At 62.2% G+C, this 56,815-nt stretch carries 52 protein-coding genes and 5 pseudogenes (1 of these 57 only partly in view); 37 read left to right on the top strand and 20 right to left on the bottom strand.

Annotation, left to right across the window (positions count from 1 at the left end; all coding sequences use genetic code 11):
- Window positions 1-54 precede the first annotated feature (54 nt).
- Window positions 55-666 carry an FMN-dependent NADH-azoreductase gene (locus RR51_RS06385; protein WP_003258995.1) on the bottom strand — a complete coding sequence of 204 codons (612 nt, stop codon included), beginning with the start codon at window positions 664-666 and terminating at the stop codon, window positions 55-57.
- Window positions 667-799: 133 nt separating this feature from the next.
- On the opposite strand from RR51_RS06385, the gene RR51_RS06380 reads away from it, so the two are divergent.
- Window positions 800-1,702 (top strand): LysR substrate-binding domain-containing protein, encoded by a 903-nt coding sequence (locus tag RR51_RS06380; RefSeq protein ID WP_013972466.1) that lies wholly within the window; start codon window positions 800-802, stop codon window positions 1,700-1,702.
- Window positions 1,695-2,054, top strand: coding sequence for an MmcQ/YjbR family DNA-binding protein (locus RR51_RS06375; protein WP_039612966.1), 360 nt, complete (start codon window positions 1,695-1,697; stop codon window positions 2,052-2,054). The genes RR51_RS06380 and RR51_RS06375 overlap by 8 nt, the downstream gene beginning before the upstream one ends.
- 121 nt (window positions 2,055-2,175) lie before the next feature.
- Here the strand turns inward: RR51_RS06375 and RR51_RS06370 are convergent, their stop codons facing one another.
- Entirely contained in the window at window positions 2,176-2,589 is a 414-nt protein-coding gene (locus tag RR51_RS06370) for a DUF1294 domain-containing protein (RefSeq protein ID WP_039612965.1), read from the bottom strand.
- Window positions 2,582-3,412 (bottom strand): undecaprenyl-diphosphate phosphatase, encoded by an 831-nt coding sequence (locus RR51_RS06365; RefSeq protein ID WP_003258998.1) that lies wholly within the window; start codon window positions 3,410-3,412, stop codon window positions 2,582-2,584. Before RR51_RS06365 ends, RR51_RS06370 begins: the two co-directional genes overlap by 8 nt.
- A 299-nt stretch (window positions 3,413-3,711) precedes the next feature.
- Here RR51_RS06365 and mcpP point away from each other — a divergent pair.
- From mcpP to RR51_RS06310, 12 genes and pseudogenes are all read left to right on the top strand, one after another.
- Window positions 3,712-4,473: pseudogene (gene mcpP / locus RR51_RS31890) on the top strand (methyl-accepting chemotaxis protein McpP); the annotation flags it as partial.
- A 138-nt stretch (window positions 4,474-4,611) separates the two neighbouring features.
- Entirely contained in the window at window positions 4,612-5,346 is a 735-nt protein-coding gene (locus RR51_RS31885; protein WP_404940922.1) for a methyl-accepting chemotaxis protein, read from the top strand.
- Between the two features lie 194 nt (window positions 5,347-5,540).
- On the top strand, window positions 5,541-6,107 hold the full coding sequence (gene pnuC / locus RR51_RS06355) for a nicotinamide riboside transporter PnuC (RefSeq protein WP_039612963.1): 567 nt from the start codon (window positions 5,541-5,543) through the stop codon (window positions 6,105-6,107).
- Window positions 6,104-6,673 (top strand): AAA family ATPase, encoded by a 570-nt coding sequence (locus tag RR51_RS06350; protein ID WP_039612962.1) that lies wholly within the window; start codon window positions 6,104-6,106, stop codon window positions 6,671-6,673. Before pnuC ends, RR51_RS06350 begins: the two co-directional genes overlap by 4 nt.
- Window positions 6,674-6,971: 298 nt before the next feature.
- The gene (locus RR51_RS06345; RefSeq protein ID WP_013972460.1) at window positions 6,972-7,406 is read left to right on the top strand and encodes a hypothetical protein; all 435 of its coding nucleotides are present in this window, start codon (window positions 6,972-6,974) and stop codon (window positions 7,404-7,406) included.
- Between the two features lies 1 nt (window position 7,407).
- A complete protein-coding gene (locus RR51_RS06340) occupies window positions 7,408-7,986 on the top strand; it encodes an autotransporter adhesin (protein WP_039612961.1) in 579 nt (192 codons plus the stop codon).
- A 48-nt stretch (window positions 7,987-8,034) separates the two neighbouring features.
- Window positions 8,035-9,486 carry a hypothetical protein gene (locus RR51_RS06335; RefSeq protein ID WP_039612960.1) on the top strand — a complete coding sequence of 484 codons (1,452 nt, stop codon included), beginning with the start codon at window positions 8,035-8,037 and terminating at the stop codon, window positions 9,484-9,486.
- Window positions 9,487-9,548: 62 nt separating this feature from the next.
- Window positions 9,549-10,229: a C39 family peptidase gene (locus RR51_RS06330; protein WP_013972457.1), complete on the top strand. Its 681-nt coding sequence runs from the start codon at window positions 9,549-9,551 to the stop codon at window positions 10,227-10,229.
- Window positions 10,230-10,275: 46 nt separating this feature from the next.
- Window positions 10,276-11,028: a hypothetical protein gene (locus RR51_RS06325; RefSeq protein ID WP_039612959.1), complete on the top strand. Its 753-nt coding sequence runs from the start codon at window positions 10,276-10,278 to the stop codon at window positions 11,026-11,028.
- 46 nt (window positions 11,029-11,074) lie between these two features.
- Entirely contained in the window at window positions 11,075-12,355 is a 1,281-nt protein-coding gene (locus RR51_RS06320; protein ID WP_039612958.1) for a transporter, read from the top strand.
- 135 nt (window positions 12,356-12,490) lie between these two features.
- Window positions 12,491-14,692: an LTA synthase family protein gene (locus tag RR51_RS06315; RefSeq protein WP_039612957.1), complete on the top strand. Its 2,202-nt coding sequence runs from the start codon at window positions 12,491-12,493 to the stop codon at window positions 14,690-14,692.
- Between the two features lie 94 nt (window positions 14,693-14,786).
- A complete protein-coding gene (locus RR51_RS06310) occupies window positions 14,787-15,515 on the top strand; it encodes a DUF899 domain-containing protein (protein WP_039612956.1) in 729 nt (242 codons plus the stop codon).
- Window positions 15,516-15,660: 145 nt separating this feature from the next.
- Here RR51_RS06310 and ureG read toward each other — a convergent pair whose 3' ends face one another.
- The 9 genes from ureG to RR51_RS06265 form a co-directional block, all read right to left on the bottom strand.
- A complete protein-coding gene (ureG, locus tag RR51_RS06305; RefSeq protein WP_010953755.1) occupies window positions 15,661-16,284 on the bottom strand; it encodes an urease accessory protein UreG in 624 nt (207 codons plus the stop codon).
- Between the two features lie 11 nt (window positions 16,285-16,295).
- Window positions 16,296-16,970: an urease accessory protein UreF gene (locus tag RR51_RS06300; protein ID WP_039612955.1), complete on the bottom strand. Its 675-nt coding sequence runs from the start codon at window positions 16,968-16,970 to the stop codon at window positions 16,296-16,298.
- Window positions 16,970-17,515: a HupE/UreJ family protein gene (locus RR51_RS06295; protein ID WP_039612954.1), complete on the bottom strand. Its 546-nt coding sequence runs from the start codon at window positions 17,513-17,515 to the stop codon at window positions 16,970-16,972. The genes RR51_RS06300 and RR51_RS06295 overlap by 1 nt, the downstream gene beginning before the upstream one ends.
- 17 nt (window positions 17,516-17,532) lie before the next feature.
- On the bottom strand, window positions 17,533-18,042 hold the full coding sequence (gene ureE, locus RR51_RS06290) for an urease accessory protein UreE (protein ID WP_039612953.1): 510 nt from the start codon (window positions 18,040-18,042) through the stop codon (window positions 17,533-17,535).
- A 10-nt stretch (window positions 18,043-18,052) separates the two neighbouring features.
- Window positions 18,053-19,756: an urease subunit alpha gene (gene ureC / locus RR51_RS06285; RefSeq protein ID WP_013972449.1), complete on the bottom strand. Its 1,704-nt coding sequence runs from the start codon at window positions 19,754-19,756 to the stop codon at window positions 18,053-18,055.
- A complete protein-coding gene (locus tag RR51_RS06280; RefSeq protein ID WP_039612952.1) occupies window positions 19,753-20,070 on the bottom strand; it encodes an urease subunit beta in 318 nt (105 codons plus the stop codon). Before RR51_RS06280 ends, ureC begins: the two co-directional genes overlap by 4 nt.
- A 19-nt stretch (window positions 20,071-20,089) precedes the next feature.
- A complete protein-coding gene (locus RR51_RS06275; RefSeq protein ID WP_003256923.1) occupies window positions 20,090-20,392 on the bottom strand; it encodes an urease subunit gamma in 303 nt (100 codons plus the stop codon).
- A 9-nt stretch (window positions 20,393-20,401) separates the two neighbouring features.
- Window positions 20,402-21,235 (bottom strand): urease accessory protein UreD, encoded by an 834-nt coding sequence (locus tag RR51_RS06270; RefSeq protein WP_003256922.1) that lies wholly within the window; start codon window positions 21,233-21,235, stop codon window positions 20,402-20,404.
- Window positions 21,236-21,628: 393 nt separating this feature from the next.
- Window positions 21,629-22,543: a site-specific integrase gene (locus RR51_RS06265; protein ID WP_015270152.1), complete on the bottom strand. Its 915-nt coding sequence runs from the start codon at window positions 22,541-22,543 to the stop codon at window positions 21,629-21,631.
- Between the two features lie 214 nt (window positions 22,544-22,757).
- On the opposite strand from RR51_RS06265, the gene RR51_RS06260 reads away from it, so the two are divergent.
- The gene (locus RR51_RS06260) at window positions 22,758-23,939 is read left to right on the top strand and encodes an NnrS family protein (protein WP_052261033.1); all 1,182 of its coding nucleotides are present in this window, start codon (window positions 22,758-22,760) and stop codon (window positions 23,937-23,939) included.
- A 49-nt stretch (window positions 23,940-23,988) separates the two neighbouring features.
- On the opposite strand, the gene RR51_RS06255 is transcribed toward RR51_RS06260, so the two are convergent.
- The 5 genes from RR51_RS06255 to RR51_RS06235 all read right to left on the bottom strand — a co-directional run bounded on the left by RR51_RS06255 (window position 23,989) and on the right by RR51_RS06235 (window position 32,484).
- Window positions 23,989-26,250, bottom strand: coding sequence for an ATP-dependent DNA helicase (locus RR51_RS06255; protein WP_039612951.1), 2,262 nt, complete (start codon window positions 26,248-26,250; stop codon window positions 23,989-23,991).
- On the bottom strand, window positions 26,247-27,896 hold the full coding sequence (locus RR51_RS06250; protein WP_039612950.1) for a VRR-NUC domain-containing protein: 1,650 nt from the start codon (window positions 27,894-27,896) through the stop codon (window positions 26,247-26,249). The genes RR51_RS06255 and RR51_RS06250 overlap by 4 nt, the downstream gene beginning before the upstream one ends.
- A gap of 311 nt (window positions 27,897-28,207) precedes the next feature.
- Window positions 28,208-29,563, bottom strand: a complete 1,356-nt coding sequence (locus RR51_RS06245; RefSeq protein ID WP_039612949.1) for an aminotransferase class I/II-fold pyridoxal phosphate-dependent enzyme — start codon at window positions 29,561-29,563, stop codon at window positions 28,208-28,210.
- Window positions 29,563-30,948: a hypothetical protein gene (locus RR51_RS06240; RefSeq protein ID WP_039612948.1), complete on the bottom strand. Its 1,386-nt coding sequence runs from the start codon at window positions 30,946-30,948 to the stop codon at window positions 29,563-29,565. The genes RR51_RS06245 and RR51_RS06240 overlap by 1 nt, the downstream gene beginning before the upstream one ends.
- Window positions 30,949-31,461: 513 nt before the next feature.
- Window positions 31,462-32,484 carry a zinc-dependent alcohol dehydrogenase family protein gene (locus RR51_RS06235; protein ID WP_015270146.1) on the bottom strand — a complete coding sequence of 341 codons (1,023 nt, stop codon included), beginning with the start codon at window positions 32,482-32,484 and terminating at the stop codon, window positions 31,462-31,464.
- 206 nt (window positions 32,485-32,690) lie between these two features.
- Here RR51_RS06235 and RR51_RS06230 point away from each other — a divergent pair, with 206 nt between their 5' ends.
- The 14 genes and pseudogenes from RR51_RS06230 to RR51_RS28935 form a co-directional block, all read left to right on the top strand.
- Window positions 32,691-33,605: a LysR family transcriptional regulator gene (locus RR51_RS06230; protein WP_039612947.1), complete on the top strand. Its 915-nt coding sequence runs from the start codon at window positions 32,691-32,693 to the stop codon at window positions 33,603-33,605.
- Window positions 33,606-33,952: 347 nt separating this feature from the next.
- Entirely contained in the window at window positions 33,953-34,252 is a 300-nt protein-coding gene (gene hxsD, locus RR51_RS06225) for a His-Xaa-Ser system protein HxsD (protein ID WP_039612946.1), read from the top strand.
- A complete protein-coding gene (gene hxsB, locus RR51_RS06220; RefSeq protein WP_039612945.1) occupies window positions 34,249-35,736 on the top strand; it encodes a His-Xaa-Ser system radical SAM maturase HxsB in 1,488 nt (495 codons plus the stop codon). Before hxsD ends, hxsB begins: the two co-directional genes overlap by 4 nt.
- Window positions 35,736-36,971 (top strand): His-Xaa-Ser system radical SAM maturase HxsC, encoded by a 1,236-nt coding sequence (hxsC, locus tag RR51_RS06215; RefSeq protein WP_039612944.1) that lies wholly within the window; start codon window positions 35,736-35,738, stop codon window positions 36,969-36,971. Before hxsB ends, hxsC begins: the two co-directional genes overlap by 1 nt.
- Window positions 36,968-37,576, top strand: coding sequence for a His-Xaa-Ser repeat protein HxsA (gene hxsA / locus RR51_RS06210; RefSeq protein ID WP_039612943.1), 609 nt, complete (start codon window positions 36,968-36,970; stop codon window positions 37,574-37,576). Before hxsC ends, hxsA begins: the two co-directional genes overlap by 4 nt.
- Window positions 37,577-37,626: 50 nt before the next feature.
- A complete protein-coding gene (locus tag RR51_RS06205) occupies window positions 37,627-38,040 on the top strand; it encodes a hypothetical protein (RefSeq protein ID WP_039612942.1) in 414 nt (137 codons plus the stop codon).
- 32 nt (window positions 38,041-38,072) lie between these two features.
- Window positions 38,073-38,378 carry a hypothetical protein gene (locus RR51_RS06200; protein ID WP_039612941.1) on the top strand — a complete coding sequence of 102 codons (306 nt, stop codon included), beginning with the start codon at window positions 38,073-38,075 and terminating at the stop codon, window positions 38,376-38,378.
- A gap of 134 nt (window positions 38,379-38,512) precedes the next feature.
- Window positions 38,513-39,463: a hypothetical protein gene (locus tag RR51_RS06195; protein WP_236693255.1), complete on the top strand. Its 951-nt coding sequence runs from the start codon at window positions 38,513-38,515 to the stop codon at window positions 39,461-39,463.
- Between the two features lie 128 nt (window positions 39,464-39,591).
- A complete protein-coding gene (locus tag RR51_RS06190) occupies window positions 39,592-40,062 on the top strand; it encodes a hypothetical protein (RefSeq protein WP_039612940.1) in 471 nt (156 codons plus the stop codon).
- A 1,320-nt stretch (window positions 40,063-41,382) separates the two neighbouring features.
- Window positions 41,383-42,018, top strand: coding sequence for a hypothetical protein (locus tag RR51_RS06180; RefSeq protein WP_039612938.1), 636 nt, complete (start codon window positions 41,383-41,385; stop codon window positions 42,016-42,018).
- Between the two features lie 148 nt (window positions 42,019-42,166).
- A pseudogene (locus tag RR51_RS28940) lies at window positions 42,167-42,483 on the top strand (type II toxin-antitoxin system PrlF family antitoxin).
- Window positions 42,483-42,944 (top strand): annotated as a pseudogene (locus RR51_RS06170) (type II toxin-antitoxin system YhaV family toxin). The pseudogenes RR51_RS28940 and RR51_RS06170 overlap by 1 nt, the downstream one beginning before the upstream one ends.
- A gap of 403 nt (window positions 42,945-43,347) precedes the next feature.
- Complete coding sequence (locus RR51_RS06165; protein WP_039612936.1) at window positions 43,348-44,481, top strand: aminotransferase class V-fold PLP-dependent enzyme; 1,134 nt, start codon at window positions 43,348-43,350, stop codon at window positions 44,479-44,481.
- Window positions 44,482-44,496: 15 nt separating this feature from the next.
- Window positions 44,497-44,671, top strand: a pseudogene (locus RR51_RS28935) (S-(hydroxymethyl)glutathione synthase); the annotation flags it as partial.
- 15 nt (window positions 44,672-44,686) lie between these two features.
- On the opposite strand, the pseudogene RR51_RS06160 reads toward RR51_RS28935, so the two are convergent.
- Window positions 44,687-45,097: pseudogene (locus RR51_RS06160) on the bottom strand (radical SAM protein); the annotation flags it as partial.
- Between the two features lie 36 nt (window positions 45,098-45,133).
- Between RR51_RS06160 and RR51_RS06155 the strand changes: the two are divergent.
- On the top strand, window positions 45,134-46,048 hold the full coding sequence (locus RR51_RS06155) for a LysR family transcriptional regulator (RefSeq protein WP_039612935.1): 915 nt from the start codon (window positions 45,134-45,136) through the stop codon (window positions 46,046-46,048).
- Between the two features lie 291 nt (window positions 46,049-46,339).
- On the opposite strand, the gene RR51_RS06150 is transcribed toward RR51_RS06155, so the two are convergent.
- Both RR51_RS06150 and RR51_RS06145 read right to left on the bottom strand, forming a co-directional pair.
- Window positions 46,340-46,789, bottom strand: coding sequence for a GNAT family N-acetyltransferase (locus tag RR51_RS06150; protein WP_024086858.1), 450 nt, complete (start codon window positions 46,787-46,789; stop codon window positions 46,340-46,342).
- Window positions 46,790-47,033: 244 nt separating this feature from the next.
- Window positions 47,034-47,648, bottom strand: a complete 615-nt coding sequence (locus RR51_RS06145) for a TetR/AcrR family transcriptional regulator (RefSeq protein ID WP_039612934.1) — start codon at window positions 47,646-47,648, stop codon at window positions 47,034-47,036.
- Between the two features lie 109 nt (window positions 47,649-47,757).
- Here RR51_RS06145 and RR51_RS06140 point away from each other — a divergent pair, with 109 nt between their 5' ends.
- From RR51_RS06140 to RR51_RS06110, 7 genes are all read left to right on the top strand, one after another.
- Window positions 47,758-49,551, top strand: a complete 1,794-nt coding sequence (locus tag RR51_RS06140; RefSeq protein WP_039612933.1) for an ABC transporter ATP-binding protein — start codon at window positions 47,758-47,760, stop codon at window positions 49,549-49,551.
- Window positions 49,545-51,302, top strand: coding sequence for an ABC transporter ATP-binding protein (locus RR51_RS06135; RefSeq protein ID WP_039612932.1), 1,758 nt, complete (start codon window positions 49,545-49,547; stop codon window positions 51,300-51,302). Before RR51_RS06140 ends, RR51_RS06135 begins: the two co-directional genes overlap by 7 nt.
- The gene (locus RR51_RS06130; RefSeq protein ID WP_039612931.1) at window positions 51,302-52,243 is read left to right on the top strand and encodes an ABC transporter permease; all 942 of its coding nucleotides are present in this window, start codon (window positions 51,302-51,304) and stop codon (window positions 52,241-52,243) included. Before RR51_RS06135 ends, RR51_RS06130 begins: the two co-directional genes overlap by 1 nt.
- Window positions 52,240-53,181 (top strand): iron chelate uptake ABC transporter family permease subunit, encoded by a 942-nt coding sequence (locus tag RR51_RS06125; protein WP_039612930.1) that lies wholly within the window; start codon window positions 52,240-52,242, stop codon window positions 53,179-53,181. The genes RR51_RS06130 and RR51_RS06125 overlap by 4 nt, the downstream gene beginning before the upstream one ends.
- Entirely contained in the window at window positions 53,178-53,954 is a 777-nt protein-coding gene (locus RR51_RS06120; RefSeq protein WP_039612929.1) for an iron ABC transporter ATP-binding protein, read from the top strand. Before RR51_RS06125 ends, RR51_RS06120 begins: the two co-directional genes overlap by 4 nt.
- Window positions 53,951-54,940, top strand: coding sequence for a siderophore ABC transporter substrate-binding protein (locus tag RR51_RS06115; protein WP_039612928.1), 990 nt, complete (start codon window positions 53,951-53,953; stop codon window positions 54,938-54,940). The genes RR51_RS06120 and RR51_RS06115 overlap by 4 nt, the downstream gene beginning before the upstream one ends.
- Before the next feature lie 117 nt (window positions 54,941-55,057).
- On the top strand, window positions 55,058-56,815 hold the 5' portion of the coding sequence (locus RR51_RS06110) for a TonB-dependent receptor (protein ID WP_039612927.1). 480 nt of this gene lie beyond the right edge of the window; 1,758 of the gene's 2,238 nt are visible here — the first part of the coding sequence; the start codon lies at window positions 55,058-55,060; the stop codon falls past the right edge of the window.

Here is a 56,815-nt window from a genome sequence, read left to right as displayed (position 1 = left end):
CTATTCCAGTCGCGTGACACAAGGCCGCTCCTACATTCGATCGCGTACCTTCGATCAGGCAGCAGCAAACAGCTCGTTGGCAATCTGCGCCTGGGCAGCATCGATCGCCTGGCTGCGGTGCTCAGGGCCATAAGCCAGGCCATGGGCGCGGACGATTTCCAGGTCGGTGATGCCGATGAAGCCCAGGAATACCTTGAGGAAGTCCTCATGCCCGGCGCCAGTCGGCTGGCCAGCGTGCAGGCCACCGGCAGTGGACACCAGCACTACCTTCTTGTTGCCGCACAGGCCTTCCGGGCCGGCTTCGGTGTAGCGGAAAGTCTTGCCGGCGACGGCAACGCGGTCGATCCAAGCCTTGAGCTGGGTCGGCACGGTAAAGTTGTACATCGGCGCACCAATCACCACGGCATCGGCAGCCAGGAACTCTTCCAGGGTTTCCGCGCTCAGCTTGGCTTCGAAGGCCTGGGCTGCGTCGCGCATGTCTTCCGGGGTGCCAGCCGCTACCAGGGTAGCCGCGGAGAAGTGGGCGATGGCGTCAGCGGCCAGGTCGCGGTACACCACTTCCACGCTCGGGTCGGCGGCCTTCCAGGCTTCGACCACTTCACGGCTCAGTTGGCGGGAGGCGGAATTGTCGCCCAGGATGCTCGAATCGATGTGCAACAGTTTCATGGGATTCTCCTGTGAATGAAGACCGCGACATTGGGCGATCACGATGGGGAGAATCCTACCGACATCAACAATGGCTGATAAGGCAGCAAAAATGCGTTAGTTTGTCCTACTGGTGGAACAGTGAGACATTCCCATGCAAGACCTCAACGACCTTTTCTACTTCGCCCGCGTGGTCGAAGCCGGCGGTTTCGCCGCAGCCGGCCGCCAGCTGGGCATCCCCAAATCGCGCCTGTCGCGGCGTATCGCCGAGCTTGAAGAACGCCTGGGCACGCGCCTGCTGCAACGCACTACACGGCAACTGAAGCTCACCGCGGTGGGCGAGCGCTACCTGCACCACTGCCAGGCCATGCTGCTGGAAGCCGAAGCCGCCGACGAAGCCGTGGCCAGCATGAGCAGCGAACCGCGCGGGCGCTTGCGGGTGTCGTGCCCGGTTGCATTGGCCCACGCCTTTCTGCCGGATGTGATCAGCCGCTTTCTTGCGCAGTACCCGCTGGTGCAACTGGACATGGTGCTGCTCAACCGCCGGGTCGACCTGATTTCCGAAGGTATCGACGTGGCCCTGCGCGTACGCGACCTGGGCGATGAAGACCCGGCCCTGGTCACCCGCCGCCTGCGCCAGGCGCAGATGCAACTGGTTGCAGCGCCCGGTTTCGCCGACCACATCCGCGAACCGGGCCAACTGGCATCATTGCCGGTGCTGGGCGCTGCCGAGGCGGACCGGCTGGTACACTTCCGCCTGTTCGGCCCCCACGGCAAACAGCAGGAAATCGCCCTGGAACCGCGCCTCGCCATCGATGATTTCGTAGTACGTAATGCTGCTGTACGGGCAGGCCTCGGGTTTACCGCGCTGCCCAGCATGTTCTGTGAAGAAGAACTGGCGCGCGGCGAACTGGTGCGCCTGCTGCCGGACTGGTCGCTGCCGGGTGGCTACCTGCAGGCGGTGTACCCGCACCGGCGCGGCTTGCTGCCTGCGGTACGGGTATGGATCGACCACCTGGCGGCGTCGTTCGAGGCCTGTGGAGAAAAGTATGTCTGAGCGAAACATGAGCGAAGCCCAGGTGGCAGCGTTCTGCCTGAGCCTGCCGGGTGCGCGGGAAGACTACAAATGGGGCGGCATCCGGGTGTTCTCGGTGGCGGGCAACAAGATGTTCGCGGTGCTCGACCTGGCGGGTGCGGGGTTGTCGTTCAAAGTGGCCGACGAACTGTTTCTTGGCTACTGCGACCGCCCGGGGGTGCGGCCTGCGCCGTATCTGGCACGGGCGCGGTGGATCAGCATGGCATCGCCCTACCCCATGGGGCGTGAGGAGCTGTGTGATCTGTTGCAGCGCTCGCACCAGCTGGTGGTGCGGCGGTTGCCAAAGCGGTTGCAGGTGGGATTGCTATTGTGAATTCCCTGTGCTGGCCCTTTCGCGGGTAAACCCGCTCCCACAGGGTTCTCCACTGGTCTGAAGTCTTGTGCTGTACCTGTAGGAGCGGGTTTACCCGCGAAAGGGCCGGCACAATCACATATCAACTGAAGGGCAGATACCGCCCGCCAAGAAACAGCCAGTCCGCCCAAAACACCTGGTGCACCATCACAATCCCCCAGAACACCAGCTGGTACGAAACCTTGCGAGTCTTGTGTCGATACAGCTGCTGCGCCAGCAGAGCCCCAGGCCAGCCGCCCAGCAGCTCACTGGCATGCAGCACCTTCTCGGGCGTACGCCAGGCCTGGGTACGCGCCTGATGTTTATCCTGCCAATACAGCAGCAGGCTGATCAGGCTCATTACCGGGTACAACGCCAGCGGCCACCAGGCCTGGTCGACCCAGGCCATGCGCGCCGCGCCCAGGCCCGGCAGCAGGCACAGCAGGCCCAACACCAGCAGCTTCAGGCGCACATTACGTACGCCCTCCACCCTTTGCCCCCGTGCCACCTCAGCCATGGGCCGTCGCCCAGTCAACCCAGCCGAACTGCCAGGTCGCCAGAATCAGCAGGCCGAAGGCAATGCGATACCAGGCGAACGCCGCGTAGCTGTGGTTGGCAATGAACTTGAGCAGGCCACGCACGGCAATCATGGCAAAGATGAACGAGGTCACGAAGCCGATGGCAAATACCGGCAGGTCGCCGGGCTGGAACAGGTCGCGGTACTTGTAGCCCGAATACACCGCCGCACCGACCATGGTCGGCATCGCCAGGAAGAACGAGAACTCGGTCGCTGCCTTGCGCGACAGGCCGAACAGCAGGCCACCGATGATGGTCGAACCGGAGCGCGAAGTGCCCGGGATCATCGCCAGGCACTGGATGAAGCCGATCTTCAGCGCGTGGCTCCAGCGCATGTCGTCCACGTGGTCCACCTCCACACGGTGCTCGCGGCGCTCGGCCCAGAGCATGATCACCCCGCCCACCACCAGCGCAGCCGCCACGGTGATCGGGTTGAACAGGTATTCATGGATCAGGTCGGCGAACAGCACGCCCAGCACCACTGCCGGCAGGAACGCCAGCAACAGGTTACCGGTGAAACGCCGCGCCGTGGGCTGGCTGGTCAAGCCGAAGACCACGTCGAAGATTTTGCCGCGGAATTCCCACACCACCGCCAGGATCGCCGCCAGCTGAATGATGATGTTGAAAGCCATGGCCCGTTCGCCACCAAACCCGATCAGGTCGGCGACGATGATCTGGTGACCGGTACTGGAGATTGGCAGAAACTCCGTCAGCCCTTCGACCACGCCTAAGATGATTGCCTGGAAGGCAGTCCAAAAATCCATCGTTCCCCCGATGGAGCACTGCTCGTTGCAGGCCCCTTGTTCTTGATTTGCTTGAAATTGCCGCGCGCGGCCCGGCTGTTTTACAGCGACTGTTGGGCGTAATGCCAGTAGAAAAGTTCACGCCGCCTAAAGGTTTCATCTTGCGCGGCCGAAATCCTAGCAGAGCGCCTTCGCAATCACCTTGTACAAACTGCTGCAGACTATTGAATGGATAGCACTTAGCCATTAGTCGTGTGGGGGCCTCGCGCAAAGCATGCTTGGATGCGCCTGAATAAAAAGAACAATGCGGGAGCTGTGGTATGAAAACCCTGAGATCGATGTCTATCAGCCGCCGTCTGTGGCTGATCCTTTTGGTGGCGGTGGCAATGCTGGTGGTGTTGGGCCTGCTGATGCTGCGCCAGATCCACGGTGACCTGTACCAGGCCAAAGCGGAAAAGACCCGCCACGTGGTACAGACCGCAGCCGGTGTGCTGGCCTATTACCAAGGCCTGGAGGCAGCCGGCACACTCAGCCGCGAAGCGGCCCAGCAACAGGCGCTGCAAGTGGTACGCGCGCTGCGCTACGACTACGATGATTACTTCTGGATCAACGACCTGGGGCCGAAGATGATCATGCATCCGGCCAACCCCAAGCTCGACGGCCAGGACCTGTCGGCCATCCGCGACCCCGACGGCTTTGCCGTGTTCAACGAGATGGTCGCCCTGGCCCGGCAGCAGGACGCCGGGCCGGTCAACTACCGCTGGCCCAAGCCCGGTGCCAGCGAGCCGGTGGCCAAGACGTCCTACATCCAGCTGTTCAAGCCCTGGGGCTGGATCATCGGCTCAGGCGTGTACGTCGATGACGTGCAGGCCGAATTCACCCGCCAGTTGCGCGACGCCTCGCTGGTGGGCGTGGCCATCGCCCTGCTGATGGCGCTGGTGGTCATGCTGATTGCGCGCAGCATCGCCCGCCCGTTGCAGGAAGCAGTGCAGGCCATGGGCAACATCGCCAGTGGAGAAAGCGACCTGACTCGACGCCTGGACACTCACGGCCGTGACGAAATCACCCACCTGGGCGAGCACTTCAACCGCTTCAATGGCAAGCTGCAAGGCGTGGTCGGCCAGTTACAAGGCGCGGCCCATGCCCTGGCCCGGTCCGCCGGGCATGTCGGCGACAACGCCGGTGCCGCGCAGCAGCACAGCGCCCAGCAATCGCTGCAGATGGACCAGGTGGCCACCGCGGTCAACGAAGTGACTTACGCCGTGCAAGACGTGGCCAAGACCGCCGAGCAGGCCGCCGGTGAAATGCGCACCGCGCAACAGCAGGTGGCACACGGCCAGGAGGCCATTCACGGCAGCCTGGCGCAGATCGACCGGCTGTCGCTGACCATCGACCAGGCCGTGCAGGTGATCCGTGAACTGGCCGGGCACAGCACGCGCATCGGTGGTGTGCTGGATGTGATCCGCTCCATCGCCGAACAGACCAACCTGCTGGCGCTGAACGCGGCCATCGAGGCGGCGCGGGCCGGCGAGCAGGGCCGTGGCTTTGCCGTGGTCGCCGACGAGGTGCGCCTGCTGGCCCAGCGCACGGCGCAGTCGACGGCCGAGATCCATACCATGATCGAGCACCTGCAAAGCCAGTCGGACGCCGCGGTCAAAGCCATAGATACCAGCAGCGAGGCCTCGCGCCAGACGGTCGAGCAGGCCCGCGAGGCCGGTGCCAGCCTGGATGCCATCAACCAATCACTGAACAACCTCACGGCGTTGAATGCCTCCATCGCCAGCGCCACCTTGCAGCAGTCGCACGTGGTAGAAGAGATCAACCGCAACGTGCTGGATACTGCCGGGTTGTCTCAGCAGACCGCCGACGCGGCGCGGCAGTCCAGCGATGCCGGGATGGCGCTGGGGCAGCTGAGCGAAGAGCTGGAGCAACTGTTGCGGCAGTTCCGGGTATAAGGTTGATAATGCCGGGGGCGCTTTGCGCCCCTTTCGCGACACAAGGCCGCTCCTACAGACGATCGCGTCCCCCTGTAGGAGCGGCCTTGTGTCGCGATGGGCTGCAAAGCAGCCCCAAAGGCCCCAACGCCCTACACCTTCTCCGGCCGACCAGATACAATCGCGCCCCTCCCCGCAGTCTCCAAGGATCGCCGATGTCCGGCCTTGAACTCATCGCCGCCGTCCTCGGCGTCACCGCTGTCTGGCTCACGGTCAAGCAGAATGCCTGGTGCTGGCCCATCGGCCTGGTCATGGTGCTGATCTATGGCTGGCTGTTCTACGAGGTGAAGCTGTACTCCGGCATGTTGCTGCAACTGGCCTATGCCATCCTGCAGGTCTACGGCTGGTGGCAATGGAAGCGCCCGGGCCATGCTGGAGACGCCCGCCAAGTCACCCGCCTGCAGCGCCCGGCATTGCTCGTCGGTTTGGCCGGCGGGGTGCTGTTGAGCGCCACCTTGGGCGCGGCCATGGCCACCTGGACCGACGCCGCCCTGCCCTGGCTGGACGCTACCCTGACCGGCTTCAGCCTGGTGGCACAACTGTGGATGGCGCAGAAGCGCCTGCAGTGCTGGCCGCTGTGGGTAGTGGTAGATATCGTCTACGTGGGCCAGTACCTGCACCAGCAGTTGTACTTCACCGCCGGTTTCTTCGCCGTGCTCACACTGATTGCCGTGCGCGGCTGGCTGGAATGGCGCCGTGACCCGGCGTTGGTGCAGCCATGAGCGCGGCACAATCCATGAAAGTACTGGTGCTGTGCGGCCCGGAATCCAGCGGCAAGAGCTGGCTCAGCGGTGTGATCCAGGCGCATTTCGGCGGCGTGGTGGTGGCCGAATACGTGCGCCACTTCATCGATCAGGAACGCCGCGACACCTGCTATGCCGATATCCCTGCCATCGCTCGTGGTCAGCTGGCCTGGGAAGACCAGGCCCGTGAGCAGGCACCGTCGCTACTGATTCTCGACACTCACCTGCTCAGCAACATGCTCTGGAGCCACGCCCTGTTCGGCGACTGCCCGGCCTGGCTGGAACAGGCGTTGCTGGCGCGGCATTACCACCTGCACCTGCTGCTGAGCCCGCAAGGCGTGGATTGGGTTGCCGATGGCCAGCGCAGCCAGCCCGAACTGCGCGACCGCCAGCGCTTTTTCGACGACAGCCTGCACTGGCTGCAACGGCATGAGCAAGCGTACAAAATAATTGAGGGCGATTGGCCACAACGCCAGTTGCTGGCACTGCAAACAGTCGCTAAGCTCATTGATAGCGATACGCCATCCTGCCCCACCGAGTGTTAACCCACTGACACACCCTTGTGGGGCGAAGCCCCTGAAAACATGAGGTCTTGCGGGGCGTCGAAAGTAATGTCAAGGCGCTGAAACACTCCTGCAAAAACCCTTCCAATCAAGGCCAACACTGGCTTTGCCTGCACCATTCGAGGCTGCCTGTTTCAGCCCTGAGACAGAATATGCCGCAGCTTGTCATGGTGACTACCCTAACCTTTTGATCTGAAACCGTTTTTAAAAAGCGGCACACCTTCTGCTCCCTCGTTCACATCGCTGAACAGGGCCAGCGCTCATTGAAGGAGTTGCCGTCGTGAGGAAAACTGACAAACGCCTTTATCACCTGCTGCTGATGGGCTATGTGCTGGGTTCGTTGAGCCTGACGGCCCAGGCCGACAACGGCATCATCGTGATAACCCGTGATGTGCAGACACGCAACGCTATGGTCCCGCCGTTAAGACCCGACCCCAACCCCACCACCGTCAATGCCAATCCTTCCGCTCACATCCTCAAGCAAACCAACGAACTGAGTGATGGCGACTTCGCCAACATCAGCAGCGGTGCGGGCATCAGCACCCTGATTACCCAGCAGACCAACAACCTGGGCGGCAACCTCAATAACCAGTCCCAACTGCCCAACCTGGCCGGTGGCCGCGGTACAGGCTCGGGAAATGGCATCTCGAACATGGTCAACTCGAGTGTGCAGCGCGGCCTGGCGCCGCTGCAGATCCTGACCGGAGGCAAGTGAGATGAAGCACACGCTGCTGATCCTGGTCACGCTGTGCAGTACATCGGCCTTCGCGCAATCCCCGGTCCCCGTGATCAACAACGCAGACATCGACAGCTCGGGCAGCCGTTACCAGGGCAACCTGTCGGTCAACCAGGCAGCCGGCGACCAACAGCAACAGGCCAACGCGCGCGCCTTCGCCGCAGGGCCCGAGGCTGGCGCCACCACGCAGATCCGCCAACGGCTGAACGCCCCCGCAACTTCCGCGATGGACGCGCGCTCGACCATACAGGGCGACGCCTTCAGCAACGGTAGCGGCGCCCTGGGGGTCAACCAGAGCGCCGGCGCCAACACCCAGCAAGCGAACGCACTGAGCATCAGCCTCGGTGCCCAGCCGCAAAGCATCGACGACAGCGTCCTCATGCAACAGAACGTGGCGCTGCTCAACAACTCCGGTCCGATTGACACTTCAACTGGCCATCGCCAGGTCACCACCAGTGACCAGGCATTCACCGGTAGCCGTGGAGTGATTCAGTTGAACCAGAGTGCCGGGGTGGGAAACCGAATGGCCAACACCTTGAGCATCCGGGTCGCGGATTGACCCATCCAGTTAAGAACAACACTTAACCTAAAAGTACGGAGAATCACCATGAAACCCTCGATGGCAATCAAGCCTCTGGTTTTCGCAATTGCTGCGGTCATGGCTGTTGCTGTACAAGCTGATCAGAACGACCGGCGTGGCGGGCACCACAATGGTCACCACAATAACGGGCATCACACCCCTCCTCCCACCCGGATCCCTGTGTATGCCACAGCCAACGCCATGGACAGCCAACGCAGCACGGGTAACACCATCACCAACCAAGGCACCATCAACGAAGCCGAAATGAGCAGCTCGGCCACGGGTGCAAGCGGCAACGTGGGTGTCAACGTGGCAGCCGGTAACGGCAACCAGCAGGACAATGCTGCGGCTATTGCCAATGCATCGTCCGAGTCCAGCCTGGACAACAGCTTCGTGTTCGGCACCGCCGAAGCCACTGCTGACGTTCGCCAGTTCAGCAACAACAACCGTGTCGACAACTGGTCCACCCAGAACTCGGCAGTCATGACCGGCTCGGCCGATGGTGCCGAGGGCAACGTCGGCATCAACATCGCTGGCGGCGACCTGAACCAGCAGAAGAACACCATGGCCATCGCCAACACCGGTGCCCCGCTGGGCAATGCCACTGCCACCGCCTCTGCCGACCAGAACGGTCCAGGCCTGACGGTGAACAACGGCGCCGACCGCACCTACCGGGTGGATACGCTGACCATCACCACCACCAAGAGCGGTTCCAGCTCGCGTGAGGGCACGTTCAATTCGACCGACGACCGCAGCTCGTCATCGAGCTTCAGCGTGGCCGGCTCGCGAAGTGCCAGCTCCAGTGGTTCCAGTGGCTGGAACTCCAGCGGTTCGAGCAGCATGAACGCCAGTGGTTCGCACAGTTCCACTGCCAGCGGCTCCAACAGCTGGAATGCCAGTGGTTCGATGTCCGGCAACGCCAGTTCGTCCAGCAGTGCCAGCCTGAGCGCCTCCCTGGCTGCGGCAGCCGATGCGACCCGCACCACGAGCACCGATTACGGCCGTCACGAGCGCACTCGCACCGACAGCTTCGATGCCTCGCTCAATGCATCGCTCAATGTGGATGTCGACCACTCGCGGGAAAGCTCTTACGACAAGTCGTTCGAGAAGGCATTCGACTCGTCGTATGACAAGGCTCGCCAATCGAGCTACGAGAAGTCTCGCGACTCCTCGTATGAGAAGGCTCACGAGTCGTCCTATGCCAATGCATCGGAATCGGCGTTTGAAAAGTCTGGCGAGAAATCGTCTCAATCGTCGAACGACGTGTCGAAGAGCTACAGCGAAAGCAGTGCCTACGACTTGAGCAATACCGTGTCCTTCCAAGTGTTGACCCCGACCGGCTGGGCAAACCCTGTTACCAACACTGCAACCCTTAGTGGTTCGGTGAATGGCGGCAGTGGCAACCTGGGCGTGAACGTGGCAGCCGGTGTGGGCAACCAGCAGAGCAACTCGCTGGCCATCTCCAACACCTCGTTCTGATCGCTGTGCTTGAGGCCCCCTTCGGGGGGCCTTTCTTCAACAGAACCGGAAGGCATCCGATCATGCGCATCATTGCCCTGGCGTTTTTGCTGTGCCTGGCCAGCATGAGCGAAGCTGCACAAATGCCGCTGTCCGTCCTGCCGGGCGGCGCCGTGGTGTTCAAGCCCATCCAGAGCATACGCGAGCGCAAGTTCGCCGACCTGGTGCAACAGAAAACCGACTTCAGCTGCGGCGCCGCCGCGCTGGCCACCATCCTGCGCCAGGCCTACTGGCTGGATGTGGACGAGCAACAGATCATCGAAGGCATGCTGGCCCACGCCGACCAGGACCTGGTGCGCACGCAAGGCTTCTCGATGCTCGACATGAAACGCTACGTAGAAAGCCTGGGGATGCGTGCCCGCGGCTACCGGGTGGCACCCGAGACCCTGCACAGCGTGCGCATCCCGGTCGTGGTGCTGATGGACGTGCGCGGCTACAAGCACTTCGTGGTCATGCAGAAGGTCGACAAGGGTTGGGTGTATATCGGTGACCCGGTACTGGGCCACAAGCGCTACAAAGTCGAAGATTTTCTCAAGGGCTGGAACGGCATCATCTTCGCCGTCATCGGCCAAGGCTACGACAAGAACAACATCCTGCTCGACCCGCCCCTGCCGCTGACCGCCAAGGGCCGGGTGAACAACTTCACCCCGGTGCAGGATGCAGAGCTGCTGGACTTCGGTTTCATCAAAAGCGACTTCTTCTAACGACTCTTGCAACGACAAGGAGCACGAGGCTCCGGGGAGCACCCCAATGAAGAACCCATTCTGGCTCGCGATCGCATGCCTGGCCGTCAGCCTTCCCACCCATGCCGAAACGTTCAAGCCCATCGAGCTGAAGGACCATGAGTTGGCGACCCTGCGTGGCCGCTACGTGATGCCGGGGCGGATCGTGAGTTTCGGCATTGTCATGTCCAGCACCTGGCAGAATGCCAAAGGGGACGTGATCGGTGCCACGAGCACGATGCAGATTCAGCAGTCGACCATCAAACCGCAATTTTATGTGTCGTTGATCGACGAAAGCGGCACTGGCACAGCGTCAGCTGGATCCACAGCACCAGGTACCGGTACCGTCACGGGCGGTGCCGGCCTCAACACCACAGAGGGTGTTACCCAGGTGGTACGCGCCGCTGGCGACAACAACACCGCCTACAACGACGTCGCCATCAATGTCTCCAAGGCCAACCAGGCGCCCGCCGTGCAGCCTCAGGGCCAAGCACTGGCCAACGGCCAGACGCTGACGGGCGAAAACGGCGCAGGTGCGCTGAGTGTGTCTGCCAGCGGCGTAGGGGTGCAGTTCAATATCAATGCCAGCAACAACCAGGGCAGCAGCGTACAGCGCCTGGCGCAGGGTGGCCTGATGCAGAACTCGACGCTGCTGGGCAATGGCAACCGGGTGAGCAACGTCACCACGCTCAATGTGGTGATGCGTGAAAGCGTGCCAACAGCCGCTTCGCTGAATGGTAGCCTCGATCAGCTCAAAGGTCTTCGCACATTCGGATACTGATCTACGCTGAGTCTCATCAAAAGTAGTCGGCAGGGACGGCAATTCCATGCACCGATCTTTATCGCTCAAAGCTTTTGTGTGTTTGACCACCTTGGCCCCGGCCACATTGCTCTACGCCGCCTCCGACCCACAGGTTGAGGCCCTCAAGCAGGAACTGATGGAACTGAAACGTCGCTACGAAGCCCAGCAGCAAGCGCTGATGGTGCTGGAGCAGCGCGTGCGCCAGGTCGAGGAAACCCCGGCAGCACCACCGCCCAAACGCCTGGTCAGGTCCCCGGCCGAAGGGGTCAAGGGCGCACAGACGGTGGCATCGGGTGCACCGGGCACCACCGGCAGCTCCTATGGTCAGGCGCTGACCGCCGACGCCGAACCGGCACAGAGCGTGTCCAACCTGTATGACGAGGCCAGCGGCTTCTTCGGCGGCGGCAAGTTCAGCTTCGAGACCGGTGTCACCTATACCCACTACGATACTCGGGCGCTGGTGCTCAACGGCTTCCTGGCACTGGACTCGATCTTCCTCGGCAGTATCAACCTTGACCGGGTGAAGGCAGATAACTGGACCCTGGACATGACTGCCCGCTACAACCTCGCCCAGCGTTGGCAGTTCGACATCAACGTCCCGGTGGTGTACCGCGAATCCACCTATTCTTCCGGCGGTGCGGGGGGAGCCGGGGCGACCACCTCGGACGAAACCGTAACCCGCGACCCGGAAATTGGCGACGTCAACGTCGGCGTCGCCTACAAGTTCCTCGACGAAGACGAGACCTGGCCTGACGCCGTCGCTACCTTGCGTATAAAGGCACCGACCGGCAAAGACCCGTATGGCATCAAACTGCGCCAGGTCGAGGGCAACGACAACCTGTCGGTACCGGAAAGCCTGCCGACCGGCAACGGCGTCTGGTCGATCACGCCGGGCATCTCGCTGGTCAAGACGTTCGACCCGGCCGTGCTGTTCGGCAGCCTGTCGTACACCTACAACATGGAAGACTCGTTCAGCGACATCAGCCCACAGGTCAACAGCAAGGTGCCCGGCGACGTGAAGCTGGGCGACTCCTGGCAGATCGGCGGCGGTATCGCCTTTGCCCTGAACGAGAAAATGAGCATGTCGTTCTCGGTGTCCGACCAGTTCGCCCGCAAGAGCAAGATAAAGCCGGATGGCGGTGACTGGCAGTCGATCTCCAACAGCGACTACAACGCAGCCAACTTCAACATCGGCATGACCTTCGCCGCCACCGACAACCTGACCATCGTGCCCAACCTGTCCATTGGTCTGACCGATGACGCGCCGGACTTTTCCTTCAGCCTGAAATTCCCCTACTACTTCTGATACTTGCCCTCGGCCGGGCCCGCGCGAAGGGGCCCGGCTTTGGTTACCAGTCTTGTCCCGGACCGCCTTCCATGCCACGGCCTGTTATCATCAAGCACAGTTGCATGACGATTTAATGGCAAAAGGGATGTTTTCGTGAAGAACCTGTCAGACCACCCACGTACCCGGCTTGTCGCCCTGGCGGCCCTGGTACTGGTGATCCCACTGGGTACGCGCGCCATGCTGGGTTGGTCCAACCCGCTCGGTTACCTGTCCGACCTCGCACTCGGCAGCCTGCTGGTCTTGCTGCTGCACCGTCGGCCGTGGTGGTTGGCGCTCCCCGTATTGCTGGCCTGGGCGGCCCTCTGGGTGGCTTCGGCCGAACTGGTCAGCGCGGTTGGCCGTTTGCCCACCAGCGCTGACCTGACATACCTGCTCGACCCGCAGTTCATGGAAAACTCGACCGGTGGCGGCCTGGCCCATGCCTGGCTGCCCTGGATCATGGGCACCGGCCTGCTGGGCTGGCTGGCCATCGCCTGGCGCAGCCGTAGCCAACGCAGCCAGCCGCTGCCACGCAAGGCCTGGGCCATTCCGCTGCTGCTGTTTGGCGCCCACTGGGGCAGCCAGCAACTGGTACCTTCCGACGCCGACCAATGGCGGCAATACAACCTCACCCACCAGTTGTTGTCGGCCGGGGCCGGCAACCTGCAGCGCCAGGTCGAAGGCTGGATGGGCCGCACACAAACCTTCACCCCTCTGGCCAGTACCGGCCTGACCCAGTCCGACCTGCATGGCCAGCGGCTGCTCGCCGGGCCAGGCAACGCCCGCAACCTGCTGATCATCACCGTGGAAGGCATCCCCGGGGCCTACCTGCGGCCCAACCGCCAGGCCCTGCACAGCCGCTTCGACGAAGAGCTGATGCCAAAGCTCAGCCAGTGGGCCGAGCGCGGCATGAACACCCCGGACTACGTGCTGCATACCCACCAGACCATCCGTGGCCTGTACGCGATGCTCTGCGGTGACTATGACAAGCTGGCCAACGGCACGCCCAAGGGCATGGAACTGCTGACCCAGAACGAACGCAACCAGGCCTGCCTGCCAGCGCAGTTGCGCCAGGCCGGTTTCACTACCCACTACCTGCAGGGTGCCGGCCTGCGCTTCATGGCCAAGGACCGCATCATGCCGCACATCGGCTTTGACTCGGTGCACGGCCAGGAGTGGTTCCGCAACAAGAACTACCTGGACTTCCCCTGGGGCAAGGATGATCGCTCCTTCTTCGAGGGGGCTCTGAAGTACGTCGGCCAACTGCAAAAGCAGGACAAGCCATGGATGCTGACCCTGCTCACCGTGGGCACCCACCAGCCCTACTCGGCGCCGTTCGAGTACATGGAGCGCTACGACACGCCGAAACAAGCGGCAGTCGCCTACCTGGACGATGCTCTCGGTGCATTTCTCGACAACCTCGAACGCCAGGGCGTACTCAAGGACACCCTGGTGGTAGTGACTTCCGACGAGTCCCACGGCATCGACGGTGTGCGCCTGGCCTCGTCCTGGGGCTTCAACCTCACCCTGGCGCCGGAGCAGGCGCAGTTGCCACGGATCAAGCGGGGCACCTACGGCCATATCGACCTGGCCACCTCGCTGCTCGACTACTTTGCGCTACCCATCCCCATGGCGCTCGGCGGTCGCTCGCTGTACCGCGATTACGACAGCGGTCGTGAAATGATCTCCTACACCAACGGCATGCTGCGCTATCACGACGGCCGGGGTGTGTTCACCGAGTGCGACTTCCAGCAGCGCTGCCGGCGTTACGCCAGCGAGGGCTTCATCGCCGACCAGGCACGTTACCTTGGCCTGGGCGACAGCCTGCTGGGCCAGCAGATCGGTGCCCTCGCCGGGGTGCTCGACCAGTCCCTGCTGCAGACACCGCTCAACCTTCGTTACCAGTTCGGCGGCCCATCGCCGATCCAGCTGCGCAAGCGCATCAAAGATGACTGGGCCGACAACCTGATCGGCGCCCAGTACCTGGAAATGCCCGAGGGTTCGCATACCCGCGTACGGGTCAAGGTACGTTCGCTGGACCCCAAGCGCGCAGCCTATATCCAGCTCAAGGCCAAGCAGCTGGAGCAGGACGTACCGCTGGGCTTGCCTTACGAAGTGAAAGTCACTGCCGACGAGCCGCTGGAGATGGAGTTCAGCTTCGACAACCCGACCGCGCGCAAGGCGTTTTCCTTCCATTTGCTGGGCTATGGTGGTGGTCAGGTGGAAATCAGCGACTTCAGTGTGATAACCGCACTGCCAGGGGAAGACGAAGCAGCGGATGAGCTGACCGAAGGGCATATCGCCCATTCGGGCTGAACGGTACCACTCATCGCCGGGCCGCCGCGACCTGTCGATTCAACCCGCCCGTGCTCGACTAGTGTGTGAATCCCCCCAATGTGGAGATAACACCATGAGCACGAGCGAAAGCAGGCACCCGGTGGTTTCCCGCAGCCAGTGGCTGGCGGCCCGCCGACAGCTGTGGCTGCACGAAAAGGCCTTCACCCACCACCGCGACGCGCTGTCCGCAGCCCGTCGCGCCCTGCCCTGGGTCAAGGTGGAGCACGACTATCGCTTCCAGGGACCGGACGGCGAACTGAGCCTGGCCGACCTGTTCGCAGGCCGCAGCCAACTGCTGGTTTACCACTTCATGTTCGCCGAAGGCTGGAGCGAAGGTTGCCACGGCTGCTCATTCCTGGCCGACCACTTTGACGGCGCCAACCTGCACCTGGCCCATCACGACGTGTCGCTGGTGGCGGTGTCGCGTGCGCCGTATGCCGAGTTCCAGGCATTCCGCCGACGCATGGGCTGGCAGTTCCCCTGGTATTCGTCACATGGCAGCGGCTTCAACGAGGACTTTGGCGTCAGCGTCGGCAGCGAGGGCCAGCGGCAGTACAACTATGAGCCATATGACGGCGATGAAAGCGAGCTTCCCGGGCTGAGTGCGTTCTACCGCGAGCCGGACGGCAGCGTGTACCACACCTACTCAACCTATGCCCGCGGGCTGGACATCCTGGTCAACACCTACAACTTCCTCGACATCGCGCCACTGGGGCGCAACGAGGCTGGGACCATGGACTGGGTACGGCACCACGACCGTTATGAAGGGCAGCCGGATAAACCTCACTGCTGCCATGCATAACGTGAGGCAACATATATCCCTGTGGGAGCGGCTTTAGCCGCGAAGAAGCCAACGCGGTGGGTGGCACCGGCTGCGCCGGTGTTCGCGGGTAAACCCGCTCCCACAGGAATTGCGCCATGGTCAAGACTGCGTTCAACCCGTTACATCACCCGCGCACACCCAACATCCCGCGCTCGACGATGAAGTCGATCACCGCCTGCAGCCCCTCGCCCTTCTTCAGGTTGCTGAAGGTCCATGGCCGCTGCGGGCGCATGCGCTGGGTATCGCGCTCCATCACTTCCAGCGAAGCCCCCACATAGGGCGCCAGGTCGGTCTTGTTGATCACCAGGAAGTCCGACTTGGTAATCCCTGGCCCACCCTTGCGCGGGATCTTCTCGCCTTCGGCCACGTCGATCACGTAGATGGTCAGGTCGGCCAGCTCAGGGCTGAAGGTGGCACTCAGGTTGTCACCGCCGCTTTCGACAAAGATCACCTCGAGGTTGCCAAATTTGCGCGCCAGTGCTTCGACCGCCGCCAGGTTCATCGAGGCGTCTTCACGTATCGCCGTGTGCGGGCAGCCGCCGGTTTCCACGCCGACGATGCGCTCCGGCTCGAGGGCCCCGGCTTCGGTCAGGATGCGCTGGTCTTCCTTGGTGTAGATATCGTTGGTGACCACTGCGATCTGGTAGTGGTCGCGCATGGCCTTGCACAAGGCTTCGAGCAGCGCCGTCTTGCCGGAGCCGACCGGGCCGCCGACACCGACGCGCAGGGGTTGTTGATAGCTTTGCATGCAGGCAGTCCTCAGGAACGGAACAAACGGGTGTATTGGGTTTCGTGTCGCGATGAGGCAATGGCCAGCAACGGCAGGCCGCCGCCAAGCTGGTCATCGCCCAGGCCCAGTGCCTGGTCGAGGGCCGCGGGCAGCCCTGCCCCCAGGTCGCGCAGCAAGGTCTGGGCGGCCTGCTGGCCGAACGGCACCAGCTTGACCCCGGCCATTACCGCGCCCTCCAGCCAGGCAAAACCATGGCCCAGGGCCAACTGGCGCAGTGGGATCGCCCAATGCGCAGCCAGCCAGGCCATACCGCCCAGCTGGGTGAGTTCTAGGCTGGCCCGCCAGGCCGGCGCCTGGCCCAGTTGCCAGCCGTCCAGCAGCCGTGCCAGCGCCGCGCCGCGCTGCTGTTCTTCCAGGCGCAGCTCGGCGGTTTCACGGTTGGCCAGCAGAAAGCGGCTCCAGTGGCCAAAGGCTTCGGCGTCCTCAGCCTGGCAGGCGTGGTACAAGCGCGCCAGCACCGGCCAGTCGAGGCAGGCCAGGGTGTCGTCGATCTGCTCGCGCTGCCAGGCAGCGAAACCATCCACATCCCGTACCCAGCCCGCCTCGACCGCCCACTCCAGGCCTTGCGAGTAGGTGAAGCCACCCACCGGCAAGCCAGGGCTGGCCAGCTGCAGCAGGCGCAACAGCGCCAGGTCGCTGTCCATCAACCAGCCAGTACCAGCGCGGCGCCGGCCAGCAGGCCGCCGCCAAAGGCCTTCTGCAGGCCGCTATGCCTGCGCAACAGGCAACCGACCGCAAAGCCGCCCGCCAGCAACAGGCCGCTGACCGTGACGAAGCCGGCGCTGAACTGCCAGAACGCGCTTGGCGTGGCTTCCACGCCATGGGCCCAGCCATGGAACAGGGCGAACACCGGCATCGCCATCGCCAGCAGCAGCTGGCGGCTGGGCAGCAGCACGGCACCGGCAGCCACCAGCAGCGACACAGCAATCAGGGTTTCCATGCCCAGTACATCGCCGAACAGGTGGCCGCACACCGCGCCGCCAAACATCGCCGCCAGGGTTGCCAGGGGTAGCGTCAGGTTGCGCCGGGTCAGCGCGGCGAGCACACCGGTGCCCAGCAGCATCAGCAGGTGGTCAAGACCGGTCAGCGGGTGCAGCAGGCCGTCCTGCAGCGGGTTGGCGTCGTGCCCGGGGTGGGCGAAGGCAGGCAGAGCCAGCATCAGCAGAAACAGGGCGAAAGTCTTTTTCATCGGTTGCTCCAGGCAGTTCAGGAATGGGCAGGCAGGCGCACGAACGGGTGATCGTGGCCGTGGGTGTGGCTATGGCTGTGGCTGTGGCTGTGCGGTGCGCTCTGATAGGCGCCCGCTTCAGGCTCGAACGGTGCCTGTTCGGCCTCTACCGTCAGGCCCAGGCCACGCAACATGTCGTCCAGCACGTGGTCGTGCTGGAAACGCAACAGGCCGGGTTCGATCTGCAGCGGCACATGGCGGTTGCCCAGGTGATAGGCCGCGCGGGCCAGCAGGTGCGGGTCGGCGCAGCGTACCGTGGACACCGCCTCGGGCGCCGCCAGCACACGGATCAGCTGGGTGCCCTCGGCATCGGCAAGCAGTTCGCCTCCGCGCAGCAGGTGGCCGCGTTCGAGCATCAGCCCGGCCTCGCGACCATCATCCAGGGTCACCCGCAGGCGGCTCTTGATGCGGCTGTCCACGTCCAGGGTAACGGTGCCGGTTTCGCCCAGCGTGCCGGGCTCGGTGATACGGCGGGTCAAGACAATCATCGGTGCTCCTTCAGAACAGGAAGTAACGCTGGGCCAGCGGCAGTTCGCGGGCCGGTTCGCAGACCAGCAGTTCACCGTCGGCACGCACCTGGTAGGTCTGCGCATCGACCTCGATCAGCGGCTGCAAGGTGTTGTGGACCATGTCGGGCTTGCGTACCCGGCGGCAGCCGTGGGCCACGCCGATCAGGCTGCGCAGGTTCAACTCCTCGGCCAGGCCCCGGTCCATCGCCGCCTGGGGCAGGAAGGTCATGCGCGTGGCATGCCGCGCCGCGCCCAGGGCGCCGAACATCGGGCGGTAATGCACCGGTTGCGGCGTGGGGATGGAACCGTTGATGTCACCCATGGGCGCGGTGACGATCATTCCGCCCTTGATCACCAGGGCCGGCTTGACCGCAAAGAACGCCGGCGCCCACAGCACCAGGTCGGCCAGTTTGCCGACTTCCACCGAGCCCACTTCGTGGCCGATGCCGTGGGTCAGTGCCGGGTTGATGGTGTACTTGGCGATGTAGCGCTTGACCCGGAAGTTGTCGCTGTAGCTGGTGTCCGGCGCCAGTGGCCCGCGGCGCAGCTTCATCTGGTGGGCCACCTGCCAGGTGCGCAGCACCACCTCGCCAACCCGGCCCATGGCCTGGGAGTCGGACGAAGTCATGGCAAAGGCGCCCATGTCGTGGAGAATGTCCTCGGCGGCGATGGTTTCGCGGCGGATGCGCGACTCGGCAAAGGCCACGTCTTCGGCGATGCTCGGGTCCAGGTGGTGGCAGACCATGAGCATGTCCAGGTGCTCGTCCACGGTGTTGACCGTGTACGGCAGGGTCGGGTTGGTCGAGGAAGGCAACACGTTGGCCTGCCCTGCCGCGCGGATGATGTCCGGGGCGTGACCGCCACCAGCACCCTCGGTGTGGAAGGTGTGGATGGTGCGGTCGCCGATCGCCGACAGGGTGTCTTCGATGCAGCCGGACTCGTTGAGGGTGTCGGTGTGGATCGCCACCTGGATGTCCATTTCCTCGGCCACGCCCAGGCAGCAGTCGATGGCTGCTGGTGTCGAACCCCAGTCTTCGTGCAGCTTGAGGCCCACGGCGCCGGCTGCGATCTGCTCGCGCAGCGCTTCCGGCCGCGAGGCGTTGCCCTTGCCCAGCAAGCCGATGTTGATCGGCAGGCTGTCGGCGGCCTGGAGCATGCGCGCCAGGTACCAGGGGCCGGGCGTGCAGGTGGTGGCATTGGTGCCGGTGGCTGGCCCGGTACCGCCGCCGATGAAGGTGGTGACACCGCTGTTCAGCGCCTCGTCCACCTGCTGCGGGCAGATGAAGTGGATGTGCGAGTCGACACCACCGGCGGTGACGATCTTGCCCTCGGCCGCGATCACCTCGGTGCCGGGGCCCACTGGCACGTTCACGCCCGGCTGCACATCGGGGTTGCCAGCCTTGCCGATCACCGCGATACGCCCGTGCTTGATACCGATATCGGCCTTGACGATGCCCCAGTGGTCGATGATCAGGGCATTGGTCAGTACCAGGTCCATGGCTTCGGCAGCCAGCATCTGGCCCTGCCCCATGCCATCGCGGATGACCTTGCCGCCACCGAACTTTACCTCTTCGCCATAGATGGTGAAGTCGTGCTCCACCTCGACCCACAGCGCGGTGTCGGCCAGGCGCACGCGGTCGCCCACGGTGGGGCCGAACATGTCGGCATAGGCCTGGCGGGAAATGCGGCTCATGCCCTGCCCTCCAGCGCGCCCATCACCTTGCCCTGGAAGCCGTAGACCTCGCGCTTGCCGGCGTATGCCACCAGTTGCACGGTACGCGCCTGACCAGGCTCGAAGCGCACGGCGGTACCCGCGGGGATGTCCAGCCGAAAGCCCAGCGTAGGCGCGCGCTCGAACACCAGCGCCTCGTTGACTTCGTAAAAGTGGTAGTGCGAGCCGACTTGCACCGGCCGGTCGCCATGGTTGGCCACGCTGACGGTGACTGTCGCGCGGTCGCTGTTCAGCTCGATGTCGCCGGCGGCGACCTGGATTTCACCTGGGATCATGCGGGGCTCCTGGGCAATTTCAAACGATGGGGTCATGCACGGTCACCAGCTTGGTGCCATCCGGGAAGGTCGCTTCGACCTGCACGTCGTGGAGCATTTCGGCGATGCCAGGCATTACCTGCTCGCGGCTCAATACTTCACGCCCCAGGCTCATCAGCTCGGCGACGGTGCGGCCATCACGGGCGCCTTCGAGCACGGCGGCACTGATCAACGCCACCGCTTCCGGGTAGTTGAGTTTCAGGCCACGGGCCAGGCGCCGCTCCGCCAGCAGCGCGGCGGTGAACAGCAGCAGTTTGTCTTTCTCTCTCGGGGTCAGCTCCATGGCGCTCTCTCAGGTGGCCCAGATACGCGGCGGGCAGGCCGGCAGGCCGAGGACGGCCGGGCGCAGCACATGCCACAGGCGTTGCAGGGTGCGTTGCAGGTGTTGGTTGTCATGGTCGAGCACGCGGATCACCAGCAACGACCCGAGCAGGGTCGCGCCGGCCGGGTTGGCCATCTTGTCAAGCAGCGGGCGCACCAGATCCAGCACGGCCTGGTCGGCGGGTGCGGCGCAGAAGGTGGCCAGCAGCGGATGCCCGCCAAGCTTGCTCAGGCGCCCGCCTTCGACGCGCAGGCGCTCGTGCAGGCCCACTTCGTCGGGCAGTTCGATGTGCAGGCGGCTGTCGAGGGCACCCTGCTCGAAACGCTCGTTCATCACCGGGCGCCCCAGGCACAGGGTTTCCCAGGCCAGCAGGCGCGCCCCTGGTTCGAGGGTGAAACGGCTGTCGAGGCTGGCGCGGGCGCCGGAGAAGAAGATGCTGTCCTGCGGCAGCCACTCCAGGGTGCTGTCGGCGCCCAGGTGGAAACGCTGGACCAGCCGCGCGGTCGGGCCGATGCTGCGGTAAAACTTGCTGGCGCCGGGCATGGTCAGCAGCGCGTGGCTGCCCGGCTCCAGCTGGATATCCAGCTCCAGGCGGTCGCCAGCGACGATCCCACCAGGAGGGTGCAGCACGTAGACATGGCACGGTGCACCTTCGGGATAGAATGGCCGCTGCACCAAAAGAGGTCCGAAATGCCGCCACGCACCAAGGCGGGTCACCTTGTCGCGTCTGACGAAGCGCAACTGCAGGTGAGCGCTCCAGCCGGCATCGTCGTGTTGTTGTTCGATCTGCTCCGCGAGCGACATCCTGCGGCCCCTGAAATCCGTGGCCTGCTGGCCGTTTAGAGTGGCAGGCACGCACGGCTACAGCGCGCACGGCCTGACCACTCGATCAAATTCGCAGGCTGGATATAGCAGGTTGCGGGCCAACTCCGCAGGTGAACGAAGATAAAGGATTTGCCATGGCCGCTCTGGCATCGGGCATAGAGGGAGATGGCGCACAAGGCAGGGGCGTGCTTCGGCCCTGTTTCGGTGCTGGGATCTCAAGGCAAAAATTACCCGATGCTGCGACACGGCCTCTGTGGGAGCGGGTTTACCCGCGAAGAATCCAACCCAGTGCATGGCACGGGCTTCGCCCGTGTTCGCGGGTGAACCCGCTCCCACAGGGTTAGAGCAAGCCCTTTATACAGCGACAAGGCCTCAGTAATCGAAGCGGTCCACCGCACGCCGGCGTTCGTTGTCATCACGCCGGTCATAGATGGCCGTGGTCTGGATATTGGCGTGATGCGCCAGCTTCTGCGCAATCGACAGGTCATGCTCTTCGATCACGCGGGTGATGAACGCCCGGCGGAAATCGTGCGGCATGATCTTCACGCCCACCTGCGCACCACGCTGGCGGGCGATGTAGTAAATGGCATGCTTGGTGATACGCGCCCGGGTTATATGGCTGCCACGGCGGATGCGGTTGAACAGGAACGGGTCGTCTTCGGCCCCTGCGGGCAAGTCCTGGCGGCGCAGGTCCAGCCACGCCTGCAACTTCTCGAACGCCCATGGCGGGGCGTACTTGATCAACTGGCGGTTGCCTTTGCCCAGCACCTGCAGGCTGCGCGCCTCGAAGTCGACCTGGTCCAGGTCGATGTCCACCGATTCCGACTTGCGCATGCCGGTGCCGTACAGCAAGGCGATGATGGCCGCGTCACGCACACCCTGCGGCCGTGGATCGGCCGCACACACATCCATCAGCTCGCGAATCAGGCTGCGGCGCAGGTTGCGCCCCGGCGGCAGGCGGCTGCCGGTGGCCGGCTTGACTTCGCGAATGCGCAGCAACTGCTCGTGATCGATCAGGCCCTGGCGCCAGGCTTCGTTCATCACACCGCGAATGGCGTTGACGTACAGCGACGAGCTGTTGGGGGCGTAACCATCCGCACGCAGCGCCGCCACCAGGGCGATCACATGGCCGGGCTCGAGCCGATGCCAGGGCACATCGACGATATTGCAGTCGACAAAACCCAGCCGATCGGCGGCGTCCTGAAGGATGTAGCGCATGGTTTGCTGGCTGGATGGGGCCAGGCGGGCCATGTACTGCAGCAGCGGATTTTTCGAGAGGTCGGACAAAACGTGAATCCTGTAGCGAAGCGTTGGCCAGCGGCGAACCGGCCAGACCCTGAAGCAAGTCAATACGACATACAAGCAGGTCCAAATAACAGCGGAGTACACATGTCATTCGGACCCGGAGAAGTGCCATCACCTTGATATACAAGGGGTTCGGAGCTGGCACGGATCGTGATCTTACCCCAATTGAGCCCACTGAACGAACGAAGGTCAGCCCATGCTTGTGCAGCCGATCGATTCACGCCCACGCCAGGCCGTCTGGGGCCTGGGTTTCCGCCCATTCTTCCTGGGCGGCAGTTTGTTTGCGCTGCTCGCCTTGCTGTTGTGGGGCGGCGTACTGGCCGGTGCGCTGGAGCCCACGCCCCCCGGCGGCATGCTCGCCTGGCACCGCCACGAAATGCTTTATGGCTTTGCTGCCGCCATCATCGCGGGTTTCCTGCTGACCGCCGTGCAGAATTGGAGCGGCATCCCAGGCTTGAACGGGCGCGCGCTACAGGGTTTGTTCCTGCTTTGGCTGCTGGGCCGGGTGAGCTGGTTCCTGCCACTACCGGGCAGCGTGCTGGTGGTGATCGAGGGCTGCTTCCTGCCGCTGGTGGCACTAGCCCTGGCACGGCCGATCGTGCAACGGCGCTTGCGTAACAACTACCCGATCGTCGGCCTGGTGCTGTTGATCGCCGCCTGCCAGTGGCTGACCCTGGTCGGCTGGCTGCGCCAGGACGAACTGTGGCAGCGCCGCGGGGTGTTTGCCGGGTTGTGGCTGGTGGCCGCGATGATGACCGTGCTTGGCGGGCGGGTGATCCCGTTGTTCACCCGGCGCGGCCTGGGCAACATGGCACCGGCCCCTGCCCGCCCCTGGCTGGACCGGGCCTGCCTGCTGCTGAGCGTGGCGGTACCGCTGGCCTTTGCTTCGGGTTTGGCCGATACGCCGCGTATCGGCCTGGCCGTGCTGTTTGGCACCTTGTTTGCCCTGCATACGGCCCGCTTGACCTTGTGGCATGACCGCGGCCTGTGGCGTGTGCCCCTGCTGTGGTCGCTGCATCTGGCTTATGCCTGGATTGCCATTGCCTGCCTGGGCATGGCGCTGTGGCATGCCGGGGTGGCGCTGGGCCCAAGCCTGGTGACCCACGCCCTGACCGTGGGCGCCATGAGCGGCTTGATCCTGGCGATGATGGCACGGGTCAGCCTGGGCCACACCGGCAGGCCGCTGCAGGTGCCGACCAGCATTGCCTGGGCCTTTGCCTTGATCCAACTGGCGACGCTGGCGCGGGTGGTGCTGCCGCTGTTCACGCCGCTGGGGGTGAGCCTTTCGGTGGTGTGCTGGAGCCTGGCGCTGCTGCTGTTCCTGCGCCACTACCTGCCCATCCTGCTGCGGCCACGGGCTGACGGTATGCCGGGCTAGCCTTGATGCCTAGATTGGGGCCGCTTTGCGGCCCATCGCCGGGGCCGCGTTAACCTCCCGGCGCCGGCCACCACCCCGGGAACATCTGCTGCACTCGGGGTTCGGCGAAGCGCTCGTCGATCAAGACCAGAACGCCACGGTCCTGGTCGCCCCGGATGACCCGGCCTGCCGCCTGGATAACCTTGCGCACGCCCGGGTAGAGATAGGCGTAATCGAACCCCGCACCAAACTGCCGCCCCAGGCGCTGCTTGAACTGCTCGTTGACCGGGTTGACCTGGGGTAGCCCGAGGGTGGCGACAAACGCGCCGATCAGCCGTGTGCCCGGCAAGTCCACCCCCTCCCCGAATGCACCACCCAGCACCGCAAAGCCCACCCCACGGCCATCCGCTACAAAGCGATCGAGAAAGCCCTGGCGGGCCGCTTCGTCCATGCCTGGTTCCTGAACCCACATGGGTATCTGCGCATGTCGCTCGGCCAACAGCCCGGCCACCTGTTGCAGGTACTCGAAACTGCTGAAGAACGCCAGGTAATTACCCGGCATCCGCTCGTACTGCCGGGCAATCAGCTCGACGATCGGCGCCAACGAAGCCTGGCGTTGCTGGTAGCGGGTGGATACCTGGCTGGCGATGCGCACTTCCAGCTGTTCGGCGCGAAACGGCGCGGCCACTTCCAGCCAGGCGGTATCGGCCGGCATGCCCAGCAGGTCGCTGTAGAAATGCCGTGGGCTCAGGGTTGCAGAGAACAGCGTCACGCTGCGCGCCGCCTGCATGCGTGGGCCCAACAGGCGCGCCGGGGTGACATTGCGCAGGCACAGGGTGGCCAGCCGCCGCTTGCGTGGCCCCTGGCGCTGGCTGATGTCGAACAGGAAGTGCTCGTCGAACAGCTCGGCAACCCGGCTGAACTGCAACGCCTGGTAGAAGAACTGCAGCACCTGCGGGTCCATTTGCGCGGGTGCCTGGTTCATCTGTTCCTGGATCAGCCCGATGCATTGCTGCAGGGCACGCAGCAAAGCATCTGGCAGCGACTCGCTGGCCTGGTACGGCGCGCGCTGCCCCTTGTAGAGGGCGTTCCACTGCCGGTTCAGCCGGTCCAGCGCACTGACAAGTCCGGGCGGTTTGCTCTGGCGCAGGGCCAACAACTGCCCCTGGTCGAGGCTGGCGCTGTACATGCCGCGGCCGCGCTCGACCAGGTTGTGCGCCTCGTCCACCAGCACCGCGACCCGCCACTGGTTGGCCTGGGTCAGGCCGAACAACAAGGCATGGGCATCGAAGTAGTAGTTGTAATCCGCCACCAGCACGTCTACCCAGCGTGCCATCTCCTGGCCCAGGTAATACGGGCACACCTGGTGCGCCAAGGCCACTTCGCGCAGCTGGGCGCGGTCAAGCATGGGCAACGCTGCCGCCGCAGCGCGCGCGGCCGGCAGGCGGTCGTAGAAGCCTGCGGCCAAGGGGCAGGATTCGCCATGGCAGGCCTTGTCGGGGTGCTCGCAGGCTTTGTCGCGGGCGATCAGCTCCAGCGTGCGCAAGGCCGGCTGCGGCGTGGCATCGGTGATCTGGCGCATGGCATCCAGGGCCAGGGCCCGGCCCGGGGTCTTGGCGGTGAGAAAGAACAGCTTGTCCAGTTGCTGCGGCACCATGGCCTTGAGCAGGGGGAACAAGGTACCGAGGGTCTTGCCAATTCCGGTACTGGCCTGGGCCATCAGGCAACGGCCGGTACTCACGGCCTTGTACAGGGTTTCCGCCAGTTGTCGCTGGCCCTGGCGGAACGCCGGATAGGGGAAGCCCAGCGCTTCCAGGCCCTGGTTACGCTCGGCCAGGCGCTGTTCCTGCCCTTGTGCCCAAGCCAGAAAGCGTTGGCACTGGGTTTCGAAGAAGGCCTGCAGTTCGGCTGCCGTGCAGTGTTCACTGATCAGCGTCTGGCCATCGCTGTCCACGTCCAGGTACACCAGCGCCACCTCGATGTTCGGCAGTTGCCGAGCCTGGCACATCAACCAGCCATAGACCTTGGCCTGCGCCCAGTGCAACTGGCGATGGTTGGCAGGCTGGCGCGACAGGTCGCCACGGTGAGTCTTGATCTCTTCCAGGCGGTTGCAGGTGGGGTCGTAACCGTCGGCGCGGCCACGTACTTTCAAGGTTTCGAACTGGCCTTCGAGGGTAATTTCCGACTCATAGCCCGCAGCGCGTCGCGCCACCACCCGACGGTGCCCCTCGATCCCCTCCTGAGCGGTGGGTGATGGGGTGAAGCGCAGGTCCAGGTCGCCTACCTTGGCGCTGAACTCGCACAAGGCCCGTACCGCCACGCTATAGCTCAAGGCGTTTCGCTCCAGCGTACATGGCACACCGCGACAGGCAAACCGTGCGCCCGGCAGAACTCCAGCCAGCGCAGCTGGTTGTCCTGCAGGCGGTCGCCGGGCCCCTTGACCTCGACCATGCGGTAGCGGCCCTGTTCGGGCCAGAACTGGATCAGGTCGGGCATGCCGGCGCGGTTGTTTCGGATGTCCTGCAGCAGGCGCAGGAAGCACTGTTTCAAATGGGCCGCCGGCAGGCAGGCCAAGGCTTGCTCAAGTAATTCTTCACTGAGCACGGACCAGAACACGAACGGCGACTGCAGGCCTTGCTTGGCGGTGTAGCAGTCGAGAATCGCGCTGTGATGGCTGCCATCGTCGAGTCGCCCCAGGCAACGGTCGAACAGAGCACTGCGGCGTTGCTGGAAATCACCGTCGTGCAGGTCCTGCGGGGCGGCCTGGAATGGGTTGAAGAAGGCGCCAGGCACCGGGGCGAAGATCGCCTCCCAGCACAGCAGGCCGAACAGGCTGTTGAACAGCGTGTTCTCCACGTAATGCACCGGCCCACCGGCTTCGGCCAGGTACTGGCGTACCGCCTCCTCCACACCCAGCGCTGCCTGTTCCCGGGGCAGCTCCAGCTCGATCAGTTCCAGCGGCGCGACACGCTGGCGCCGCTGTGGCGGGCCACCGAGCTTGCGTGCCAGGCGTGGCAACATGCGTTCCAGCGCCTGCACTTCCAGGGCGCTGGCCGGTGCCGCGGCCAGTTGCAGCGCCAGCGCATGGGCTTGGTGCCACTGCTCGCTGCGCTCCAGCACCCGCACCTGGCGGATGCGCGCCTGGGCATGGCTGCACTGCGTGTACACAGCCATGGCCTGCGCCCAGTCGCCCAGACGCTCGCATTGCTGGCCCAGGGCGAATTGCAGGCGCGCATGGCGCCGGGCCAGCCATGGGTTGTCGCTGTGCAGGCCCTGCATGGCTGCCAGGATCGACAGCGGGTCGTCGCCTTGCTCAAGGCGCTCGGCGCAACGGTGCAAGGCCATGGCCAGGTCGACTTCGGCACGTTGTTGAAGGGCACGCGAATCGGGGCTGAACGGCACCTGTTCGTAGCGCAACAAGCCAAGGTCGGCGAGGACGAAGTCCGACCAGTCCTGGTACAGGTTGCCGAAGAACAGCAGGCGCATGCGGTCGCACAAGGGTTGCAGGCACCAATGGAGGATGCGCATGCCGCTGTCCGGGAACCACTCGGCCAGTGAACGGGCTTGCAGGCCCAGAGGTTGCAGCTGTGCAAGCAGGTCATGCTTGGCGGCGCGAGGGCGGCTCAGCTGTGGGGCAAAACAACGGGCAAATTCGTCCTTGCGCAGCAGGGCGAACAGTTGCTGCAGTTCCAGTTGCGCGGGCTCCCGTACCCAGCCGAGGGCCAGCAACGGCTGCAGGGCCTGCCCGGTATCGCCGATTTCGGCATAGTCGAGCCGGTCGCTGCGAAACAGCTCGCCCTTGCGCATGACCATGCGCACCATCAGGGCCTGCGCCGGGGCGTCCAGTTGGCTGAAGGTGTGGATGAAAGCGAGTTCCTGATCGTCGAGCAGGTCTTCGTAGCGCTGTTCTACCCACAGCAGCACCTGGCGGAAATTGTGCAGGTAGTAGAACGGGTCGTCGACGGAATGGGCGATCACGGGCTGGGGTCAGGCGGCTGGAAGGGATACTGGTTATACATACAGACCAGTAAGCCTGGCAAGTGCCGTGGGTCAGTTCGGTGGCGCTGTCTGTGGAGCGGCCTTGTGTCGCGATGGGCTGCGCAGCAGCCCCGGCGAACTGGCCCGCACGACGGCGGTGTCGGCCTGTGCGAATACGTGCAGAACATTGACCTGTTCGACTACATCGCGGTGTCGGCCTCATCGCAGCACAAGGCTGCTCCTACAAAGGATGCGTCAGGCGAGCGATATCTGTTCTTTGCGCACAGCACCGCCCGACATCCCCCGACGGCTCAAGGTATAACCCCGGCGGGCCGGCCACAGCGCAGTTCCAGCACCTGGGCCAGGCGCTCTACCGCCTGTTGCAGCTCCCCCGGGTGATCACCCAGCCACGCCATCGCCAGGCACTGCTGGTAGCGCCCCTGCAAGCTGAACTGCTCGCCCGGCATTGCGTGCAGCGCTGAACCCGCCAACGACGCGGCAATATCCGCCCATGGCAGTGGCTGGCGAAAGCGCACCCACAGGGTCCGACCGCCCTCCGGCATTTCCAATGCCACCCGCTGGCCGAACTGCAGCTGCAGCTCACGCGCCAGGCATTGCATACGCTTTTGCAGGTCCGTACGTAGCCGCACCAGTTGCGTCTCGATCTCGCCTTTGCCCAACATGTGCGCCAGCGCTTGCAGGCGAAGCGGTGCAAGCCGAAACGCACGCTCCGCGAAAGCCTTGGCCAGCCCGGCATCATGGCCCAGCAAGTAGGCATAGGGCGCCTCGCTCCCCACTGCGGCATCGAACGCCCCCATCACCAATAACCAGCGGGGGTCGACCCAATCGCGCAGGCGCATATTCGGCGGCCCGCTGTAACAGTGCTCACTGTCCAGGTCGTTTTCCAGCACCCATACAGAGTGCTGCCCAAGCATCTGGCCAAGCTGCTGCTGATAGTGCGGTGATACCAGCCGCCCCTGCGGCATGCCAAGGCACGACGGCATCACGAGCATGCACACCGGCTCGCTATCCAGTAGCCAGGCCAGGGCGCGCAGGTCCGGGTTGCCGCAGGTATCCAGTGGTACCTCCAACACTCGCATGCCAGCGCGGGCCAACGCGCGCAGTACCTGCCAGCAACAGGGCGAGTGCACCACCACGGTTCCTCCTTGCACGGCCAACGCCGCCAGCAAGGTCTCCAGCAACGCCTGCACATCCGGAGCCAACTGAACGTCCTCGGCACGCCAGTACCGGTTGGAGGAACGGGTATAGCGTTCTGCGACGGCATTGCGCAGGCGGGCGCTGCCGGGCGCGTCCCAAGGGGCACCATTGTGCGTGCGCTGACGTGCCAGGCGCCGTTCGTGGCTGAGCAGGGTTCGCTCCAGCATCGGCTGTGCCGGCAGGGGTGCCTGCAGAGGCATGGCCGCGGCAGCATCCTTGGCAGCGCCCTGTACGTAATAGCCCGACCTGGGCAGGCATTGCACGCGGCCCTCCTCTTCCAGCAGGCTGTAGGCACTCTGTACGGTGGCCAATGACACCCGCAACCGCCGGGCCAACTCGCGCAACGACGGCAAACGGCAGGGGCCACTTCGTGGAGCCTGGTCGATCAGGGCTTCCAGGTAGCGATAGACCTTGCGATAGGCGAACTCTCCGGCGCCCGATTGCTCCATCAAGGCGGCCCCGCATGACCACGCCGCCGCCCCGCTGCCCGCCGCGGCAGCAACCTCAGCTGTACATCGCGACGGGCCAGATGGCTCATCAGGCGCCAGGAGGCCAGCGGCAGGCCCCCGCCATAGATCAACCTGAGTTGCCCCAGCGGCAGGCCGCTGGTGTTCACCAGCCAGTTTTTCACCGCTTCAGGGCAGGGTTTACCCTGCAAGGCCCGATGCAGATATGGCAGCGCCACCAGCATGTCGGCATGCCAGCACTGCAGAAAACGCTCCAGGTTCTTCCCCTGCCTGGCAAACGGGCTGAACAGCAGGCACACCTGTTGGATCTGGTTGATGCCGTATGCCCTGCCGAACTGCAGTTGATGCACATCGCGCCGCTTGTTGGCGCCCGGCTGGCCAGCCAGCCGCAATGCTGGGCGACTTGCCTGCGGTTCGAGACTGCGCGCGTGCAGTTCCTGCAACTGCGCCGGGGCCAACGGCTCGACGAACGCGGCCAATGGCCGGGCGTCCTGGCCCCCCTCGAAGCGGCAACCGAGCATGAGGTCAAGCTGCTGTTCTTCGAGCAATGGCGGCAGCAGGTCGTCAATGGCAATCAACCGCACCGGCGTGTTTTGCGGCGCCGCCCCCACGGCCGGTTCCGCCAGGGCGCTCGATGGGCCCCCGATGCTGCCGTGCAGGCGACTGAGCCCCTGTGCCAGCGTCCCCAGGCACTGGTGCACCGAATGCGAACCCCGCTCCCCTGCCAGGCGCAAGCTGCGCCGTGCCCAGGCAAGGTACCGGCGGCGCTGGCTCGCCGGGATGGCGGTGATCAATACATCCGCAGGGGTATGCGCCTGCAGCGCAAAGCCCACCGCGGCCGCCAACTCCAGGTGCAGGCGACTCCCTAGCAGCGCTTCGGGGCTGGCGTCGACCAGGTGACCGAACATCAGCATCGCGTCCCTCGCCAAAAGCCAGCTTTCGGGCGCGGCAGGGGCATGCCGGCTGAACGGCACTACTTCACGCCCCTTGATCATTTGCAGTTGCACCCGCGGGTCATCCTGCAAGAACAGCGCATTGAAGCCGCGCTCATGGCATTCGAGCGTGGCACTGTCAGCCACGGGCAGGCTCACTACCAGCACCCGCAGCTGGAAGGTTACCGGCGCACGCAGGGCGATACTCAGTTGTGCGGCACGCAGCATCGCCAGCAGCCGGGCACTGCGGTGATCGTTGCCTTGCAGCACCAGCAAGCGGTAGGTGCCGATGTATTCTGGCCCGCCTGCAGCAACCAGCAGCCGTTGTATCAACAACTGCAAGGAAGCACGCTGCGCCTGTGACATATGACTGAGCAAGCGCTCGAGTACTTGCTGGTAGATATAGTGCATTGCCTGGTCGTGAATAGCAGTCACGAAATCACCTCATCAACTTCATGCAGCCAGCGCACGTTGATCAGAGAACCTGAACATCAACATGCCCTGAACTTTTCCAGAAGAAATTTCCTACAACTAATTGGAAGTAATGACGTAACCAGTCACTGTCGCCAAGACATCGAGAAAAACGCATCGTAGCGACGCCCCGCCGCTGCCATACACCGCCCTGGCCTGGGCATAGCCATGCTCATTCCACGCTCCTTGCGCAAACTATCATTGAGCCATTATCGAGGGATGCAAGGCGAATAAAAGATACAGATCAGGGTAAAAAAACCATTCAGAAGAGGTGAGAAAACACATTGACCGCGAGGGAATAACGATTCAAGGCAAAAAGCTTGGCGGAATATTTCGACCAACCTCCGAGTGATAGCTTAAATATAATCCGCATCTCTTTTTATTGTAGGAAATTTCCTTTTTTGAACATCAATCATGATGTACCAGGCACAAAAAACCCGGGACACTGCCCGGGCTTCCTGATGACGCAGACCGCTGTCAGTGTTGCGCCATGTCCAGCACCACGCGCCCGCCGCATGGGCATTGGTCCATGTAGCGATGCGCCTCCACCACCTGCTCGAACGGGTAAACCTTGATGATCTGTGGTGTCAGCAACTGGTCGGCAGTGAACTGGTTGATATCGCGCAAGGCGCGCTGCAGCGCCACCTGGTCCTGGCTGATACCCAGCTCCGGCTTGCCGGTGAAGTTGCCGATGCAGTGCACATAGAACTGGATGTTCTTCTGGAACGCCGCGCAAGCCGGGAATGGCGTCTGATTCCCGCCTTGCAGGCCATACAGCACCAGGCTGCCGCGCGGTGCCAGAACATCGCCGAGCAGCGACATCTGCGGCCCACCCATGCCATCCAGGACCATGTCCACACCACGGCCATCGGTGTACTTGCCAACCTGCAGCAGCAGGTCCTGCTCTTCGGTGACAATAACCTTGTCGGCGCCCAGGCCCAGCAGGTACTCACGCTGTTCCGGCTCCTTGGTGGCGGCGAACACCTTCAGCCCCAGGGCCTTGCCCAGTTGCACGAAGGCAGGGCCCGCGCAGTGGCTGGCATCGGTGACCAGCGCCGTCTGCCCGGCTTTCGCCCGGGCCAGGTCGACGTAGGCAAAATACGCGATCAGCAGCGGCGTGTAATGCACGCTGGCCTCGATCGGGGTAAGCACATCCGGATAACGGGTAATTGCCGAACGCGGCAGCACGATGACATCGCCATACACCGGGTGGTCGTTGGCACTGGTGGCCGGGAAGCTGGCAACCCGGTCACCCACCGCAATATCCTCGACCCCTTCACCGACCGCGGTCACCACCCCGGCCATCTCGTGGCCGATCCCCGCCGGCAGGCGCGCCTGGGACGGTGCCAGGTTCTGGCGCCAGAGCACGTCATACCAGCTGACGCCAACCGCCTCGACGCGGATTTGCACCTCGTCGGCAGCAGGTGACGGTTCGGCCTGCTCCTCGCAACGGAGCACATCGGCAGCGCCGAACTTGTGGAAACGGATCATGCGGGACATCGCATACCTCGCCTTTGTGAACCTCTAATTACCACGGACTTTATCCGGGCTTTGCCGGTTAGACCATCAGTGGTCATTAATAGTCGACATGCCTGTCATCGATTGGGCACCTGACTTTACCTGCGATTGGTCCCCCTAAACCCGTGCAGGGTACCAGCCTTTGGCCTTAAGATTCACCTCTGCCCCACTTCAGGCGAAGCTCACCGATGAATCGAAACGACCTGCGTCGCGTAGACCTCAACCTGCTGATCGTGTTCGAAACGCTGATGCACGAACGCAGCGTGACCCGTGCCGCGGAAAAACTGTTCCTCGGCCAGCCCGCCATCAGCGCGGCGCTGTCACGCCTGCGCAACCTGTTCGACGACCCGCTGTTCGTGCGTACCGGCCGCAGCATGGAGCCCTCGGCCCGGGCCCACGAGATCTTCGCCCTGCTGTCCCCGGCGCTGGACTCGATTTCCACCGCCGTCAGCCGCGCCGCCGAATTCGACCCGGCCACCAGCAATGCGGTGTTCCGCATCGGCCTGTCGGACGACGCCGAATTCGCCCTGCTGCCGCAGTTGCTCAAGCGCATTCGCGCCGAAGCGCCGGGTATCGTGCTGGTGGTGCGCCGGGTCAATTACCTGCTGATGCCGACGCTGCTGGCCTCGGGCGAGATCTCGGTGGGGGTCAGCTACACCAGCGAGCTGCCAGCCAACGCCAAGCGCAAGGTGCTGCGCCGCAGCATGCCGAAACTGCTGCGCGCCGACAGCGTGCCCGGCGCCATCACCCTGGACGACTTCTGCGCGCGGCCGCATGCGCTGGTGTCGTTTGCCGGGGACCTGTCGGGGTTCATCGACGAGGCGCTGGAAGAGATTGGCCGCAAGCGCCATGTGGTGCTGGCGGTGCCGCAGTTCAACGGGCTGGGGAGCTTGCTGGCGGGCACCGACATTGTCGCTACGGTGCCGGACTACACGGCGGATGCGTTGACCGCGGCGGGTGGGTTGCGGGCCGAGGATCTGCCGTTGGACGTGCGCAGTTTCGAGCTGCACATGGCCTGGCGCGGGGCGCAGGACAATGACCCGGCAGAGCGGTGGTTGCGGTCGCGGATTCAGATGTTCTTTGGCGACCCTGAGAGTCTCTAGTCGCCGCCGGATAGGCTGTTCGGCTGATCATTCCTGCCTTTCCACAAACCATGGAGCTCTATTTACTTCCAGTGGATTGCTACATTGGGGGGCATATTTGAGGGCATGCTATGGATGGTTTGAAAAGGATGCCCTCAGCCTGAGGCCAAGCAGGTTATAGATGGCGATGGGTGGACTGAGGGAGATATGAACCCGCGACCCTACCCCGTCTCAATGACCGAGCCGTAGTGAGCTCACCACCCGCCACGCTGGACAAATGCGTGCAAATGTAAAAAATTATGATGGCATAATGCCTCGTCAACCGGCAAAATCCACACGCTCCCAACGGATTTGAAGGACCGGTTCCGATGACATGGCCAGTCACGCTGAAACTCGACAGTGCAGCCTACCCGCTCAGCGTGGTGCAACGCGCCGCTTATTCCCTGGCCGACACTGTCACGATCCAGGTCGGTATTGAAGCCAATCAGATAAGCCTCACGGCCCACCCCGCTGAAGCAAGGCTAACGCTTTCCCCGGAGCAAGCTCACTCGCTGATCCTTCAGCATCTGAACGACTTCGCCCTACGCGACCATATCAACCGCGAAACAGTAGGGTTGCGCGAAGTCCTGGCCCGAGCCGCGCTCGCTGGATGTGGGATTTCCCAGTGACACTGATTGCGACAGACGCCAAGCACTACCGCTTGCTGCCTTTTCGATTCATGCGCATGAACACGGGAAATGACCGTGACATCCTGCTCACCTCCGATACCGGTGAGTACATGCACGTGAACGACGCGCAATTACGAGCCCTCAGTTACTTCGACGTTCAAGCAAGTACGCCTTTTTACAAGGACCTGCTGGCCCGCCACTTCATCTACGAACCAGGCCGCCACGATCCGTTCCCGGAAATGGCCGCGCAATATCGGAGCCGAAAGGACTTCCTCTTCCAGGGCCCTGCACTGCACTTGTTCGTGGTTACATTGCGCTGCAACCACACCTGCCAGTACTGCCAGGTATCGAGGGCCCCTCTGGGAGGATCCGGCCACGATCTATCGGAAGCAGATGCACAGGCGGCGGTCGATCGCCTGTTCGAATCGAACGCTCCCGCCTTGACTGTGGAGTTTCAGGGTGGCGAGCCGCTACTGGCCTTCGAGCGCGTCCGCCAGATTGTCGAATGGGTCGTTGAACGGAACGTGGTCGAACAAAGGGATATCCAGTTCGTCATCACCACCACGCTGCACCACCTGACGGAGGAAATACTCGACTTCGCAGAACAAAATCGCATCCAGTTTTCGACTTCGCTCGATGGGCCGGCGCCCTTACACAATGCCAACCGCCCTACCCCGTCACGAGACTCCTACGAACGCACTGTAAAAGGCATCCAGTGGGTCCGTGAGCGCCTTGGCCATGATGCAGTTTCCGCGCTGACCACGCTGACTTCAAGAAGCCTCGAACAACCTGAAGCGATCATCGATGAGTATGTAAGCCAGGGCTTCTCCAGCATTTCGCTTCGGCCTCTGAGCCCTTATGGGTTTGCCACCAAGAGTGCCCATCGACTTGATTACCCTATTGAGCGATACCTGGCCTTCTACAAGAAGGCACTGGCCTATTTGCTGCGTATCAACCAACAGGGCGTATACCTCTCAGAGAGTTATACGAGCCTGTTGCTGAAGAATATCCTGACACCCTTCTCCTCTGGCTATGTAGACCTGCGCTCCCCTGCTGGCGCAGGCACTGCGGCGCTGGTTTACAACTATGACGGTTACGTCTATCCCTCGGACGAAGCCCGAATGTTGCTGGAGATGGGTGAAGACGGCTTGAGACTCGGCACCGTGCAGCAACCCTTGTCTGAACTACTCGCATCGCCCGTTATGAAGGCGTTGCTCACCAGTGGTGTAGCAGAGGCGCTGCCGGGCTGCTCCGATTGCGCACTTGTCCCGTACTGTGGTGCTGACCCCGTCGAACACTATGCCCGCCAAGCTGACCCGATCGGACACCGAGTGTTCAGCAGCTTCTGCAAGAAGAATATGGGGCTGCTGAAGCATCTTTTCGGCCTGCTTTGCGATGGCGACGACAACGTGCAGAGGGTGCTGCTGTCTTGGTTGAACAGGCGCTCTTACAGCGATGTCCGGTTCCCGGGTTACAGAGGCTGATGGCGATGCTGCGCAAAGATACCCACTTCGAAATCCATCACCTGAATGAGCCGAAACTGCTCAAGGTCATCACACTGGATGAGTTCATCGAACAAGGCCTGGCTGTTTGTGCCGGAAGCGCTGAGTTCGGTGACCTGCTGCTTTGGCTGCCAAACGAAGAACGGCTACGGAGCCCGCATCTGCTCTCATTACCAGTGGGTGGATTCCTGATCCCGGAGCCATTGATCGGCGACTTCGACAGCGCGCGGCCATACCTGCACACCCCCAAAGATGCGGATGTCGTGCAGCCTGGCGATGTCATTGCCATCACACCAGGCAACGCGTTGGTGCGAGTGCTCTATCGACGAGGCTCAGACAGCAACCTGCTGTTCATGACCGATCGTTGCAACAGCCTCTGTCTGATGTGCTCGCAGCCGCCCAAAGATATCGATGACCGTTGGCACATCGAGGAGAACCTACGGCTAATCGACCTGATGGACCCGGGCGAGGAAAATCTGGGAATCAGCGGCGGAGAGCCAACGCTTTATCGCGACGGCCTGCTGGAAATCCTGGCCAAGTGCAAAGCCGTTTTGCCGCAGAAATCCATCCATGTGCTCAGCAACGGGCGTCTGTTCCAAGACCCGAGCTGGATCGCAGCGCTCTCTGCCATCGGCCACCCTCAGTTGAGTTGGGGCATCCCGCTGTATGCCGACAATGCCGAAGACCATGACCATGTGGTACAGGCTCCAGGCGCGTTCAGCGAAACCCTGCAAGGTCTTTACAACCTGGCGCGCGCCAACCAGATCATCGAGATACGCGTGGTGCTCAATCGCCTGACCACGCCACGCTTACCCGAACTTGCTCATTATGTGTTCAGGAACCTGCCCTTCGTGCGGCATGTTGCGCTGATGGGTATCGAAAGTACCGGACTGGCCAGGAAGAACTACGAAGAACTATGGGTTGACCCGCTGGACTATCAAGAGTCGTTGAGCCAGGCCGTGTATTTCCTGTTTAACCGGGGAGTGCTGGTTTCGATCTACAACTTGCCCCTGTGCCTGATCCCGGCCCACCTCTCGCGTTTCGCCCGCCAGAGCATCTCGGACTGGAAGAACTTGTTCATCGATACCTGCCAGCAATGCGCTGCCGTCAAGCATTGCTCTGGCTTCTTCAAATCCCACACCGTCCGATGGCAGAGCCGCGGCGTACAACGACTATCGACCGAGGCCTTTAGCGCCTATGCAAGGAGTGCACAGTGAAACTGCTCGACCGCTGGAAAGTCCTCATCAGTGGGATCAGCTTGCTGCCAATGGCAGGTACCACCCTGGCACAGGCGGGCAATCTGTCGCTCGCCGAGGCGAACTGGCAACCCAACGACAAGCTACAGCCCCCGGTATTTGCCGATACGCTCAATGCGCCAGACACCGTGAACATCTATGCAGCACATCGCTCACACAGTTCACACCGGTCCCACAGTTCGCACAGTTCTCACTACAGCGGCTCGGGTGGCTATCGCGCACCTCGCTACTACAGCCCACCCGCTACCAGCACCCGAAGCTACAGCGCGCCGAGTGCTTCGAGCAGCACGTCAAGCAGCAACAGCCTTTATCAGTCGTCTGGCACTACCAGCGGGACAAATTCGAACACTTCAAAGAAACGCGCGACCAAGGAGCAGAAAAGCAACCTGGTAACCCGTGTGCAGACCGCGCTGATGGTGCGCCAGTATTACCAAGGCACCATTGATGGGGTGATGGGCAAGGCGACACGTGGTGCGTTGATGGCCTTTCAGATGGACAGTGGGCTGACCGTGAATGGCCGGATGGATACGCCATCGCTGAATGCGTTGGGTATCAAGATTCCATAAGTCGCTTCAGGCTAAAGCTAGCGTCCGTTCAGCAACGAAGGAATTATCCCATGCAGCACATCACTCAAGTCGACAACACTCTCTGGGCATTGGTCAGCCGCCTGCAAGGCAAGGAACTGCAAACACCGTCGCGTAGCGCCCGCTTCCGTATCGTGACTGTTGATGCAAATCGCGTTGTGATTGAGACCGGATCGGAAGACTCGCAGTTGGTGCTGACTCGAGCAGCTTTCCAGCAAACGTTGGACTACCTCGCCGGTAACAATCATTTCGGCCAAGCACAGGCTGTGGAAATCAGCTCCAACCATACGTACGAAAAAGCCGGCCCACTTTGCCAAGCGGCTCGTTACAGAGCAGAAGGCAAGCCGGGCCGTACCAACATCACCTACATTCTGCCGATTCTGGAGCAGTGCCAGGCAGTCGGCATCCGGTCCACCACCCCAAACAGCATTTGGCTGCTGCCCTGAACAGCTCCTCATATCTTTACAAGGACGCCAACATGTACGCCAAAATGGACACCTTCCGCCCCAGCAGTGCCGCGTCGTTTGATCAACCCTGCAAGGTTACGATCGACATCGAGTTTATCACCGTATCCTATGACGACGCGGGGCAGACCTGGCAATACCGAGGCCAGGCAAAAGGCCCGGGGCATTACGAACTGCAAGCAGAAGGCTTCGACGGCAAAGCAACGCTGCACCGCTTCGAAGGCTCGAATGTGCTGGATGGCACTTGGGTCGAAGACGGCGTACGCGGGAAGTGGCGAATTGTCTGCCAGCCGATTGATTCGTCATTCGTGCCCACATAAATAAACTGAACTCGTGGGGGTTTGATGGGCCGCCTAGGGGTCATCCACCTCAACTGGCAGAACAGGACGTACATCAAGGCGGCCAAGCATTGCTATCCGCATGGATTCTAGAAGCACTGAAAAGAAGTTCAAGGATGAAAATGATAGCTCTGAAAGTAAAACTGCTCGCCAAATTGCAGCAATATTCCGTATCCCAACGGTTCTATCTCGCCTCGGTAGTTACGTACCTCATCACGATGGCAGCTTCCCAATACACAGGCATATCCGCGCTTACCATCGGGACGACGGTCACGGCTGCATTGATAATCTGCGGATTCATTGCCTGGTGCATCCCTTTCGCCCGCTGGCTCCATACAGCATGGGATAAGCCATTCGCCAAAATGCCCCTCATCATTATGCATCTGCTTGCACTGCTGATATCCACAGCATGCGCGCGTTTCGCGGTTGCCGAGACGTTAGGGCTGCCCCCTCAAAGTTTTGATCTGACAGTCGGCTTTCTCGCGTTACTGTTCTATATTCCATCGTGGCTGCTTGTGGTGGCAATACTCCTTGGTCTGACAGCAGTGCTGATCATGGTCATCGCGATGATCAGCCTGCCATTCGAAGCAACTTGGCAACATATGACCCGCTTGGCCGCGCTCCTCGACTTTCAGGCTAAATTCAAACAATCGCGCAGTATGATCATGTTCCATGGTGCAGGTGCTCTTATCATTAGCGTGCTATTTGCCATGAGCTTCGACTACCTAACCGACAACTTCAGCCCGGCCTTCAAGGCCGTGACCAAAGTCATTGCACTACGAAGTGATTTCCACAAGGCCCCGAACTATCCCGACGTGCGGACTGGAGAATATGTGCATCCGTTGGAGAATGGCTTTATTGCTTATGCCCGCGAACAAGAAGACAAAAGTGTCATCATTGGCGTTCGCTTACAGCCTGCCGAGAATTACGATGTCGTGGTGTCGACTATCCCGCCTCTCAAGGTTGCAATGACAACCATGGCAGAACACGTCAAGCAATCCCCTGCGCTGATTTGGCTGCTCAGCAGCGCTGCTTCAGAGACTAAGTCTGACTCGATACTGCGTTAAACCTGGTTGCCGAGCCAGCAGGACAGAGGTTCGAGACATCAGTGGATGAGTCAAGGTCGCACAGTCGTCTCTGAAAAAATACGGCCTAGCGGTCTGACCCGCGACACTGAAACAATCATGGAGGAAACATGCAGATCACATTACAAGGTGGGGAAGACCTGGAACAGGCACTTCGCGAGATACATCGACGAGCTTGCACGTATGAGGGACCATTGGTGCACCAGTTCATGGAGCTGGCCAAGCTCAGCGCGCCAGTCGAGCCTGATGAGCCCCTTGGAGAGGAGCCACAGCGTAATAGGACAAGCAGCGGCTACGCGGAATCCGCGAGGCGCAGCGAGACCAAAGAGCGATTTGAAGAGGCCCTGTCGTTACTGATGGTGCTCGCTTTTCCGGTGAACAGCGGAACCGAACAAGCAGTTCGCCGCGAACTCAACGAGTTGCTCGCACGCGACCAGCAGGTCGAGTCAATGCATATGCGCGTCGGCAACCGAAAAACCAACCTACGACATAACCTTGGACGGCGCCCGACGAAGCAGCAAATTGCGTTACGTGAAGCGTTGCTCAAATTTCTCCCACGAGAGACCAAGGAGGATTTATGAGTACGACTCCATCACCCCTGGCGGCAAGCACCAAAAAAAATAAGAAGAACCAACCGGCAGCACCTGACTTGGTCAAAGCTGTGGGCGCGCTCTTCGATATTGCCGCGAAAGCGCCTCCCCCTCTGCAACTACAAGCGATGACCCGCGATAAGCTGTACGAAATGCTGGTTCTAGCTCGTTTGCTGAGGGTATTTCGGCGTGCACACCCTAAAGGGTCAATCATTCATCGGCCACCCTCCAAAGGAGGTAAAGCGTCTGAGGTGATTGTGGCGAGTAAACCAGCTCTAGCTGATCGCCAGAGGTTCTCACACTTTGATCTGCTCGATGCCGTTGGCCGACCAGTAGGGGAAGCTTGGACGTCGGTCGAGTTTGAGTCGCTGAGCTGGGCGCATAACGGCGGATCTCCGGGAAACGCCCCCCGCCAGGCCCGACACGAGCTTGACGTCTGTGTACTTGAACCTGGCGCGGGAGAGCGTCCGTCTCACTTGCAGGTCTTTGCGGGCATCAGTTGCAAAGACGTGCGCAGTTCCTCGAAGGAGAACGTACGTGAGGCAATGGGGCTACGGCGCGAAACAGCATTCCTACACCGGCCTGTGCAAAGCCTCGCCCCTTGGTTGGTGACTGAGGTCCCCGCGAAACCGAGTGCACCGATCCTTCTAATCAGCTCCGACGTCGGGATAAGGAAATACTCATCACCAGTTGACGCCTTGGGCGTCTATGTCCGATTCGTGCGCCGCCCCTGGGAAGCAGAGGTTTAAACCCTTATTGATCAAACAGCCAAGCCTGGAAATCTAAACGGCATGTTCCTACTGTCGCCGCCACCGACGTTTCGGTGGTGAGCAGCCACCCTGTCTCTCCCCGTACCGGCATCGTTTGCCCAGGGTCAACATATACCCTGAACAGCTGCATTGGGCGATTGCTACGAGAGCGGATTAGCTTGTCCTTGATGAGCCCTGCACCCTACCTCCAGATCCAATGAGGGATTATACCGAAAGCCATCAACTGCCATACTGGAGTCCGTGAGAAGTCGCCGGTTGCGAGGGCTCTCGTACCCTGTGTATCTGGGGGCAAAACTGAGGGCATTATTAGTTTTTATGGTCTTAAACCACCGTAGAGCCATGTAAAAATGTTTTGCGGCGCCCCTGAGAGTCTTTGGGCGTCGTCGGGCAGGCTGTTCAGTTGATCATTTCTGCCTTTCCACAAACCATGGAGCGCCATTCACTTCCAGTGGATTGCTACATTGGGGGCATATCTGAGGGCCGAAGAAAGTCTGATGAGCGCTACTTTTTCAACCATTTTTTTGCAAGAGAGCAATGCAGCATGGATGATTTTTTCAACTCTTTAACTGGCCTGATCAGTAGCGGCGTCACCATTGCCGGTTTGTCCGCATGGCTGGGCAATGTTTGGAGGGACCGGATCAATTCGAAAGAGAAGGCCCGCAACGAAATTTTTATAGAGCAGCTCAAAACCGAACACGCTCGTCAGACACAATGCCTTGAGCATGAATTACAAATCGAACGTCACGCGGTGCAACTGGGCCATGCCAAGCTGATCGAGAAAAGAGCTATGTTCATCGACGAATGCTACAAGCTGCTCGTCGATCTTCATGAAGCGATATACGACACTATCCGCCCGGATTATTTCGGAAGGAAACGACCGTCAATCCAACAGGCCTATGAATTTGCATTACCCAAATTCGATGCCTTTGTTGAAAGCTACGAAAAAAACAAAATCTATTTCTCAAGGAAGACCTCAGAAAAGATCTCCAGCTTTTATGTCGCAGCGGCAAAAACATTGGATCAGTCCAGAGTAGCCATGCGTTCAGGCGAGTCACTGGGACAAGGAGAAACGCCTAACTTGCAAAAACTGTTCGAGAAAGTGGAATACCAAATGCATGAGGCCAGAAAGGCTGTCGAGCAGGATTTCAGACAGCTCATGTACGTTCACGAAAACTGATGGGTCGTGTCCCGGGAGATGGTGTAACTACTCCTGCGGCGCTACCGAGCGTCCGCCCCGCCTATGCTTGATCAGCAGAAAACCAAGATTGACCATGTAAGGACTGTTCCTAACCATCCAATCAATACTTTCGGGAGCGCGCTCATGCCTGCCCATCCACGAAATCGCCACATTGACCTCGAAGGGGCAGGCCACACTGCCCAAATCCGTTCGCCAGCTTTTGGGTGTTGACACCGGTGTCAAAAAATTGCATTCGACGTACGCGCCGGGGACGTCGTGGTCAGCCGCGTAGAAGCCATCCATGAAGACCCCGCCATCGGTGCGTTCCTGAGTTTGCTGGAGGCGGATATCCGAAGCGGACGCAACGTCACCACACTCCCGGACGACCTGGCGCAAACCATGCTCGCTAATGCGGACCACCGGGTAAGTCTGGACGAAGATATCGACGGTGAGGTCGCGATCTGATGCTGCGACATGGCTGGACACTGTTGTTCCATGAAGGTGTGACTTTACAGCTACGCAAATTGCAAGAAGCCGCCGCCCGGGCTGAGCAGAACGACCCGCAAGGTTTTGAAAGCAACGCCAACGTGAAGCTGTTTCGGGCATTGAGTCATCTCATCATGGAGGCTGTGCCTACCGACCAGGGCCGTGATGAGTTTCGCCAAGGCAACAGGCTGGGCACCGCCTACCGACATTGACGGCGGGCCAAAATCGGCAGGCGCTTTCGCCTGTTCTTTCGCTACGACTCAAGGTCCAAGGTTATCGTCTATACATGGATCAACGACGAAAACACCCTACGGTCTGCAGGCAGCAAATCCGATCCCTACGCCGTATTCGAGAAGATATTGGGCCGCGGCTACCCTCCTGATGACTGGGATGCGCTGATTGCAGCTGCGCGTAGCGACTGGCGCGAGTCCAAGCCATAAGCTGCGCGCCTTAACGAGGGGGAACACCTACTAGTCCACCTCCTCGAGGCGTCCACTGTTGTCCACTCGCAACTGCTGCAAACAAGGGTACATCTGGGGGTACAAAATCATTTTTCTATTCATAACTTATTGATTTAAATGAATGGTCAAATTTTTTTTGGGGATCCGGACAGTCTCTGAGCACGATCCCCAACACCTCATCGCGCAAATGGCCCAGGCGCTATGGATCAAGGCTTTCACGCTTGGCCGGCAAGAACGCCATGCCCCCCGTGTGGGAGCGGCTTCAGCCGCGAAGCAGGCGCCGCGGTATTACATGGATTTCATCAGTGCCGGTCAATCTTGGCATTTGACAAGGCTAAGTACAGGGTCGATACCAATGACATCTCTGCCAAAGGAGTCACCCATGTCGAAGCTTTATCCCAGCATTGATCCTGAGGGGCTGGTCGAGTACTCGGTGGTGTACAGCGACCGCTCGCTCAATCACATGTCGCAGACGTTTCAAGGCGTGATGAAGAACATTTCCAGTACCCTGAAACAGGTCTATAACGCCCAGGCTGTTGCGGTAGTGCCCGGCAGCGGTACATTCGGCATGGAATCGGTAGCGCGCCAGTTTGCCACCGGTCAGCAATGCCTGGTGATACGCAACGGCTGGTTCAGTTATCGCTGGAGCCAGATCCTCGAGATGGGCAACATCCCGGCGGCCACCACGGTGCTGAAAGCCCGACCAGTCGACACTGGTCGCCAGGCTGCCTACGCTCCGCCCCCTCTGGACGAAGTGCTGGCGGCGATAAAGGCGCACAAGCCGCAGATTGTCTTCGCCCCCCACGTTGAAACCTCATCCGGGATTATCCTGCCCGACGATTACCTGCGGGCCGTCGGCGACGCTGTGCATGCGGTGGGCGGCCTGTTCGTGCTCGACTGCATCGCCTCAGGCACGATATGGGTTGATATGCAAAAATGCGCAGTCGACCTGCTGATCAGCGCTCCACAGAAAGGCTGGAGCGCCTCCCCTTGCTGCGCCCTGGTGATGCTCAGTGCTTTGGCCCTGGAGCGTATCGAGCAGACGCAAAGCAGCAGTTTCGCCTGCGACCTGAAAAAGTGGCTGCAGATCATGCAGGCCTACGAACAGGGCGGGCATGCCTACCATGCGACCATGCCCAGCGACTCTCTCGCGCGATTTAACAAAGTAATCAACGAGATGCGAGCCTACGGTTTCGACAAAGTCCGCGGCGAACAGCAGGCTCTGGGCGATCGGGTGCGCGCCATGTTGACCGGCAAAGGCATCAAGAGCGTGGCCGCAGCCGGCTTCCAGGCCCCGGGCGTAGTGGTGAGCTACACCGATGATGCCGATATCAAGAGCGGTAAGAAATTTGTCGAGCACGGCCTGCAGATAGCCGCCGGAGTGCCGTTGCAATGTGACGAGCCGGCCGACTTCCAGACCTTCCGCATCGGACTGTTCGGGCTCGAAAAACTGCACAATATCGAGCGCACGGTCAGCACCCTTGAGCAGGCACTGGACGAAGTGATGGTGAACTAAGGCCTCATCCTGGCATTTGCCGCTTTCGTGTCCTCGGTGATCGAAAGCGGCACGCCACCGGCACAGATGGCGGCAATTCGCGAGCGTCTGCGTGTACTTGGCCTGGAACCTTACGACTGCTTGTCGCCCCCCACTCATGGATGCACTCGCGGTTCACGCCGCCAAGCAAAAAGGCACTTACCGCGAATGATGGTGATCTGAACCCTTAAACTGCTTGCAGTTGCCGGTCAGCGTGGTAAGACGAGCGCACCAGCGGCCCGGAGGCCACGTTTCTGAACCCCATCGCCAAGGCCTGCTCGGCAAGCATGGCGAAGGTGTCAGGGTGCACGAAGCGCTGCACCGGCAGGTGGCTGCGGGACGGTTGCAAATACTGCCCCAGGGTCAGCATGTCAACCTGATGCTCACGCATGCGCTGCATCACCTCGACCACCTCGGCATCGGTCTCGCCCAGGCCGAGCATCAGGCCGGACTTTGTCGGTACCGCCGGCAGGCGTTGCTTGAAGCGCTCCAGCAGGTCCAACGACCACTCGAAGTCCGAGCCCGGCCGTGCCGCCCGGTACAGGCGCGGCACGGTTTCCAGGTTGTGGTTGAACACGTCTGGCGGCTCTTGCGCCGAAGTGGCGGGCGCCGCCATCGCGGCCGGGAGGCTACGGTGATCCAGCTGCACGATGTCGACCTTAAACTGCTCAGGGTATTCACCACGATCGTCAGGTGCGGCGGCTTTTCTGCGGCACAGGCCGCGCTCAATGCCGGCCAGTCGACCATAAGCGAACAGATGTCGCACCTGGAAACCCGCCTGGGGGTCAAGCTCTGCCAGCGCGGGCGCAGTGGCTTTCGCCTGACCGAGCAAGGGGTGGCCATCCATGAAGCGACCCTGCGCCTGCTCAGTGCCGTTGAGAGCTTCTGCATGGACGCCGACGTGCTCAAGCAGCACATCAGCGGCAAGCTCAACCTGGGCATCATCGACTCCACCCTGACCGACCCCGTCTCGCCCCTGCCGCGCACCACCCAGCGCTTTGTTTCGCGTGGGCACGATGCCCACCTGCACATCTGTATCGGTGCCCCGGCGGAACTCGAAGAGCGCGTGCTCGACGGCAGGCTGCACCTGGCCATCGGCCACTTCCCATTGCGGGTCGCGGGGTTGTCCTACCAGCCGCTGTATGACGAGGCCCTGGGACTCTACTGTGGCCGGCGCCACCCGCTGTTCGCCAGCAACGCGATCAACGGTCGGCTGATGGAGGACGTGCGCCAGAGCCGGATCGTGGTCCGCGGCTACATGCAGCAGTACGACCTGGAGCAGTTGGGCATCACCAAGGCCGATGCGACCGTGGAGAACATCGAGGCAGCGGCGATCCTGATCATTTCCGGCGCCTATATCGGCTTCTTGCCAGTGCACTTCGCCGAGCAATGGATCAAGACGGGCGACATGCGTCGCCTGGGTGCCAGCCTGCTGGACCTCTGCTCGCCGTTCGATGTGGTCACCCGCCGCGGCGTATCTCGCCCACCCATCCTGCAGGCGTTTCTCGAAGACCTCGATGCCTGCGCCTCCCAGCCCGGCTCCCCCTGATTCACCCCGCTACTCGAAACGGACGATCCCCATCCGCCAATACTGCGCTGCCGTCGTTGCCCCCCCTGCCCGCCGCCCCAACATCAATGACTGGAGAACCTATGAGGGTATGGGTAAACGTCAAGCGAGTGGTCGATTACAACGTCCGCGCCTGTGTCGCCGCTGACCGGCTACAGGTCGCAGGTAGCTGATCGCGACCGACCGCTTTCGACCCATTACGGCCCTTGGCGCAAGGCCCCTAACGGCCATTTGAAGTCATTAAGAACAGCAGCCTGGGTCGTAGACGGCGCTTCAAATGGTCAACCGCTTCTCCATCGGTTGGTAGATCAGCCCGGCAAGCTCGCCCACTTCCCCTGCCAACGCAAAACCGTAACGTTCATAAGCGGCCACTGAAGATAGCGACGCTCTAACTGTTACTACATTGGTCCTGGCCTGCTCCAGAGCCGCATTCATCAAGCGCCTCCCAACGCCGTGGCGCTGCCAGGCCGGCGCAACGAACAGCATCGCCACATGGCGCCCTTCCTTCAGCTCGATCAGCCCGACCAGGGTTCCCTCCGCGACACAAACCAGCATCAGGTTGTCACTTACCATTCGTTCGGCAAACGCCTTCTGAGCAACCACTTTTGCGAAGGTTTCCACGCCCTGGGCCGACAGCGATGGCGCAACCGCTAGCATGAACGCCTCCAAGCACAGGGCGTTGGCGCTTGGCAGGTCTTCCTGAGTCATCTTGCGTATCTGCATGGTCGTCGTCCGTGACTTGGGTAGGGGTATTTCTATACCAGAACATCCGACTTAGAGATATGCAACAACGCCTCTGCTAACAGACCATGCGCGAGAAGTAACGTTACAGACCGGCAGCTTCGGGTCGATAACAGTCAGCCATGACCAACCGTTATCGATCCAATGCACCCACTGCGAGAGCAATGGTTACCGTGGCAACCTAAACTAAGCCATCACCATCACCCTTGGTACTCGAGACGTACGTTCACCCGTTCGACGCTCCCCAAATTACCAATGCACCAATAATTAGCGCCTTCATACCTTCAAATAGTTCAACTTCCATCTCCGACTCTTCCACCACCCTATCAGCACCTAACAGTGGTTCGCGCCCAGTCACTGTGTACACCGTATCGGCCACCGCAAATGCGTGGAACGCCACTGTCGACAGCAATGAGCGGGACTGCTCCAGACTCAATTCATAGGCTTGGGCAATGTGTGCCTGATGCTCGGTGATCTTGCCAATCATCGCGTCAGTCGCCGCTAGTCGACGGATCACATACGGCGTCAGCCCCGGGTGCGCCTTGACGAAGGCCTGCACGGAAATGGCAAAGCGCATGAGGTAAGCCTGCAGGCCTTCGTCGCCTGCATCTTCCGCTCTCGGGATCTGCCAGCGCTGGAAGATCTCCTCGGCAACCAGGCACTTGAGTGCTTCGATGTTCGGCACGTGCTTGTACAGCGCCATGTGGCTTACGCCCAACGCAGCGGCCACACCAACGAAGGTTAGGTTGGGCAGACCGATGACGACGCTTACGTCAGCAATCCGTTCACGGGTGATGGTGCGAGGGCGACCGCGTCCGGGCGTGCGTTGTGGTGGTTGCATCGGTTACTCCAGGCTTTGTGAAGACAGTCTTGTAGCTGTCTTGTCGGGTTTTCGCAAATTAGTTTATAGTCATGCAACTAATTAACTTGCAGCTTTCCAGGCCCGCTTCATGTCTGACTCTTCAACGCCGCTTGACCATGCCACCCCTTCAACAAGCAAAGCCCGCAGCCCGCTCAGCCGTGTGCTCTCCCCCATTCGTGGGCGGTTGGCCGTGTCGGCAGTGCTGGCCGCTGCGGGTGCAATGCTGGCCTTGGTACCGCTGGCCGGTATTGCGCACATCGCACACCTGGCGTTGAGCGAACCAGCCACATCGGGCGCCATTGGCAGGACCATTGCAGCCAGCATCGCCAGCCTTTTCATCGGCATGGCCGTGATCACCGCGGCCGAAATGCTGGCGCACCAGGCCGACAATCGCATCACCCATCACCTGCGCGTTGCGATCGGCCAGCGCCTGATGCAAGTACCGCTCGGCTGGTTCAGCGAGCGGGCATCAAGCGAAGTGAAGCGGGCCATGCAGGACGACATCGGCACACTGCATAGCCTGACCGCGCACTTTTTCACCACGCTGGGCCGCGCCGTGGGCGCCGTGCTGATTTCCGTGGCCTACCTGTTCGCCATGGACTGGCGCCTTGCCGTGGTCGTGCTGCTGCCCTTTCCGGCGTTCTTCCTGTTTCTGCACCGGGCCATCAAGGCCAGCGCCGCGCATATGGGGGATGTGGTTGCGGGCATGGGGCGCATCGACAACGCGGTGGTCGAGTTCGTTAATGGCATGCCGCTGGTCAAAGCATTCGGCGGGCGCGGCAACGCGCAGGACCGCTACCGTGCAGCGGTCGAGGCCTTTGCCGACACCTTCACCGGTTTCACCCGCCCACTGGTTGCGGCGATGGCTCGGGCCAATGCCTTGATCGCCCCGGTGACGGTACTGAGCGTGGTGTTGCTGGCTGGCATGCTGTTCGTGACCTTCGGCTGGATTGAGCCGCTACAGATACTGCCCTTTGCCCTGGTCACACCTGGGTTGTGCGCGCCGCTGCAACTGTTGCACTACATCACCCACGACCTCAACAACGCGGTGGGGGCGGCCCAGCGTGTACAGGCCCTGCTGGACACCCCGGTGCTGTCGGCCCCGGCGGTTGGCAGCCTGCCCAACGGCAGCGAAGTACGCGTGGAGCATCTAAGTCATGCCTACGCCCCCGGCAACAACGTGCTCAATGACGTCAGCTTCACCTTGGCCCCCGGCACCACCACCGCCATCGTCGGCCCCTCTGGCGCCGGTAAGTCAACCCTGGCGCGCCTGCTGCTTCGCTTCTTCGACCCCGATGCCGGGCGCATCACCCTGGGCGGCGTCGACCTGAAGCAGATCGAAAGCCGCGAACTGTACCGACGCATAGGTTTTGTGCTGCAGGAGGTGCGCCTGATCCATGCAAGCGTGGTCGACAACATCGCCCTGGGCCGACCGACTGCAACCCGCGAACAAGTCGAAGCGGCTGCGCGCTTGGCCAACATTCACGCACGCATCCTGCAAATGCCCCGTGGTTATGACTCGGTGGTAGGCGAGGACGCGCAATTGTCCGGGGGTGAGCAACAACGCCTGAGCATAGCCCGCGCCGTGCTGCTCGACCCACCCGTGCTGATTCTGGACGAGGCTACTGCAGCCGCCGATGCCGAAAGCGAGGCAGCGATCCAGGATGCCCTGTCGCGTTTCGCCCGGGGTCGTACCTTGCTGGTCATCGCCCACCGGCTGGATACGGTGATGCATGCCGACCAGGTCCTGGTGCTGGACCAAGGCACCCTGTGTGAACAAGGGCGCCACACAGAATTGCTCACCCGCAACGGCCTCTATGCACGACTGTGGGCGCAGGGTGGTTATCAGGACACCGTGAAAAAGGCGCTGCCAGCATGCTGAAAACCTTCGTTCGACTGCTGGGCGAAAGCGCCCCGGCCTGGCGCCGTTATTTGCTGATGAGCGTGCTGTACGGGGTATTCAGTGGCCTGACCATCAGTGCGCTGGCGCCGATCATGCTGCACCTGCTGAACAGCGAAATACGCGCTGCCAGTGCCTGGCTGGCCGGGCTCGCTGCCGGCATGTTGCTGTGCTGGGCCTGGCGACGCCGGGTGGAACAGGCTGGCATAAGCTTGGCGGTAGCGGTGCTGCAAGGCGGCCGCCAGCGCATTGGCGCCCATGTGGCACAGCTGCCTCTGGGTTGGTTCACCCCCAACAACACTGCCCGGCTCGGGCATGTAATCACCCAGGGCACGATGGCCGTGGCGCAACTGCCAGCCCATGTGCTCACGCCCTTGATCAGTGGCAGCGTCACGGCGCTGGTACTGGTGGTAGCGCTTTTCATCCTGCACCCCCCGCTGGGCCTGATCGCCCTGCTGGCGCTGCCGGCTCTGGTTGCAGTGCTGCTGTTCAGCGCACGCCTGGGGCGCCGCGCCGATCAGGCCTTTCACCAGCACTTCGCCGCCGCCAGCCAGCGTATGGTCGAGTTTGCCCAGGCACAGTCAGTGCTGCGGGCTTTCAATGGGGCTGGCGGTGGCACGCGCTTGCTGGCGCAAAGCCTGGAGCAGCAGCGCAGCAGCGGCATGGGCCTGATCATTCGTGCTTCGCTGTCAGCACTGCTCAACAGCTGGGCCGTACAGGCAACGTTCGCGGCACTGCTGGTAGCCGCCGGCCCGTGGTTCGGCAACCTGGCGGGTGGCCAGGCGCAGGACGCAGTGGCGGTGATCGTGGCACTGGCGCTGGTCTGCCGCTTCATCGACCCCCTGCAGGACGTGACTAACCATGTCGAGATCCTGCGCGGGGCACATAGCCATTTGCAGGAAATCGAACGGATCCTGGCAGCCGAGCCATTATCAGAACCTGCATCGCCTCAGCGGCCAGCGGACGGCGCAATCGACTTGCAAGGGGTGAGCTTGCGCTACAGCCCGGCCGGCCCAGACGTGCTGCAGAACGTGAACCTGCACATCCCCGCAGGCAGCATGACAGCCATCATCGGCGCCTCGGGCTCAGGCAAGACGTCGCTGATGCGCCTGATTGCACGGTTCTTCGATACCACCGAAGGCAGTGTGCGGGTTGGCGGCGTCGACGTGCGGCAGATCGCCCACACCTGCCTGACCGACACAGTCAGCCAGGTGCTGCAGGATACCTGGCTGTTCCAGGGCTGCATCGCCGACAACATCCGTATTGGCAAACCCGATGCAAGCGACGCCGAGGTACTGCAAGCGGCGCACATGGCCGGCTTGGCGCACACCCTCGAACGGCTGCCTGGGGGCCTCGACAACCCCGTGGGCGAAGGCGGTGCGCGGCTTTCCGGTGGCGAGCGCCAGCGTGTCACCATTGCCCGTGCGCTGATCAGGCAAGCGCCAGTAATGCTGGTTGACGAGGCCACCGCCGCCCTCGATGCCGAGAACCAGGCTGTGATTGCCCAAACCCTGCACAGCCTGCGTGGGCATTGCACCTTGGTGGTCATCGCGCACCAGCTCAGCACCGTGGCCATGGCCGACCATATCGTGGTGCTGGACGCCGGGCGGGTTGTCGAGCAAGGCGCACCGGCAACACTGCGCGCCAATGGCGGACGCTATGCCCGCATGCTCGAACAGCGCCATGCCGCCAGCGGCTGGCGCATCGGGGCACCCATGGTGGAACACGAGTGATGCGTGTTGCATGGCTCATGCTGTCCCTGCTGTTGTGCGTGGCCTCACTGGCGGTCGGCGTTCGTGAGCTTGCCTGGGGTCAGTTGCTTACCCTGCAAGGCGACGCGTGGCTGACCTTGACCGCAAGCCGCCTGCCTCGCCTGGTTGCATTGATACTGGTGGGGGTCGGGCTAGCGGTATGCGGGGTGATCCTGCAACAGATCGTGCGCAACCGCTTCGTCGAGCCGGGCACCACCGGCGGGCTCGATGCCGCGCGCCTGGGCATCCTGCTGTCGCTTGGCCTGGCGCCCGCGGCCGGGGCACTGCTGCGCATGCTGTTCGCACTGGCCGTGTGCTTTGCCGCCAGCCTGCTGTTTGTCGCCATCATCCGCCGCATACGCGCCCGCAACGCAGCGCTGGTGCCAGTCATCGGCCTGATGTACGGCGGCGTGCTGAGTGCGCTGGCCGAGTTCTACGCCTACCGTTTCAACCTGCTGCAAAGCATGCAGGGCTGGTTGCTGGGTGATTTTTCCAAGGTGGTGCAGGGCCGCTACGAAATCCTCTACCTGATCGTACCGATTGTGCTGCTCACCTACCTGTACGCACAGCGCTTCACCGTGCTGGGCATGGGCGAAGGCATGGCCACCAGCCTGGGCTTGAACTACACCGCCAATGTGACGTTGGGCCTACTGCTGGTGGCAGTGACGGTGTCGGCCAGTGTGATCATCGTCGGCGCCATCCCTTTCGTCGGCCTGGTGGTGCCCAACCTGGTCGCCCTGCGCCATGGCGACAACCTGCGCCGCACATTGCCACTGGTGGCACTGGGCGGTGCGGCCTTACTGCTGGTCTGCGACCTGCTCGGGCGGCTGCTGATCTACCCGTTCGAAGTACCCATCGGCCTGACTGCAGGCGGCCTGGGCGGGTTGATGTTCCTAGGGCTGATCATCTGGAGGCAGCGATGAAAGGCCGACACTGGGTGTGGCTGGCCGTTGTTGTCTTGGCCACGCTGTTCGTATTCGTCAACGCCGGGGCGGACTTCGCCTACCTCATCCCCAAGCGCCTTGTGCGTCTGGCGGCCATGGTGATCGGCGGCGTCTGCGTAGCCTGCTCAGCCATCGCCTTCCAGACCCTTTCCGGCAACCGCATCCTCACACCGGCGATAATGGGCTACGAGGCCGTGTACCTGCTGCTGCAGGCGCTGCTGGTGCTGGGCATGGGCGTGCAGGGGCTGACCGTGCTCGGCAGTGACGGTAACTTCCTGCTCTCGGTGCTGCTGATGCTCGGCTACTCCTGGGCTCTGCACCGCTGGCTGTTTCGCGATGGCAAAAGCAACGTGCACTTCCTGCTGCTGGTCGGCCTGGTGCTGACCATGGTCATGGCCACGTTCACCCAGTTCGTCCAGCTGAAAGTCAGCCCCGGCGAGTTTTCGATGCTGCTGGGCTACACCCAGGCTTCGTTCAACCGGGCATCGCCGCAGTTGCTGTTGTATTCGGGGGTGCTGGTGGCGGGCTTGTGCGTGCTAATGGCCCGGGCCGTACCGGTGCTGGACGTGCTCGCACTCGGGCGTGACCAAGCCATCTCGCTGGGTGTGGACTACCGACGAAACGTGAGCCTGTTGCTGGCGCTGATTGCAGCGCTGGTCACGGTGTCGACCAGCCTGCTGGGGCCCACAGCGTTCATGGGCGTATTCGTCGCCAATATCACCTATGCCATGGCCGGCACCTTCCGCCACCGCGCCACCCTGGCCCTCGGTAGCGCCGTGGCCGTCGCGGTGTTCATTGCCGCCCAATTGCTGGTCGAGCATGTCTTCAACTACAGGACCACCGTCGGCATCCTAGTGAACCTGGTGTGTGGCACCTATTTCCTCGCCCTGATGGTGCGCAACCGGGGAGCTGCATGATTACTGTCCACGACCTGCACAAAACCTACGGCAGCAAGGCGGTGCTGAGCGGTGTAAGCGCCAGCTTCCCGCGCGGGCAGCTGACCTCGCTGATCGGCCCCAATGGCGCCGGCAAGACCACCTTGCTGATGCTGCTGGCCCGGCTACTGGCGCCCGACAGCGGTGATATACGCCTGGACGGCCAAAGCATCGGCAACATTGCCATTGGCGACTATGCCCGACGCATCGCCACCCTGCGCCAGTCGACCGACTTCAACCTGCGCCTGACCGTCAACGAGCTGGTCGAGTTCGGCCGCTTCCCTTACAGCCACGGTGCACTCACCACTGAAGACCACCGGGCCGTCGACCAGGCCATTGCATTCTTGTCCCTGGAGCCGCTGCGCCAGGCTTACCTCGATGAACTCAGTGGCGGCCAGCGGCAAATGGCGTTTCTGGCCATGACCATCGCCCAGCAGACCGACTACCTGCTGCTCGACGAGCCGCTGAACAACCTCGACATGCGCCACGCTGTGCAGATCATGCGCGCCCTGCGCCGGCTATGTGACGAGTTCGGCCGCACGGTGATCCTGGTGGTGCACGACATCAACTTCGCAGCTGCCTACTCCGACTGCATCGTCGCCATGCAGGGCGGCCGGGTGCATTGCAGCGGCAGCGTCGAGCAGGTGGTCACCGAGCAACAGCTGCATGCGCTGTACGGGATGGATTTCGAAATCACCCACGGCGCGGGCGGTCGCCTGTGCAATTACTTCAACCCACCCGGAGAACAGCAATGAACCGCAACCACGCCACCAGCCGCTGGCCATTGGCGCTTCTGCTAGGTGCCACCCTCGCCCTGCACGGCTGCAACGAGCCCACGGCAACCACGGCGGCAACCGTTAAAACAGCGCAGCATGGCGACTACACGCCGGTTACCGTGCAGCACAAGCTGGGCACTACCGTGATCAGTCAATTGCCACAGCGCGTAGTAGCGCTGGACATGAACGAAGTGGACTTCCTTGACCAACTGGGCGTACCCGTGGCGGGCATGCCCAAGGACTTCGTGCCGGACTTTCTTGCACGCTACAAGGATGCCGGGCAAACGGCAGATGTCGGTTCGATCGTGCAGCCCAACCTGGAGCGGGTGCATGCGGCGCGGCCTGACCTGATCCTGATCACCTCGCTGCAGGCCAGCCACTATGGCGAACTGAGCGAAATGGCGCCGACCCTGCACTTCGATGTGGACTACCGCGACAGCAAAACCGGGCATGTCGCCATGGTCAGGCAGCACCTGGTCAGCCTTGGCCAAGTGTTCGGCAAGCACGACCTCGCCCAGCGCAAGGTTGACGCTTTGGAGGCCAGGCTGGCCCAGGCGCGCAGCGTCACCCGCGACCGCCCGGAGCGGGCGCTGGTGGTGCTGCACAACAACGGCGCCTTCAGTGCCTTCGGCGTGCAATCGCGTTACGGCTTCGTCTTCAACGACCTGGGGGTCAAGCCGGCCACTACCACGCTGGATACCGGCCTGCATGGCCAGCCGATTTCCAGCGAGTTTATCCAGCAGGCCAACCCCGACATCCTCTATGTAGTGGACCGCACCGCCGTGATGGAGCACCGCCCGATGATGACGGCAGACAGCTTGGACAACCCCCTGCTGCGCCAGACCAACGCCTGGAAACACGGCCGCGTGGTGTTCGTAGACCCACAGGCCTGGTACGTCACGGCCGCCAGCCCAACCTCACTGGCCTTGATCGCGGACGACGTGATCAAGGGCTATCAGGACTAGGCACTGCCAATTTTCAAATACCTGTCACTGCGTTAGCGCGTGATTCTCATTTGCCTTACGTCTTAGCTTTTCAACACCAAAAACACAACCAGCCATCCGTCCCTCTGGAGCCATCGCGTGTCCATCCGTCCCTTGCACACACTCTCGTCCCCTGCCCTGGCATTGCCTGCGCTGCCGCGCACCCCACTGGCACATGCCGTATTCATTGGCCTGGCCCTTGGGAGCTGCACACTGGCACCAATCGCCGCAAACGCCGAGGTAGCTGCCCCCCGCCCCCAAGAGGCCGCTGAAGAAAAACCCGCCGCACCGGAATTGCCCGCTACCCTGATCGACGCCAGCACTGCCGATTCACTGCCACCGGTGTATGCCGGCGGCCAAGTGGCCACGGGCGGACGCGTGGGCCTGCTGGGCAACAAAGACTTCATGGAAACGCCGTTCAGCACCGTCAGCTACACCGACACCTACATCCAGGACCTGCAGGCCCGGGACATCACCGACGTCATCGCTGCCACCGACCCGTCGGTGTTCAGCAACGGCCTGACCGGCACCTACAGCGAGAACTACTCGATCCGCGGCTTCCAGACCAGCGTCAGCGATATGACTGTCGATGGCCTGTTCGGCATGGCACCCTACTACCGCGCCTCACCCGAGATGTACGAGCGTATCGAAGTACTCAAAGGCCCGTCGGCGCTGCTCAACGGGATGCCGCCCGGTGGTTCGGTGGGCGGTGTCGTCAACCTGATTCCCAAGCGCGCTGGTGACACGCCGCTGACCCGGCTGACCGCCACCTACGCTTCCGACGCCCAGCTTGGCGGCCATGTGGACGTTGGCCGGCGCTTCGGCGAGGGCAACCAGTTCGGCGTGCGTTTCAACGGCATGTACCGCGACGGCGACACGGCCATCGACGATCAACGCCAGCGCAACGTACTGTCTTCGCTGGCCCTGGACTGGCGTGGCGAACGTGGCAAGCTGTCGCTCGACCTGTTCGATACCGACGACCACATCAGCGGCCAGAACCGCGGCATGGGCCTGGCCGATGGCGTGCCAGTACCCAAACCGCCCAAAAATCACACTTTGCTCAACCCCGACTGGGCCTACGTGGAAACCAAGGACAAGGGCGTCATCCTGCGCGGTGAGTACGAGCTGAACGACCAGCTGCTGGCCTATGGCGCGGTCGGCACCAGCAAGACCGACTATCGCTACAGCGGCGCACTTACAGCCACGGTGAACAACAGCACCGGCGACTTCACCACCGCGATGGGCCAGTTGCAGATGGAGATTCACAAGACCTCTGCCGAGGTCGGGCTGCGTGGCAATTTCGACACCTTCGGCATCGGCCACCAATGGTCGATAAACGCCACCCAGTACAGTGATACGCAAAAAGACTTCGGCCGCCGCGCCGCCGGCTCGAACTGGACGACCAACATCTACAACCCGGTCTGGGGGCCGAAGGTATCGGAGGCCTGGCCACTGATTGCCCACACCGAAAACGACCTGAAAAGCTATGGCATTGCCGACACCCTGTCGGTGCTGGATGACCGTGTGCAACTGACCCTCGGCGTACGTCGCCAGGAAGTGGTTACTGACACATACAACACCACTAACGGCACACGTAACAAACCCGGCTATGACACACACGCCACCACGCCCGCTGGGGCCATTCTGTTCAAGCTGACCGATGAGCTGTCGCTGTATACCAACTACATCGAAGGCCTGAGCAAAGGCGCGGCCGCACCGATCACCGCGGCCAACTATGGCGACGTGTTCGCACCCTACAAGTCACAACAGAAGGAAATCGGCCTCAAGCTCGACCTGGGCACGTTCAGCCACACCTTGGCGTTTTACGAAATCAAGCGCCCTGGCAGCTACACAGAC

Origin of the sequence: Pseudomonas sp. C5pp, from assembly GCF_000814065.1 — a bacterium.
Taxonomy (GTDB): domain Bacteria; phylum Pseudomonadota; class Gammaproteobacteria; order Pseudomonadales; family Pseudomonadaceae; genus Aquipseudomonas; species Aquipseudomonas asiatica.
This window is presented reverse-complemented; position numbering and strand designations above follow the sequence as displayed.

Excerpts from the sequence above, each read along its gene's own strand:
- RR51_RS06385 (WP_003258995.1), bottom strand. The coding sequence starts at position 666 with ATGAAACTGTTGCACATCGATTCGAGCATCCTGGGCGACAATTCCGCC.
- RR51_RS06380 (WP_013972466.1), top strand. The coding sequence starts at position 800 with ATGCAAGACCTCAACGACCTTTTCTACTTCGCCCGCGTGGTCGAAGCC.
- RR51_RS06375 (WP_039612966.1), top strand. The coding sequence starts at position 1,695 with ATGTCTGAGCGAAACATGAGCGAAGCCCAGGTGGCAGCGTTCTGCCTG.
- RR51_RS06370 (WP_039612965.1), bottom strand. The coding sequence starts at position 2,589 with ATGGCTGAGGTGGCACGGGGGCAAAGGGTGGAGGGCGTACGTAATGTG.
- RR51_RS06365 (WP_003258998.1), bottom strand. The coding sequence starts at position 3,412 with ATGGATTTTTGGACTGCCTTCCAGGCAATCATCTTAGGCGTGGTCGAA.
- RR51_RS31885 (WP_404940922.1), top strand. The coding sequence starts at position 4,612 with ATGGACCAGGTGGCCACCGCGGTCAACGAAGTGACTTACGCCGTGCAA.
- pnuC (WP_039612963.1), top strand. The coding sequence starts at position 5,541 with ATGTCCGGCCTTGAACTCATCGCCGCCGTCCTCGGCGTCACCGCTGTC.
- RR51_RS06350 (WP_039612962.1), top strand. The coding sequence starts at position 6,104 with ATGAGCGCGGCACAATCCATGAAAGTACTGGTGCTGTGCGGCCCGGAA.
- RR51_RS06340 (WP_039612961.1), top strand. The coding sequence starts at position 7,408 with ATGAAGCACACGCTGCTGATCCTGGTCACGCTGTGCAGTACATCGGCC.
- RR51_RS06335 (WP_039612960.1), top strand. The coding sequence starts at position 8,035 with ATGAAACCCTCGATGGCAATCAAGCCTCTGGTTTTCGCAATTGCTGCG.
- RR51_RS06330 (WP_013972457.1), top strand. The coding sequence starts at position 9,549 with ATGCGCATCATTGCCCTGGCGTTTTTGCTGTGCCTGGCCAGCATGAGC.
- RR51_RS06325 (WP_039612959.1), top strand. The coding sequence starts at position 10,276 with ATGAAGAACCCATTCTGGCTCGCGATCGCATGCCTGGCCGTCAGCCTT.
- RR51_RS06320 (WP_039612958.1), top strand. The coding sequence starts at position 11,075 with ATGCACCGATCTTTATCGCTCAAAGCTTTTGTGTGTTTGACCACCTTG.
- RR51_RS06310 (WP_039612956.1), top strand. The coding sequence starts at position 14,787 with ATGAGCACGAGCGAAAGCAGGCACCCGGTGGTTTCCCGCAGCCAGTGG.
- ureG (WP_010953755.1), bottom strand. The coding sequence starts at position 16,284 with ATGCAAAGCTATCAACAACCCCTGCGCGTCGGTGTCGGCGGCCCGGTC.
- RR51_RS06300 (WP_039612955.1), bottom strand. The coding sequence starts at position 16,970 with ATGGACAGCGACCTGGCGCTGTTGCGCCTGCTGCAGCTGGCCAGCCCT.
- RR51_RS06295 (WP_039612954.1), bottom strand. The coding sequence starts at position 17,515 with ATGAAAAAGACTTTCGCCCTGTTTCTGCTGATGCTGGCTCTGCCTGCC.
- ureE (WP_039612953.1), bottom strand. The coding sequence starts at position 18,042 with ATGATTGTCTTGACCCGCCGTATCACCGAGCCCGGCACGCTGGGCGAA.
- ureC (WP_013972449.1), bottom strand. The coding sequence starts at position 19,756 with ATGAGCCGCATTTCCCGCCAGGCCTATGCCGACATGTTCGGCCCCACC.
- RR51_RS06280 (WP_039612952.1), bottom strand. The coding sequence starts at position 20,070 with ATGATCCCAGGTGAAATCCAGGTCGCCGCCGGCGACATCGAGCTGAAC.
- RR51_RS06275 (WP_003256923.1), bottom strand. The coding sequence starts at position 20,392 with ATGGAGCTGACCCCGAGAGAGAAAGACAAACTGCTGCTGTTCACCGCC.
- RR51_RS06270 (WP_003256922.1), bottom strand. The coding sequence starts at position 21,235 with ATGTCGCTCGCGGAGCAGATCGAACAACAACACGACGATGCCGGCTGG.
- RR51_RS06260 (WP_052261033.1), top strand. The coding sequence starts at position 22,758 with ATGCTTGTGCAGCCGATCGATTCACGCCCACGCCAGGCCGTCTGGGGC.
- RR51_RS06245 (WP_039612949.1), bottom strand. The coding sequence starts at position 29,563 with ATGGAGCAATCGGGCGCCGGAGAGTTCGCCTATCGCAAGGTCTATCGC.
- RR51_RS06235 (WP_015270146.1), bottom strand. The coding sequence starts at position 32,484 with ATGTCCCGCATGATCCGTTTCCACAAGTTCGGCGCTGCCGATGTGCTC.
- RR51_RS06230 (WP_039612947.1), top strand. The coding sequence starts at position 32,691 with ATGAATCGAAACGACCTGCGTCGCGTAGACCTCAACCTGCTGATCGTG.
- hxsD (WP_039612946.1), top strand. The coding sequence starts at position 33,953 with ATGACATGGCCAGTCACGCTGAAACTCGACAGTGCAGCCTACCCGCTC.
- hxsC (WP_039612944.1), top strand. The coding sequence starts at position 35,736 with ATGGCGATGCTGCGCAAAGATACCCACTTCGAAATCCATCACCTGAAT.
- RR51_RS06205 (WP_039612942.1), top strand. The coding sequence starts at position 37,627 with ATGCAGCACATCACTCAAGTCGACAACACTCTCTGGGCATTGGTCAGC.
- RR51_RS06200 (WP_039612941.1), top strand. The coding sequence starts at position 38,073 with ATGTACGCCAAAATGGACACCTTCCGCCCCAGCAGTGCCGCGTCGTTT.
- RR51_RS06195 (WP_236693255.1), top strand. The coding sequence starts at position 38,513 with ATGAAAATGATAGCTCTGAAAGTAAAACTGCTCGCCAAATTGCAGCAA.
- RR51_RS06190 (WP_039612940.1), top strand. The coding sequence starts at position 39,592 with ATGCAGATCACATTACAAGGTGGGGAAGACCTGGAACAGGCACTTCGC.
- RR51_RS06180 (WP_039612938.1), top strand. The coding sequence starts at position 41,383 with ATGGATGATTTTTTCAACTCTTTAACTGGCCTGATCAGTAGCGGCGTC.
- RR51_RS06165 (WP_039612936.1), top strand. The coding sequence starts at position 43,348 with ATGTCGAAGCTTTATCCCAGCATTGATCCTGAGGGGCTGGTCGAGTAC.
- RR51_RS06150 (WP_024086858.1), bottom strand. The coding sequence starts at position 46,789 with ATGCAGATACGCAAGATGACTCAGGAAGACCTGCCAAGCGCCAACGCC.
- RR51_RS06145 (WP_039612934.1), bottom strand. The coding sequence starts at position 47,648 with ATGCAACCACCACAACGCACGCCCGGACGCGGTCGCCCTCGCACCATC.
- RR51_RS06140 (WP_039612933.1), top strand. The coding sequence starts at position 47,758 with ATGTCTGACTCTTCAACGCCGCTTGACCATGCCACCCCTTCAACAAGC.
- RR51_RS06135 (WP_039612932.1), top strand. The coding sequence starts at position 49,545 with ATGCTGAAAACCTTCGTTCGACTGCTGGGCGAAAGCGCCCCGGCCTGG.
- RR51_RS06130 (WP_039612931.1), top strand. The coding sequence starts at position 51,302 with ATGCGTGTTGCATGGCTCATGCTGTCCCTGCTGTTGTGCGTGGCCTCA.
- RR51_RS06125 (WP_039612930.1), top strand. The coding sequence starts at position 52,240 with ATGAAAGGCCGACACTGGGTGTGGCTGGCCGTTGTTGTCTTGGCCACG.
- RR51_RS06120 (WP_039612929.1), top strand. The coding sequence starts at position 53,178 with ATGATTACTGTCCACGACCTGCACAAAACCTACGGCAGCAAGGCGGTG.
- RR51_RS06115 (WP_039612928.1), top strand. The coding sequence starts at position 53,951 with ATGAACCGCAACCACGCCACCAGCCGCTGGCCATTGGCGCTTCTGCTA.